At 42.2% G+C, this 57,671-nt stretch carries 55 protein-coding genes and 1 tRNA gene (2 of these 56 running past the window's edge); 25 read left to right on the forward strand and 31 right to left on the reverse strand.

Annotation, left to right across the window (positions count from 1 at the left end; genetic code table 11):
- The 5 genes from ACE38W_RS15840 to ACE38W_RS15860 form a co-directional block, all read right to left on the reverse strand.
- On the reverse strand, window positions 1–72 hold the 5' portion of the coding sequence (locus ACE38W_RS15840) for an alpha/beta hydrolase-fold protein (RefSeq protein WP_375832222.1). The gene continues 1,482 nt to the left of window position 1, outside the view; 72 of the gene's 1,554 nt are visible here — the first part of the coding sequence; its start codon is at window positions 70–72; its stop codon lies beyond the left edge, outside the window.
- A gap of 233 nt (window positions 73–305) precedes the next feature.
- The gene (locus tag ACE38W_RS15845; protein WP_375832223.1) at window positions 306–1,643 is read right to left on the reverse strand and encodes a serine hydrolase domain-containing protein; all 1,338 of its coding nucleotides are present in this window, start codon (window positions 1,641–1,643) and stop codon (window positions 306–308) included.
- 283 nt (window positions 1,644–1,926) lie between these two features.
- Window positions 1,927–2,649, reverse strand: coding sequence for an SDR family NAD(P)-dependent oxidoreductase (locus ACE38W_RS15850; RefSeq protein WP_375832224.1), 723 nt, complete (start codon window positions 2,647–2,649; stop codon window positions 1,927–1,929).
- Between the two features lie 59 nt (window positions 2,650–2,708).
- The gene (locus ACE38W_RS15855; protein ID WP_375832225.1) at window positions 2,709–4,139 is read right to left on the reverse strand and encodes an MFS transporter; all 1,431 of its coding nucleotides are present in this window, start codon (window positions 4,137–4,139) and stop codon (window positions 2,709–2,711) included.
- A gap of 32 nt (window positions 4,140–4,171) precedes the next feature.
- A complete protein-coding gene (locus ACE38W_RS15860; RefSeq protein ID WP_375832226.1) occupies window positions 4,172–5,212 on the reverse strand; it encodes a bifunctional transcriptional activator/DNA repair enzyme AdaA in 1,041 nt (346 codons plus the stop codon).
- Window positions 5,213–5,365: 153 nt separating this feature from the next.
- Between ACE38W_RS15860 and ACE38W_RS15865 the strand changes: the two genes are divergently transcribed.
- Window positions 5,366–5,959: a hypothetical protein gene (locus ACE38W_RS15865; RefSeq protein WP_375832227.1), complete on the forward strand. Its 594-nt coding sequence runs from the start codon at window positions 5,366–5,368 to the stop codon at window positions 5,957–5,959.
- A 214-nt stretch (window positions 5,960–6,173) separates the two neighbouring features.
- Window positions 6,174–6,542 (forward strand): VOC family protein, encoded by a 369-nt coding sequence (locus tag ACE38W_RS15870; protein ID WP_375832228.1) that lies wholly within the window; start codon window positions 6,174–6,176, stop codon window positions 6,540–6,542.
- A 65-nt stretch (window positions 6,543–6,607) separates the two neighbouring features.
- Here the strand turns inward: ACE38W_RS15870 and ACE38W_RS15875 are convergent, their stop codons facing one another.
- Together ACE38W_RS15875 and ACE38W_RS15880 are read right to left on the reverse strand one after the other, a co-directional pair.
- A complete protein-coding gene (locus tag ACE38W_RS15875) occupies window positions 6,608–8,221 on the reverse strand; it encodes a RagB/SusD family nutrient uptake outer membrane protein (RefSeq protein ID WP_375832229.1) in 1,614 nt (537 codons plus the stop codon).
- A gap of 19 nt (window positions 8,222–8,240) precedes the next feature.
- The gene (locus ACE38W_RS15880) at window positions 8,241–11,249 is read right to left on the reverse strand and encodes a SusC/RagA family TonB-linked outer membrane protein (protein ID WP_375832230.1); all 3,009 of its coding nucleotides are present in this window, start codon (window positions 11,247–11,249) and stop codon (window positions 8,241–8,243) included.
- A 294-nt stretch (window positions 11,250–11,543) separates the two neighbouring features.
- Here ACE38W_RS15880 and ACE38W_RS15885 point away from each other — a divergent pair, with 294 nt between their 5' ends.
- The 3 genes from ACE38W_RS15885 to ACE38W_RS15895 all read left to right on the forward strand — a co-directional run bounded on the left by ACE38W_RS15885 (window position 11,544) and on the right by ACE38W_RS15895 (window position 14,120).
- Window positions 11,544–12,383: an SDR family NAD(P)-dependent oxidoreductase gene (locus ACE38W_RS15885; RefSeq protein WP_375832231.1), complete on the forward strand. Its 840-nt coding sequence runs from the start codon at window positions 11,544–11,546 to the stop codon at window positions 12,381–12,383.
- 17 nt (window positions 12,384–12,400) lie between these two features.
- Window positions 12,401–13,303 carry a helix-turn-helix domain-containing protein gene (locus ACE38W_RS15890; RefSeq protein WP_375832232.1) on the forward strand — a complete coding sequence of 301 codons (903 nt, stop codon included), beginning with the start codon at window positions 12,401–12,403 and terminating at the stop codon, window positions 13,301–13,303.
- Window positions 13,304–13,433: 130 nt separating this feature from the next.
- Window positions 13,434–14,120 (forward strand): type 1 glutamine amidotransferase domain-containing protein, encoded by a 687-nt coding sequence (locus tag ACE38W_RS15895; protein ID WP_375832233.1) that lies wholly within the window; start codon window positions 13,434–13,436, stop codon window positions 14,118–14,120.
- A 29-nt stretch (window positions 14,121–14,149) separates the two neighbouring features.
- Here the strand turns inward: ACE38W_RS15895 and ACE38W_RS15900 are convergent, their stop codons facing one another.
- The 4 genes from ACE38W_RS15900 to ACE38W_RS15915 form a co-directional block, all read right to left on the reverse strand.
- On the reverse strand, window positions 14,150–15,220 hold the full coding sequence (locus ACE38W_RS15900) for an FAD-dependent monooxygenase (protein ID WP_375832234.1): 1,071 nt from the start codon (window positions 15,218–15,220) through the stop codon (window positions 14,150–14,152).
- 10 nt (window positions 15,221–15,230) lie between these two features.
- Window positions 15,231–17,135, reverse strand: a complete 1,905-nt coding sequence (locus ACE38W_RS15905) for a LodA/GoxA family CTQ-dependent oxidase (protein WP_375832235.1) — start codon at window positions 17,133–17,135, stop codon at window positions 15,231–15,233.
- A gap of 24 nt (window positions 17,136–17,159) precedes the next feature.
- Window positions 17,160–18,185 (reverse strand): hypothetical protein, encoded by a 1,026-nt coding sequence (locus ACE38W_RS15910; protein ID WP_375832236.1) that lies wholly within the window; start codon window positions 18,183–18,185, stop codon window positions 17,160–17,162.
- Window positions 18,186–18,479: 294 nt separating this feature from the next.
- Window positions 18,480–19,388, reverse strand: a complete 909-nt coding sequence (locus tag ACE38W_RS15915) for a LysR family transcriptional regulator (protein ID WP_375832237.1) — start codon at window positions 19,386–19,388, stop codon at window positions 18,480–18,482.
- Window positions 19,389–19,503: 115 nt separating this feature from the next.
- Between ACE38W_RS15915 and ACE38W_RS15920 the strand changes: the two genes are divergently transcribed.
- The 5 genes from ACE38W_RS15920 to ACE38W_RS15940 all read left to right on the forward strand — a co-directional run bounded on the left by ACE38W_RS15920 (window position 19,504) and on the right by ACE38W_RS15940 (window position 23,336).
- Window positions 19,504–20,370, forward strand: a complete 867-nt coding sequence (locus tag ACE38W_RS15920) for a creatininase family protein (protein WP_375832238.1) — start codon at window positions 19,504–19,506, stop codon at window positions 20,368–20,370.
- Between the two features lie 133 nt (window positions 20,371–20,503).
- Window positions 20,504–20,848, forward strand: coding sequence for a YrdB family protein (locus ACE38W_RS15925; protein WP_375832239.1), 345 nt, complete (start codon window positions 20,504–20,506; stop codon window positions 20,846–20,848).
- Window positions 20,849–20,965: 117 nt separating this feature from the next.
- Window positions 20,966–21,664 carry an SHOCT domain-containing protein gene (locus ACE38W_RS15930; protein WP_375832240.1) on the forward strand — a complete coding sequence of 233 codons (699 nt, stop codon included), beginning with the start codon at window positions 20,966–20,968 and terminating at the stop codon, window positions 21,662–21,664.
- Between the two features lie 270 nt (window positions 21,665–21,934).
- Window positions 21,935–22,498 (forward strand): dihydrofolate reductase family protein, encoded by a 564-nt coding sequence (locus tag ACE38W_RS15935; RefSeq protein ID WP_375832241.1) that lies wholly within the window; start codon window positions 21,935–21,937, stop codon window positions 22,496–22,498.
- 142 nt (window positions 22,499–22,640) lie between these two features.
- Window positions 22,641–23,336 carry a DUF4386 domain-containing protein gene (locus ACE38W_RS15940; protein ID WP_375832242.1) on the forward strand — a complete coding sequence of 232 codons (696 nt, stop codon included), beginning with the start codon at window positions 22,641–22,643 and terminating at the stop codon, window positions 23,334–23,336.
- A 139-nt stretch (window positions 23,337–23,475) separates the two neighbouring features.
- Here the strand turns inward: ACE38W_RS15940 and ACE38W_RS15945 are convergent, their stop codons facing one another.
- Window positions 23,476–24,384 carry a hypothetical protein gene (locus ACE38W_RS15945; RefSeq protein ID WP_375832243.1) on the reverse strand — a complete coding sequence of 303 codons (909 nt, stop codon included), beginning with the start codon at window positions 24,382–24,384 and terminating at the stop codon, window positions 23,476–23,478.
- Between the two features lie 130 nt (window positions 24,385–24,514).
- On the opposite strand from ACE38W_RS15945, the gene ACE38W_RS15950 reads away from it, so the two are divergent.
- Window positions 24,515–24,649, forward strand: a complete 135-nt coding sequence (locus tag ACE38W_RS15950) for a hypothetical protein (RefSeq protein ID WP_375832244.1) — start codon at window positions 24,515–24,517, stop codon at window positions 24,647–24,649.
- Between the two features lie 20 nt (window positions 24,650–24,669).
- Window positions 24,670–25,050 carry a nuclear transport factor 2 family protein gene (locus ACE38W_RS15955; protein ID WP_375832245.1) on the forward strand — a complete coding sequence of 127 codons (381 nt, stop codon included), beginning with the start codon at window positions 24,670–24,672 and terminating at the stop codon, window positions 25,048–25,050.
- Window positions 25,051–25,128: 78 nt separating this feature from the next.
- On the opposite strand, the gene ACE38W_RS15960 is transcribed toward ACE38W_RS15955, so the two are convergent.
- On the reverse strand, window positions 25,129–25,863 hold the full coding sequence (locus tag ACE38W_RS15960; RefSeq protein ID WP_375832246.1) for a hypothetical protein: 735 nt from the start codon (window positions 25,861–25,863) through the stop codon (window positions 25,129–25,131).
- Window positions 25,864–26,070: 207 nt separating this feature from the next.
- Between ACE38W_RS15960 and ACE38W_RS15965 the strand changes: the two genes are divergently transcribed.
- The 5 genes from ACE38W_RS15965 (at window position 26,071) to ACE38W_RS15985 (ending at window position 32,262) form a co-directional block, all read left to right on the forward strand.
- Window positions 26,071–27,126: a helix-turn-helix domain-containing protein gene (locus tag ACE38W_RS15965; RefSeq protein ID WP_375832247.1), complete on the forward strand. Its 1,056-nt coding sequence runs from the start codon at window positions 26,071–26,073 to the stop codon at window positions 27,124–27,126.
- A 95-nt stretch (window positions 27,127–27,221) separates the two neighbouring features.
- A complete protein-coding gene (locus ACE38W_RS15970) occupies window positions 27,222–29,612 on the forward strand; it encodes an outer membrane beta-barrel protein (protein WP_375832248.1) in 2,391 nt (796 codons plus the stop codon).
- A 216-nt stretch (window positions 29,613–29,828) separates the two neighbouring features.
- The gene (locus ACE38W_RS15975) at window positions 29,829–30,701 is read left to right on the forward strand and encodes a helix-turn-helix domain-containing protein (protein WP_375832249.1); all 873 of its coding nucleotides are present in this window, start codon (window positions 29,829–29,831) and stop codon (window positions 30,699–30,701) included.
- Window positions 30,702–30,766: 65 nt separating this feature from the next.
- Window positions 30,767–31,504, forward strand: a complete 738-nt coding sequence (locus tag ACE38W_RS15980) for an SDR family oxidoreductase (RefSeq protein WP_375832250.1) — start codon at window positions 30,767–30,769, stop codon at window positions 31,502–31,504.
- An 86-nt stretch (window positions 31,505–31,590) separates the two neighbouring features.
- Window positions 31,591–32,262: a hypothetical protein gene (locus tag ACE38W_RS15985; protein ID WP_375832251.1), complete on the forward strand. Its 672-nt coding sequence runs from the start codon at window positions 31,591–31,593 to the stop codon at window positions 32,260–32,262.
- Between the two features lie 25 nt (window positions 32,263–32,287).
- Here the strand turns inward: ACE38W_RS15985 and ACE38W_RS15990 are convergent, their stop codons facing one another.
- Complete coding sequence (locus tag ACE38W_RS15990; RefSeq protein ID WP_375832252.1) at window positions 32,288–33,220, reverse strand: helix-turn-helix transcriptional regulator; 933 nt, start codon at window positions 33,218–33,220, stop codon at window positions 32,288–32,290.
- Between the two features lie 96 nt (window positions 33,221–33,316).
- On the opposite strand from ACE38W_RS15990, the gene ACE38W_RS15995 reads away from it, so the two are divergent.
- Window positions 33,317–34,420: an FAD-dependent monooxygenase gene (locus tag ACE38W_RS15995; protein WP_375832253.1), complete on the forward strand. Its 1,104-nt coding sequence runs from the start codon at window positions 33,317–33,319 to the stop codon at window positions 34,418–34,420.
- 66 nt (window positions 34,421–34,486) lie between these two features.
- On the opposite strand, the gene ACE38W_RS16000 is transcribed toward ACE38W_RS15995, so the two are convergent.
- Both ACE38W_RS16000 and ACE38W_RS16005 read right to left on the reverse strand, forming a co-directional pair.
- A complete protein-coding gene (locus tag ACE38W_RS16000) occupies window positions 34,487–35,356 on the reverse strand; it encodes a RimK family alpha-L-glutamate ligase (protein WP_375832254.1) in 870 nt (289 codons plus the stop codon).
- A gap of 11 nt (window positions 35,357–35,367) precedes the next feature.
- Complete coding sequence (locus ACE38W_RS16005; protein ID WP_375832255.1) at window positions 35,368–36,258, reverse strand: DMT family transporter; 891 nt, start codon at window positions 36,256–36,258, stop codon at window positions 35,368–35,370.
- Between the two features lie 244 nt (window positions 36,259–36,502).
- Here ACE38W_RS16005 and ACE38W_RS16010 point away from each other — a divergent pair, with 244 nt between their 5' ends.
- From ACE38W_RS16010 to ACE38W_RS16025, 4 genes are all read left to right on the forward strand, one after another.
- Window positions 36,503–37,915: a PLP-dependent aminotransferase family protein gene (locus tag ACE38W_RS16010; protein ID WP_375832256.1), complete on the forward strand. Its 1,413-nt coding sequence runs from the start codon at window positions 36,503–36,505 to the stop codon at window positions 37,913–37,915.
- Window positions 37,916–38,302: 387 nt separating this feature from the next.
- A complete protein-coding gene (locus tag ACE38W_RS16015) occupies window positions 38,303–38,632 on the forward strand; it encodes a hypothetical protein (protein ID WP_375832257.1) in 330 nt (109 codons plus the stop codon).
- Between the two features lie 505 nt (window positions 38,633–39,137).
- Window positions 39,138–40,400 carry a serine hydrolase domain-containing protein gene (locus ACE38W_RS16020; protein WP_375832258.1) on the forward strand — a complete coding sequence of 421 codons (1,263 nt, stop codon included), beginning with the start codon at window positions 39,138–39,140 and terminating at the stop codon, window positions 40,398–40,400.
- Window positions 40,401–40,734: 334 nt separating this feature from the next.
- Complete coding sequence (locus tag ACE38W_RS16025; RefSeq protein WP_375832259.1) at window positions 40,735–40,878, forward strand: hypothetical protein; 144 nt, start codon at window positions 40,735–40,737, stop codon at window positions 40,876–40,878.
- Window positions 40,879–40,898: 20 nt separating this feature from the next.
- Here ACE38W_RS16025 and ACE38W_RS16030 read toward each other — a convergent pair whose 3' ends face one another.
- Window positions 40,899–42,836, reverse strand: coding sequence for a carboxypeptidase-like regulatory domain-containing protein (locus tag ACE38W_RS16030; RefSeq protein ID WP_375832260.1), 1,938 nt, complete (start codon window positions 42,834–42,836; stop codon window positions 40,899–40,901).
- Between the two features lie 1,248 nt (window positions 42,837–44,084).
- A complete protein-coding gene (locus ACE38W_RS16035; RefSeq protein WP_375832261.1) occupies window positions 44,085–45,206 on the reverse strand; it encodes a hypothetical protein in 1,122 nt (373 codons plus the stop codon).
- A gap of 799 nt (window positions 45,207–46,005) precedes the next feature.
- Here ACE38W_RS16035 and ACE38W_RS16040 point away from each other — a divergent pair.
- On the forward strand, window positions 46,006–46,944 hold the full coding sequence (locus tag ACE38W_RS16040; protein ID WP_375832262.1) for a hypothetical protein: 939 nt from the start codon (window positions 46,006–46,008) through the stop codon (window positions 46,942–46,944).
- A gap of 182 nt (window positions 46,945–47,126) precedes the next feature.
- Here the strand turns inward: ACE38W_RS16040 and ACE38W_RS16045 are convergent, their stop codons facing one another.
- The 6 genes from ACE38W_RS16045 to ACE38W_RS16070 form a co-directional block, all read right to left on the reverse strand.
- The gene (locus ACE38W_RS16045) at window positions 47,127–48,362 is read right to left on the reverse strand and encodes a tyrosine-type recombinase/integrase (protein WP_375832263.1); all 1,236 of its coding nucleotides are present in this window, start codon (window positions 48,360–48,362) and stop codon (window positions 47,127–47,129) included.
- Window positions 48,363–48,625: 263 nt separating this feature from the next.
- Window positions 48,626–48,698: transfer RNA gene (locus ACE38W_RS16050), tRNA-Lys, on the reverse strand.
- Window positions 48,699–48,812: 114 nt separating this feature from the next.
- Complete coding sequence (locus ACE38W_RS16055) at window positions 48,813–49,364, reverse strand: hypothetical protein (RefSeq protein ID WP_375832264.1); 552 nt, start codon at window positions 49,362–49,364, stop codon at window positions 48,813–48,815.
- Between the two features lie 131 nt (window positions 49,365–49,495).
- A complete protein-coding gene (locus ACE38W_RS16060) occupies window positions 49,496–49,822 on the reverse strand; it encodes a hypothetical protein (RefSeq protein WP_375832265.1) in 327 nt (108 codons plus the stop codon).
- Window positions 49,812–50,219: a DUF4267 domain-containing protein gene (locus tag ACE38W_RS16065; protein WP_375832266.1), complete on the reverse strand. Its 408-nt coding sequence runs from the start codon at window positions 50,217–50,219 to the stop codon at window positions 49,812–49,814. The genes ACE38W_RS16060 and ACE38W_RS16065 overlap by 11 nt, the downstream gene beginning before the upstream one ends.
- A 91-nt stretch (window positions 50,220–50,310) precedes the next feature.
- A complete protein-coding gene (locus ACE38W_RS16070; protein WP_375832267.1) occupies window positions 50,311–50,886 on the reverse strand; it encodes a Crp/Fnr family transcriptional regulator in 576 nt (191 codons plus the stop codon).
- Between the two features lie 82 nt (window positions 50,887–50,968).
- Between ACE38W_RS16070 and ACE38W_RS16075 the strand changes: the two genes are divergently transcribed.
- Window positions 50,969–51,523, forward strand: a complete 555-nt coding sequence (locus ACE38W_RS16075; RefSeq protein ID WP_375832268.1) for a hypothetical protein — start codon at window positions 50,969–50,971, stop codon at window positions 51,521–51,523.
- Here ACE38W_RS16075 and ACE38W_RS16080 read toward each other — a convergent pair.
- Window positions 51,520–52,551 (reverse strand): RNA ligase family protein, encoded by a 1,032-nt coding sequence (locus ACE38W_RS16080; protein ID WP_375832269.1) that lies wholly within the window; start codon window positions 52,549–52,551, stop codon window positions 51,520–51,522. The two genes, ACE38W_RS16075 and ACE38W_RS16080, sit on opposite strands and share 4 nt — an antisense overlap.
- A gap of 183 nt (window positions 52,552–52,734) precedes the next feature.
- Here ACE38W_RS16080 and ACE38W_RS16085 point away from each other — a divergent pair, with 183 nt between their 5' ends.
- The gene (locus tag ACE38W_RS16085; protein WP_375832270.1) at window positions 52,735–53,259 is read left to right on the forward strand and encodes a GNAT family N-acetyltransferase; all 525 of its coding nucleotides are present in this window, start codon (window positions 52,735–52,737) and stop codon (window positions 53,257–53,259) included.
- An 83-nt stretch (window positions 53,260–53,342) separates the two neighbouring features.
- Here ACE38W_RS16085 and ACE38W_RS16090 read toward each other — a convergent pair whose 3' ends face one another.
- From ACE38W_RS16090 to ACE38W_RS16115, 6 genes are all read right to left on the reverse strand, one after another.
- Window positions 53,343–53,681 (reverse strand): hypothetical protein, encoded by a 339-nt coding sequence (locus tag ACE38W_RS16090; RefSeq protein WP_375832271.1) that lies wholly within the window; start codon window positions 53,679–53,681, stop codon window positions 53,343–53,345.
- Window positions 53,682–53,819: 138 nt separating this feature from the next.
- Window positions 53,820–53,969, reverse strand: coding sequence for a hypothetical protein (locus tag ACE38W_RS16095; RefSeq protein WP_375832272.1), 150 nt, complete (start codon window positions 53,967–53,969; stop codon window positions 53,820–53,822).
- 129 nt (window positions 53,970–54,098) lie between these two features.
- On the reverse strand, window positions 54,099–54,956 hold the full coding sequence (locus ACE38W_RS16100; RefSeq protein ID WP_375832273.1) for a helix-turn-helix domain-containing protein: 858 nt from the start codon (window positions 54,954–54,956) through the stop codon (window positions 54,099–54,101).
- A gap of 8 nt (window positions 54,957–54,964) precedes the next feature.
- Window positions 54,965–55,888, reverse strand: a complete 924-nt coding sequence (locus ACE38W_RS16105; protein ID WP_375832274.1) for a transporter — start codon at window positions 55,886–55,888, stop codon at window positions 54,965–54,967.
- A gap of 20 nt (window positions 55,889–55,908) precedes the next feature.
- Entirely contained in the window at window positions 55,909–56,943 is a 1,035-nt protein-coding gene (locus tag ACE38W_RS16110) for a cytochrome-c peroxidase (protein WP_375832275.1), read from the reverse strand.
- Window positions 56,944–56,954: 11 nt separating this feature from the next.
- Window positions 56,955–57,671, reverse strand: the 3' portion of a protein-coding gene (locus tag ACE38W_RS16115; RefSeq protein WP_375832276.1) for an MbnP family protein. Its footprint extends 102 nt past the window's final position; only the last 717 of its 819 coding nucleotides appear in the window; its start codon lies off the right edge, out of view — the gene reads right to left on this strand; its stop codon occupies window positions 56,955–56,957.

Below are 57,671 nucleotides of genomic sequence, written 5' to 3' on the forward strand. Positions count from 1 at the left end.
CGTATTGGCGCCAACGCACAAAAAAAACAATGAGAATAGGAAGAATAGAACAGGCACGTTGCTTTTTATCATAACTGATATGCCATTTATTTAGGTTGATAATTATTTTGCTGGTACTACCTGTATGAAATTAACAATTTTCAGTTAGACATTCTTTGCAAGATAGGCTCAATTTGACGTACGTAAAGTTCTGGTGGAATAGTGGTTCAAAAATGATTTGATTGGAGATGGGGGTAGCTATTAAATAAATCACCTGAAACCGTAAGCTCCTCAGAAGGACGGTTATAGCTCCAGGTGACTTATCGTTACCTGGTTTTTACATATGGATAATCCTGTTCTTTATTATGGGCAATAAAGCCATTTATCTTTCCTTGTTCGTCGCGTGTATATTCTATCTGGCTATTGTATGATTTAAAGAAGAACTGGTCCCGTTTCTCCGCATAAATTTTCTCTGGCTGGAAATTACTCCAGGCAAGGAACAAGCTACCATCTCTAACAGTAACGGATGCTTTAAATGCAGGCTTGTCTTTCAACTGAAACTCGCCAATATAGGATTGGAGACTGTCTGCCGGTATGGTGACGGATTTCCTTGGAATATAATAGTTAGGATCATGATAAGCTATTCGATGTAAACTAATGGCATAATCTTCAAATCCCAGCATTTCGTTGCGCAGCAAAATAATACATACATGATCTTGCGGAATGCGTTTAAAATGCGCCTGGAACCCCCAGATACCACCGTTATGCGCCATGAACTTCATGCCTGGCGGATTTTCAATATACCATCCATAACCATAATTACCTCTGTATGGCGTGAAAGCCTCGTCCATAGAAGCCTGGCTGAGAATTTTATGGTTATACAGCGCTAAGTTAAAGCGGAATAAATCGCCTGCAGTAGTATAAATCGCACCTGCCGCATAAGTGGCGCTGGAGTCGCTCCGCCTTGCTCGCTGCGGGTTTTCCAGATCCAGCGTGTCATATCCTACTGATTTATACGGACTCGATAAATGCGCATAATCGAAACCGGAATGTGTCATCCCGGCTTTATCAAAGATAACTTCGCGCATCATCTGCTCATATGATTTCCCCGAAACCTGCTCTATAATATAACCCAATATCATGTAATTGGAATTACTATAGCTAAACATGGCATCCGGTGAAAATAACAAAGGTTTATCACCAACTATTTTCCAGAAATCCTTTTGATGGAAAGGCTTGTCCGCGAGGTTACTTAAATAAAATTGATCTGTGAAGTTGTAGATGCCTGAGGTATGTGTAATCAGATTTTTAATGGTGATCTTATCTGCATACCGGTATTTCGGGAAATACTTACTAAGCTTGTCTTCCAGACTTAATTTATGCTGTTCCTGCAGCCATAGTATAAGCGTTGCGGTAAATGGTTTGGTAACCGAACCGATCTGGAATACAGAATTAGTGTCGTGCGGTATTTTTTCTTCGTAGTTCCGCCATCCGTAACCTTTGAATAGTAGGATGCTGTCGTGCCGCGCTACCAGCGCTACACCATTGAACAGATGCGCATTCGTTGCGGCCTGCAATACTTCGTCCAGCTTCTCCGTATCTGATTGCGCCTGCAAGGATTGCGCGATCAAAGCAATAGCAAAAATGAGTATAGCTTTTTTCATAGCGGGTGTGCTTAGGATAATGAAAGAGCATAAATTAGCGGGATGAAATTAGGCAACTATCGGATCGGGGAGCGTTAAATAAAACCTAAAGTCGGGGCTAACCGACTGTTAGAAAAACCCGACATGGCGCTTTGGCTTGACTTTCAATAGGATAATGCCGCTAGCTCAAAAAAAGTATACGGCGGGAATTCTATTTTATCGCACCTATAACGTACATGCCTGAATGAAAACTCCCATCAGCCCGCATTTAAGCGCTAATAACGCAGATGATTACACGTAATGATTATGGTAACCTTGCTGCCAGCTTTTCGGGCATATATTTCAATACCTGATGAATAAATTTCCATTTGATGCCTGGTACGATAGTGAAGCCATTACCGGCATTGACGATGGCCCGTGCAATAAAAGCTGGCTCCATCAACAACGATTCCGGAAGGTTTAGTCCTGCGGTCATCTTACTACGTATATATCCAGCCACGATCACATTTACGGTAATCTTGCGGGGAAATAAGTATTGTCGGAGTCCGGCGAGGTACTGCGTGAAAGCCGCCTTGGTACTGCCATAGATAAAGTTGCTCTTGCGGCCTCTCACGCCTGATAGCGACGACAATCCAATGATCCTTTCCAGCTGATCATTTTCACGATCATTCACTATCAGGTTAATAATAGATACCGCGCCGGCATAATGTACCTGCATCATGCGGTAGCTGCCTTGCCAGTCTACCAGCGCCTGGTCATTGGTGACCTGAAACCCAGCTGCATATACGACGATATTTGGTTTTGCGGGTAATCCTGCGTAGAATTTTTCGTGTGTTTCAAAAGCGGTGGCATCGAAATAACTGATGGTAAGCTGATTTGCAGTCACCATCCTGGCTTCCATAAAGGCGGCTATCTCTGTGGTGCTGCGGGAGGCGGCAATTACATGATATCCTTTTTCTAAATACAACAGGATGGCTTCTTTTGCTACATCGGAATTGGCGCCGAGTACCAGGACGGTTTGGGACATATACTACGTTATAGACAGTAAAAATACGGAATAGCAAAGAAGTTTTGGCAGATTTTCCATTAAGCATGCATTACCTGTGGTTGCTCTTCCCTGGCCGACTTCCCCGGCAACCAATACAACATCAGCGCTACAATAAATAGACAACAAGTACCGGCCATGAGTCCGTAACGCAATGCAGTGCTGTATAACTGCGGTTGCTGTCTGGCCTCCAGCACTGCAAAGAATATCCCGCCGATAATGCTGATACCCAGCCCGGAAGCCATCTGCTGGAAGGTGGAAAATATCCCCGATGCTGCGCCAGCATCTTCTACAGGCACATTATCCAGCACAATATTTAACAGGAAAGGCAATACCAGTCCATTTCCCAGCCCATATACCGCAATAAATATCACCGTCCATACTGGCTGATTTGTGTTGCCCATAAAAATCTGCAAGAGGAAAGCCAGCAAAATGATGCTTAGTCCTGCCTGCAAAACCCGCTTACCATAAGTTACCAGCAACCTGGAGGCCACCACGGAAGATAACATAAACAGCAAAGCATGTGGGATGAAACATGCGCCGCAGGCAAGGGCACTGAGTCCTAATCCATTTTGGAGGTATACGGCCATCATCAGCAGATAGGCTGTATGCAGCATAAAGTGGAAGAGTACGGCCAATAGCCCGATATTAAACGCTGGTTGCTTAAACAATTGAAGATTGATCAGCGGCCCTTTCTTGTTAATCATTTTTTGTTTTTGTAGATATAGGAAGATGATCAGCAAAACAAAGGATATGACCAGCAGCAGGAAACTCCATATGGGCCAGTGTTGTTCGCGCCCTTCGGTGATGGAATAGATCATGCAGCCCAATGCGATGGTGAGCAGGATAGCACCGGTATAATCGAATTGTATGGCTTTGGTGATTTCCGTTTCCCGAAGATAGTGACGGATGGCCCACATGGCTATGATGCCCACAGGGAGGTTGATGAAGAATATTAGTCTCCATCCTGCAATAATAAAATTTGTTTCTGCGAGATAACCACCTAGCATTTGCCCGATGATGGCGGCTATGCTTAGCGTGATGCCATACCAGCCAATGGCTTTGGCCCTTTCTTTGGCTACCGGGAACAATACTTGTATCAGGGATATGGATTGGGTGACCATGAATGCAGAGCTGACACCCTGCAGGAAGCGGGCAATATTCAGCTGCGTTGGCGTCTGGCAAAGGCCGCATAAGCAGGAGGTTAGCGTAAACCAGCCCATGCCCCAATAAAAGACTTTCTTTTTGCCGAGATAATCCCCGGCTCTGCCGCCAGTGATCAGGAAACAGGCGCTTCCCAGAAGATAAGCGGCTATGACTAGTTGTACTTCGCCATCCGTAGCATGTAAGCTGCTTTTGATGGTAGGAATGGCAATGTTGATGATGAAGATATCTATTACGTATAATAGTGGCGCCGTTAGGATAATAAGCAGCGCGTACCACTTGTTGATAGTGGTGGCAGTGTATTCCATAAAATAAATGTAAAAGGTGAAAACGTGTAGTCTTAGGCGTTAGCCTTTTCAAAGTCCAGCAGCCATTGTTTGCGCCAGACACCGCCACCGTAGCCGGTTAGCGTGCCATCACTACCAATGATGCGATGGCAAGGAATGAGGATAGCGATTTTGTTCATGCCGTTAGCATTGGCTACGGCTCTTATCGCATCTGGCTTACCGAGGATAACGGCCTGGCCCTTGTATGTTTGTGTTGCGCCATAAGGTACTTGTTGCAGGGCATTCCAGACTGCCTGCTGAAAGCTGGACCCTGGCGTAAACAAAGGCACCGTAAACGTTTTAAGGCTTCCTTCGAAATAGCGCTGAAGCTCGGCTTCCAGTGTTTTGAAGTGTGGGTTGTCGCCCTGCACAATAGTGGCATTGAGATGGCGGGCGAGATACAGAAATTCTGTTTCCAGCATTTTTCTGTCGGTGAATTCGAGCAGGCAGATGCCTTCTTCAACAGCGCAGGCATACATGGTACCCAGTGGTGTTTCCAGGCGTTTGAGATCTACGACCCGCTGTGCTTTACTTTTTTTCGGAGAAACGCCGAAGATGTTTTTAAAAGAGTCACCAAAGCCGCTGAGAGATTCGAAGCCTGCCTCGTAAGCGGCTTCCGTAACTGAGTCGCCTTGTTGTATCTTTTTGAAAGCAGCATTGATACGGAACATACGCTGGTAGGCATGAAAAGTGATACCATGATTTTTAAGGAACCAACGCCTTATATGGTGTGGCTCTATGCCTCTTTTCAGAAGGTCTGCATCTTTGAATTTCAGGCCAGGGTTGGCAGAAAGCTCCTCCAATATCAGGTGTATTTCTTCTGGTGTCTGGTTTAGCTTTTCCAGCGGCTGACATACCTTACAGGGCCGGTAACCTTTTAATATGCATTCTTTGGAGGTAGCAAAAAATTCAATGTTCTCCGGTTTGGGCTTACGGGCATGGCAGGAAGGACGGCAGAAAATACCGGTCGTTTTTACCGCCGTAAAAAATACGCCCTCAAAGGTAGCGTCCTTCTCGATGGAAGCCTGGTACATTCGGTCAAAACTCAGTTCCATATGCAATCATTTAATGTTCTTCCACAAAAGTAGGGCTACCCTGTGCGCCAGACAACCGGAAAATTGACAAGCATTTTTTATCTCCCCAAAATTACTTAAAAGCAGGGTGGAATATCGTATTTGGGGTATGTAACTTTATACAATATCTTTACCTTGTTCAATAACCCAAAAGACTGGATGATGCAATTGTTTAACGGCCGCTTATATCCTGAGGATATTATACCATATCTCGAACAATTCGATAAAGTAAGTTATGCAAATGAGCTGAAACAAGTAATTGATCTTGCTTTTCACGAAATTGAAAAACAAACTACTGAGTTATATACCTGTTGCATTGCTACCAATATTTATAACCGGGAAACCAGTATTTCCTTTGATGATGTAGTAACTAACGAAAAATACAGACAGCAGTTATTGGGAGTCCTGGAAAAGCGTTACCACCAGAAAGCAGCGCAAGGGAAGTTAACCAAGCGAGACAAGCTTCCTGATAGCAATAACATTTCACGTAATTATGATGAACCGGATAAATACGCGTTTCCCAAAGTGGCAAGCATTCAGCATCCTTCCATACCAAAGAATTTTGAATTTTACACCCAACGGAAATGCTGGTACGAAATTTTTCCTGTGCAGCAAGAAGCTTTGCTGTACGCGGTTTCGCAACTGCCGAATTTATCAAGGTTACATAAAGAGTTTGAAATATTTTTTATTGGAATGGAATCAAAAGAAGGGTTTGTTTATAAAAGGTAACGCGAATTCTTGTTTTACAAAAATTATGAATTTAAAAGCCAGACTCAAAATTCATGGTCAGGCAGATCGTGGCAATGCAGGCAAAATAATCAGACTCATCCTCGGCTTCAAAAAAATACCAAAGGATAGCGTTCGAACTTTTTTAACTTGAAATTAAGGGTCTTATCGACTTTTACATCTCCTGCTTTCTATATCTTCACAAAAATAATATCTTATGTCATCCACACCGCCCAATGGTAAATACAAACACCATCAGGTGCAGTATATCGAGTTTCTTTCTGAAAACCTCGATCGCGCCAAGAAATTTTATTCCAGTGCTTTTGGCTGGAAGTTCGTTGACTACGGTCCCGACTATACGGCATTTGGAGGAGATTATGTGGACGGCGGCTTTATGCCCGGTAAGCCAGTGAAAGGCACTATATTGGTAGTGCTGTATTCCGACGACCTTGACGCTACCAGAGACAAGGTAGCAGCGGCTGGCGGCACCATTGTAAAAGATGTATTCAAGTTCCCAGGTGGTAGGCGTTTCCACTTCGCAGACCCCGATGGTTATGAACTGGCGGTTTGGACAGTGGAGCAATAACAAAAAAGCGGCTGTATCTATGATACAGCCGCTTTTCATTTCTGATAGCATTAAAATAATATCTATCAATAGCCTGGATTTTGCAGGAACTCGTTCACTGATCTATCGATCTGGTCCTGTGGAATAGGACGTAGTACATGTGTCGGTTTAATATTGGCGCGGGCTTCGTCGTTGTGGGCACGTACTCTGTCAATGAGTTTGTGCGTGCGTACGAGATCAAACCAGCGCATTTCTTCTCCTACCAATTCACGGCCTCTTTCATCAAGGAGGAAATCTATATTCATATCGCCGGGACCTACCAACATGGCGGTACGATTAGCCTGTGTGTCAGCGTCTGTAGGGCCTACACGTGCGGCTCTCAAGCGCACCACATTTACCAGATCAGCGGCAGCCTGCGCATTGCCCTGCATCAGCATTGCTTCTGCCTCTATCAGGTAAGCCTCTGCCAGACGGAAAGAGATAAATGGCCGTACACCTGAAGCCTGGTTATCAGGACGCAGCGCATCAGCAAACTTATTCAGCGATGGATATAATTTCTCTGTATATAATCTTGGTGGTACCATCAGGTATTTTTTGCTGGCAATAACTGCTGCAGATACATCATAACCAGGCATGTAAACAGCGGTGTCGCCCAGGTTTAGTGTAGTAGTAGGTGCATTGGTATACCACACCGTAGTGAAGAATTTCTCATAACGCGTATCGTGTATACGATCTTTATACAACGTGTCCAATAGGAAGCGCGTTGGTCTGAAACGCTTCCAGGGCGTGCCATTGGGTAGATCGCGCTTCATACCGGCTAATACATCATATTGCATCAGGAAAAAGCGACAGGCGTTATTGTCTGGATAGCCATAGAGTGGATCAGTAGTATACTGTGCGGCCCAGATAGTTTCGCTGTTGTTTTCTTTGCCTTGCGCCCATACCTGCCCGGGATCATCCAGTAATCTGAATCCGTAGTTTTTGATGACCATGTCCGCATACTTAGCGGCGTTTGCATAGTCTGTAGGCTGTGCTGCCCCTGAAGAAGCCCTGGTGAGGTATACCCTTGCCAGCAAATGTTCTACAGCTGGTTTGGTGGCGCGGCCCCAATCGGTTTGTGTTTCAGGAAGATCTTTTTCTGCATCCAGCAGGTCGCTGATAACAGCGTTATAGACAGCTGGAATAGAGTCGCGGTGCGCCTCCCGGAGTATTTGTGTATTTTCTTTTAAACTTAAAGGAATCGCGCCAAACATCTCCATTAAAATAAAATGATAGTGTGCACGACAAAACTTAGCCTCTGCAATCCCTTTCTTTTTGGAAGCACTATCAAGATCACCGATTTTATCTGCACGGGAGATGACCACATTACAGGTATTAAGTGTTTGATAGAAGCTGTTCCAGACTTCCCTCACATGGTCGTAGCGGGAGTCGAGCTGGGAAGTATATTGACTGGTAAATTTGTAGTTGCCATCAGAACCATTGGTGATGATATCGGTACCTGTTTCTGTCAGCGTCATTCCTCTTTCTGTACTATAAAAATTGCGCATAGATACGTAGGAGCCATTTACCGCTGTAAGGAAACCCGCTTTGGTATTATAGAAATCATCCGTGGCGTTGGAGACTACCTTTTCATCCAGCATCTTATTACAGGAGGCTGTAACCAGCGACAGCAGCAAAATTGCAGGAATTATATATTTCATAATAATTTTCTTTTAGAGATTAAAACTTCGCATTAATACCGAATTGCAGCATCCAGGTGGCAGGTGCGTCGATGCCGATCACGTTCACATCTTCCGGATCGATGCCTTTCCATTTCTGACGGTAAGGCGCCAGTATCAATGGTTGCTTAACGCCTACGGTAAAACGCAGATCGTGCATACCCCAATTGCGGATGATATTAGTCGGCATCGCATAGGCCAGGGTAATATTGCGGATCTTGAAGAAAGAGCCGTCGAAATAGCTGAGCGATTGGTAGTTGCTAGGCCTTTCCTGGTTGGCATTTGGCCTCGGGAAATCGTTTGTAGGATTGGCTGGGGTGTTATAATCTACGTTCAGGTTATTATAACGACCAAACAGGGTATTGTAGTTAGCATAGAAATCACTTTTGATCATACTACCCCAACGGGCAAACGCTACTATTGAAAGCTCAAAGCCTTTGTAGGAGAATCGTTGGGTCGTTCCAGCCTGCCATTTTGGTTGCGGAGAGCCCAGGATCTGGCGGTCATTTTTTGCATCGATGATGGTGTCTTTATTGACATCTTCCAGTCTTATTTCTCCAGGTTTTACGCCATATCTGGCTGCCAATGCGGCGTCTTTATCCTGCCAGATGCCGATCTTTTTGAAGTCATAGTAGACATAAGTAGGCTGGCCTACAAACCAGGCATTACCGATATCCGCTGATCTGCCATCGCCGAGGGATAATATTTCGGAGCGGTTGCGGGAATAGTTAACGTCCATTTTCCAGGAGAAACCGTTTGGATTATCTATAACGGTAGCGGATATACCGATTTCCAGTCCCCGGTTGCGGCTGGTGCCCAGGTTCATCAATACCTGGTTGAAACCATTGCTGTATGGTAACGTTTGCGGCATCAGGAGGTCAGTGGTGCGCTGGTTATACCATTCGATCACACCGCTGATACGGCCGTTGAAGAAGCCGAAATCGAGTCCTATATCAGTAGAGGTAGTAGTTTCCCAGGTAAGATTAGGATTACGGAGATCAGAAGGTACGAAGCCCAGTACGCCTTTATTACCAAAAGAGTATGGAATCCTTTGCAGAGAGCCCTGTGTAGCATAAGGATCTATACCGGTATTGCCTATACGACCGTAGCTGGCGCGCAGCTTCAGGTTATCCATGGTATGTTGTCCTTTGAAAGGCGCTTCGTTCATAATGTTCCAACCTACAGCTACAGAAGGGAAGTATCCCCATTTTTTGCCGGGTGCAAAGCGGGAAGATCCATCAGCACGTAAAGTCAGCGTTAATAAATAACGGTCATCATAACCATAGTTAACGCGACCCATATACGAAAGGATGGTCCACTGACTCAAGCTGCTGCTCAGTCCTGTTACGTTCAGTGCCTGGCCGAGGTTGTAGTATTGCTGTGATTCTACCGGAATGCCTCTTACGTTGGCGCCGGTCATATCGGTGGTCTGGCGTTGTACGCTATAGAGGCCTGTTACACCGATATTATGTTTTTTCACCAGTTTATTATAGGTGAGTAGATTTTCGATCGTATATGCGATAACGGAAGCATTGTTTTTGCTAGCAGTGGCATCGCCGCCACCTATCAGCAGATTGGTATTATTTTTTCCCTGGAAGAGGCCATAGTTATAGGATTGAATGTCGGGCCCCACATTGAGGCGGTATTTCAATCCGTTCACGATTTCCACTTCTCCATATAAGCTGGTGAATACACGCAAACGTTTCATCAGCTCAACACGGTTGCCATCTACATAGTCCAGCAGGGGATTGGGTTGCTGGCTATCGCCGGTAGGGTAGGTAATCAGCTTTCCTTTATCATCGTATGGCGCTGCTATGGGAAGCATTTTCAGTGCATTGTCGATACCGTTGTAGGTTTCGCCGTTGCGCAGGCTGTAAGCGCCCAGCAAAGAGGCGCCCACTCTAACGCGCTTGCCTATACGCTGATCGATGGCTATGTTGAAATTATAACGTTCGTATTTTTGGAGTTTAAGTACGCCCTGATCTTTAAAGTAGCCCAGCCCTACGCTGTATTTGGTGTTTTCTGTTCCGCCGGTAACATTGACTGCCTGGTTGTTTTGGTAACCTGAGGAGATCATGAGTTTCTGCCAGTCTACATCCACGCCTTTTTTTATATTGGCATATTCTGTTGAATTGAAGATTTTCTGATCAGAGGCATCTGGGTTGCTGTCATCATATTTGCCGATGGTACGATTAGCTTCCCTGCGCATGTCTACGAAGCGTTTTGCATTCATCATGTCTGTTTCGCCCAGTTGGTGTACGCTGCCATAGGAGCCACTGTAGGAAACCACGGGTTTACCCTCTTTGCCGCGTTGCGTGGTAATCAGTATGACACCGTTTGCACCCCTGGAGCCGTAGATGGCAGTGGCAGAAGCATCTTTTAATATATCCATGGATTGAATGACGCCGGTACCGATATCGTTGAGACTACCGGAGTAGGGGATGCCATCTACGACATAGAGTGGATCATTGCCGGCGTTGAGGGAGCGGGTGCCGCGGATACGTACCTGTGGCTCGTCGCCGGGTTTTGCACTATTGTTGATGACTTCTACGCCGGGCGCGCGCCCTTGCAAGGCCTGTTGCGGGTTGGTAACCGGAACGTCTTGTATAGACTTCGCGTTGACGCTGGAAATGGCGCCGGTCACGTCTTTCTTGCGTTGCTGACCATAACCAACTACAACGATTTCGTCGAGTTTTTTGCGGTCTTCCGACAATATAACGGACACGGCTGTACGACCTTTCACCGCTTCTTCATGTGTGGTGTAACCGATGAAGGTAAATACTAATACAGCATTGGCGGGATCTGCGATCTGCAAGCGGTAGTGGCCTTTCACGTCAGACTGGGTGCCGCTGTTCCTGCCCTTGATGGCAATGGTAACGCCTACCAATGGCGCTTTCTGGGCATCCAATACATTACCTTCTATGGTTACAGGTTTGCCCTGACCCCAGGAAAATTGATACAATAGCAGACAAGCTATCAAACATAAAAGACATGAAAAAGGCTTTTTCATAACGCTAATTTTGGAATTTGTGGATTAAAAGGGCTGGGTTTAAATCAGATTTTGGCAGTACACTTTTCGGTTTCTCAGGTAACAAAATAATAAAACTTTACAATTTTGCAATCGTTTGCAATAATATTTTATTTATCGTGTGCATGGTGGACTTTGCTGCTAATCGTCTGTTTAATGGTTGATTTACCTGCAATTAGGGGTAAAAAATATCATTCAAAAGAATTGTTTGATTTTCACAATTATTGGTTTGAAACGGCCAAGCAGCAAACGAGCAAGAGTACCTAATTTTGTAGTATGAAAAACAAGACATGGTATATCACAGGCGCCTCTAAAGGACTGGGTTTAGCCTTGGTAAAAAAATTGCTGTCGGCAGGTTACAATGTAGCTGCTACTTCCCGTCATGCTGCATCGTTGCAGGCGGCTGTTGGTAATGTGAATGAAGCGCAGTTTCTGCCCCTGGAAGTAGACCTGACAAATGCGCGGTCTATTGAGGCTTCTATTGCCAAAGCATATCAGCATTTTAATGGACTCGATGTCATCGTCAATAATGCAGGATTTGGCATCGGCGGTTCTGCTGAAGAACTGACGCTGGAAGAGATACGCGCCAATTTTGAAATAAACGTTTTTGCCACCATCAGTGTGGTGCATAGCGCATTACCTTACCTGCGTAAACAACGTAGTGGCCATATTATCAACATCTCGTCGATAGCTGGCTTTATGCCAAGTGCGGGATGGAGTTTATACAACGCCGCAAAATTTGCGGTAACAGGCTTCACGGACTCGCTGGCGTTGGACATAGCTGAACTAGGCATCAAGGCTACGGTAGTTATGCCAGGCGCATTCCGTACCGAGTTCCTTTCTGAAGGCTCTCTGCTCATCGCTGAAAATCGTATAGAAGATTATCAGACGGTCCACGCAATACATGACCGTTACAAAACAATGAATGGCAAACAAGCCGGCGACCCGGAAAAAGCCGCAGATGCGTTGATCGCACTGGCAAATGATCCTGATGCACCTGTAAGAGTATTTCTTGGCAGCGATGCTTATAAAAGAGCATCTGATAAACTTACAGAAATGCAACAGGCCCTCGAAAAAAACAAACCAATGGCATTCAGCACAGATTTTCCTGCCTGATGCCTTAATTTTATGATATGTCCGGCATAGAATCCATAGAAGAATTTTATCATCATAAATTTAACCGCGCACCCAACGGTGTAGCGCAGGAAAGCGACCATTTCAATGTTTTTGATCTGGCGGAAGTGCTGAAACCCGGCATTCCCAGGCCTTACCAGCGCCGCGACTTCTATAAAATAATGCTGATACGTGGAGATAACATCTTTCACTATGCAGATAAAAGCATTGCGGCAAATGGTGCAGCATTGACTTTTTTCACACCCGATGTTCCCTATAAATGCGAGCAACGCGGCATCACCACCGGTTCGTTCTGTATTTTCAAAGAAGGCTTTTTCAGCGATCATATACGCAGTAGCCTGAAAGACTTACCTGTATTTGCTCCTGGCGCAAACGCCATATTTCTTTTGAATGAACAACAGGAGCGTCTCGTGGTAGACATCTTCCAGAAGATGCAACAGGAGATAGTAACAGATTATCCTTTTAAGTATAACCTGATCAGAAGTTATGTAACGGAACTGATTCATCAGGCAATGAAAATGCAGCCGATGGAACAACTCTACCAACATACGGATGCGAACACACGAATTACAGCGGTCTTCCGTGATTTATTGGAACGACAGTTTCCGATCGCTTCCAATGAGCAGCAATTGAAACTGCGCTCTGCTATGGATTATGCAGAAAGACTGAATATTCATGTGAATCACCTGAATCGTGCGGTGCGTACCACTACCGGTAAAACCACTACTAAACTGATTAGCGAACGCTTACTCAGCGAAGCCCGGGCATTACTTGCACATACCAATTGGAATGTAGCTGAAATTGGCTACTGCCTTGGTTTTGAAGAGGCAGGTAATTTTAATCATTTCTTTAAAAAGAATACTGGCATCACACCAGGAAATTATCGGCAGCAAATTTCTTAACATCAGCAAAATACTACGTCTGTATTGCAGCGAAATTGATAGGATGGTAATTAATCTCATTTAATATAGTTGTGGTGAAGACAAACTAAATATCTTCCTGCCTGTTATTCTTCATATCTAATACCTGAATATGAAAAATATTTTGCTGATAGTCACCAATGTGGACATATATGCCAGTGGCAGATTTAAAACCGGTTTATGGTTGAGTGAGTTAACGCATATCTATCATAGTGCAAAAGAGAAGGGCTGGAATATTACCATCGCAAGTCCTAAAGGAGGACGGGTACCAATTGATCCGGAAAGTCTGAAACCGATGGTGTTGGACAAAATCACCAAAGGCTACAATAACGACCCGGATTTTATGAAGGAGCTGAATCATTCTAAAAATCTGGCAGCAGTGGAGCAAGCGAGTTTTGATTTGGTGTACCTGGCAGGTGGCCATGGCACCATGTATGATTTTCCGGATGATATCCATTTACAAAATATTATCCGCAGGCAATGGGAGCGAAGTAAAATGGTTGCTGCTATATGCCATGGCGTAGGCGGATTGCTGAATGTACATCTAGCAAATGGCTCGTACCTCATCAAAGGCAGGTCTATGACGGGATTTGACTGGTTTGAAGAAACGATTGCCAGAAGAAAAAAAGAGGTGCCTTTTAATCTGGAAGCGGCTATCAAAGCAAGAGGTGCTGACCTGAAAAAAGCATTCATTCCTATGACCTCTCATGTAGTAGTGGATGGAAACCTGATCACTGGCCAAAATCCTTTCAGCTCTAAGGAGCTGGCAAATGTATTGATGAAGATCCTGGAACATTAAGGGTGTCTGTATGTAAAAATTTTCCGTCATTAATTTCTTCTACTCCAGAATGGTGAATTACTCCATCTTTTTTCAAGATTATATTGTCCGATGAGCATTTTCATGTAGGTGGAAAAAGCGGTACTGATAGCCCAGTCATAGGCTGTCAGGGCGTCTGCATCGCCTTTGAGGTATTCAGCGATGGCGTGTCCTGCATAGTAGCCGCCGTCCAATGCGGAGGTGATGCCATAGGAAGATATGGGATCATAGGAAAAAGCAGCATCGCCTACTGCCAGCCATTGTTGTCCTGTGCGTTGGGAAAGGTATCCTGTTGCTGCACTGGCAACAGTTACATTCGTTGTAGTGGGGGTACTATCATGAATAACCGAGGCAATGAGCGTGGTAGTGGTAGCGGCGTCCAGAAGTGCTTTAGCGCTGCGTAGTTGTTCAGGAATTAAATCTGTATCTGTCATAAAACTGAGTACCAGTTGTTGTGCTGATAATGGTGCGGCATACCACCAGCCATCTGCAACGGCTTCCAGATAGGTGAATTGCTGAATATGCTGCGGTAGGGTAACGCACGCAGTAACGCCGGCCAGTTTGTCCATTACTTTCCGTTGTATACCCATTTGCCTTGCCACGCGGGATTTCCTGCCGGTGGCATCTACAATGAAGGAAGCGGTAATTGTCTGTATTTCTTTTTGTGCATCAGCGTAGGAGACCGACCAATTATCATTCATATACTTTATTGTCGTCATGCTGCATCCGTGAAGATATTGTCCGCCGCATTGTATAACGTGGTTGGCTAATTGAGTTTCGAAGATTTCTCTGCTCAGGTGCCAGCCTTGTGCAACGGTGTTGGCAAAAAATGATTTATCGGTGGGGGTTTGACTTCCCCATACAAATCGGTTACCGTGGCAGGTAAGGTGTGCGGGATGCTGTAGCAGTGTTTCCAGGCCAGATTTTTTGAACAGCGAATAGGCTTGGGGAGGAATTGTTTCTCCCGGTTTTCGTATAGGCGCTGCCGATGCTTCAAGGATGATGCATTCATAACCCTGGCGTAGCAGTTGTAAAGCGGTGGCGGCGCCTGCAGGGCCGCCACCGATAATAATAACAGGCATTTTCATCCGCTTACATTTCGTCTCTTCTGAATGGTTTACGCTGCAGTATTTTGAGGTTGCTGGTGTCGACACCAGTAGCATCCAGGAATACTGCTCTTGCTGCCTGTAACATAGGCACAGGCGCATGTTCGGCCACCAGTACCTGTTCGAAGGTGGGATCTTCTGAGGTAAATCCTGGACGTCCGGCTTCAACCCATAAGGTAGTAGGCAAGGCAGGATTTTGCATTTCCGGTGGTAACTTTACTTCTGTGATGATACCCAGGAAATGCCATCTTTCCACCATCTTCTTCAGCTTTGGCAGGTATTGTGTGCCGAGGTCGCGGAGCCAGTCCTGACGATAATCGAAATGCTTCAGTCGCTGATGTATATTGAGTTCTTTATCTGCTAATCTTTTAAAGGAAGATTCTGACAGCACCTGATTAGGTACTCTTGCTGCCCAGAAGGAAGGCAATGCCAGGTAGGTGGTGGTATCATATCCTGATAAGCAGCTGGCTTCATCTGTTTGCCAAGGAACGCCCAGCCAGCGTGTCAGCGAGCCGGGGCCGCTACCGTCTATAGGGCCTTTAGGACCTGTTGCTACTTCAGGTGTGAGGTATTCGCCGTAATCATCTTTGGGTTGTTCATTTTCAGGAAGGATCTTAATCCTGAAGGGTTCGCCCCAGAAAATGCGCTGACGGAAAGGCCAGGTGATTTCTATACCTGGATGGAAAGGGCCACCCAGACATTCTTCCAGCGGGGCTTCTATCAGTGCCTGTATTTGTTGTTCCAGGGTGAATTTGTCGAAGTCGGTGCCAGGCTTGGTACCCACCACAAAAGAGCCTTGTGCCCATTGCGCCATTCTTTCATATTGTGTTTTGGTTAATGGAAGATCTACATTGTATACATCTTCATATTCACCAAATGCATCGCCATAGAAAGGAGGTATTTTAACAGGTTCGTAGTTTTTGTTACTAGGATCTCTATACCATTGGAATACTTTTGTGCGCAGTTCCCGATACAAAGGATCAGGGCTCATCAGCTTCATCAGGTTTTCGTTGGAGAGGTAATCACTGGGTGAGTTTTGTCCGAACAACATGAAGAATCCGTGATTCACCCATTGCGTTTGTACTGTTCTGGAGATAATAGGATAGATATGTTTCCAGAATTCCAGTTGCTTCGGAATAGGAATTTCACCACTTTGGATGAATAAATCTTCTACCACATCATACATGGTAACCACTGCAAACAGGCCAGGGCCAAAGTTTGGAGGCGTTACGGCTACCATGGCCGGGTCAACAGGATAATCTGTACCATCGATGTTTACGGTGGCGTAGATGGTGCCATCGGCGGTGTCATCGTGCCAGCCTACATTATTGGCGAAGGTGGTAGGGTCCTGGTTGAACGCAGATGCGGAAGTTCCATCAGCTGGAATTACGAGCAGGCGGCCTTTTGCATCTGTTTGAATTTCTCCCAGTGGAACTTTTATGTTGTAGAACATGCCTTCATCGAAGAAGACACCTTTCTGATCAATTCCTTTGATCTTTTTTGGGGTAGGTAAGATGTTTAGCTTGCTTCTGTCTTTCTCATCAATATTGCGATGGTTGGGCGTTTTTGACTGATTGTCTGGCAAGTCCAGCGCATTTTCAAAGTTGTACCAGCTGGCTTTTCTGTTGGCGAGGTTTACGCGCCATTCGATAGTGGTATTACTATCGGCGGTAATTTCTCGTAAAGGTTTCCCACTAGCATCAAAAGCGTATACGCGGAACAGTGGTACCTGTTTTTTAATGCGTCCTTCGCGGTCTTTGTAACCATCGGATTGGGGTGGTTCGATGCCTGGCACATCGGAGGCAAAGAAGTATTCATCTGAATTACCCAGCCGGGCAATGCCAAGCGGAGGATAAATCGCTAGTTTAGCGAAATCAGCTTTTCCAGCCATAAGAATAATTTTTGGGTGAGGAGTTTATTTTCGTGTGGTATGTGGCTCTGTTAAAGGGATGCCGTTTCTGTCGCGGCGCAGGCGTGCGCCTTCTTCATACACTACTTTCCTGACATCGCTGATACTGCCTATAGGCTTATGTTCTGCGAGGGTATGCCAGGGGTTGTAGGAGAGGTTTTCGCCATAGGCTACTTGTCCTGGGGTATCGATATCTTGCTGATGTAATATCAATGTAGCAAAGAGCTGTGGTGCAGAGAGGTTTTCGGGCCAGCGCACCATTGCTTCATCCAGGGGCATTTTGGCATCATCTGTTCTAAATTGTAAGTAAAAGCCCAAATGTACTTCTCCTTGTATAAGACGTTGTTTGAGTTCATCGCGGAGATAACCGGGATTGTTAGCAGGGATAGGCGGGCCTGGCGGTACGTTGATTGGAACCAGTTTATATTTGACATAGTCATCATTACCAAAAGCATAAGGTAAGCAGCTGCCGTAAATGGCGGTGGTTACGCTTGGCTCCAGCTTTTGCATTTCATTCAGGATCTTTGCGGTGTCTTCATGATCTTTCAGGTAAGAGTCGTAGTCGCGTAATACTACACCAGCGTACGTGAACTCGCACATATCCTTGGCTGTATTTACAAAAAAAACATCATGGTTCTGTAGAATGAAATCTGCGGTTAAAGCATTGGACTCACTTTCCAGCAGTTTTTTTCCTTCCACACCAAATAGTTTAATACCAATACCAATAGTGGTTTTGAGATCACCTAATCCAGATTTGGTATCGCTGGAAAATCTCACCCATGCATCCAGCTGATCGTATTTAAATACGCCTATCCTACGATTAGTAGGTAGTTCCTTATTTACTACGAAGGTGGCTTTCACCATGCCATGTTGTTTGGAGAAGACGGGACGTCTTACAGGGCATTGACCATCCAGCGCACGAGGGAATTGTATCATGTCGATAAACATTTCCTTCAGACTGCTGGTTGGGTCTGTGTCACAATTCACTGCTTTAGCATTGCGTGAATTATGCATAGGGTTTAACTGGTGCATAATTGAAAGTAGGGTTTTGATTGTATGAAGATGATTTTTTGCTGATAAACAAACGACAACGGGGACGATTTGCTATATATGAGGTTGCAAATGTGTTAATGATTATTTCGATTAATCAATATTACACAAAATTAAATTTCCTTCAAAAAAAAGTTATTAATCCTAACGATATTTGTTTGGAAGTTTGTTATATATACTCCGTATATACAATCCTGTTAGTTGGGGTGTTGCAGTAAGCTGCAACGATATGTTTGTTGTTGGCATAGTTCAGGGTCAGGGGTAAATGTTGTTGTATTATTTTTTGTTTTGCAATGTCTGTAATGCAAAGGATATAAAGTCTTGCTGCAGGCTGTTTTGCTGCTTCCTGGTTACCAGGCACCATTCTCTTTTAGCGCATTCATGCTGCAAAGGAAGCATTTTTAACTCCTGTGTTATCAATGGAGCAATCAGCCATTTTGCCAATACTGCCATTCCCAGATTCAATTTAACCATTTCCAGGATAACTTCCGTCAATGGCATTTTAATTACTTTCGCTGGTTCGGCATCATGTGGCTTTAAAACGTTTTCTATCAGGTCATTGTATTTATCTTCTACATCATAGGTAATTAACGACTGTTCCCGAAAATATTTTGGGTATATTGTCCGTTGTTTCGATAATGGATTTTCTTTGCTGACCACCACCACCAGTTCATCCTGGAATACAGGCGTATAAATGAACGCAGGGTGATCTTCCAACGGTTGTTTGGCGGGTCTGCTCACCAGGGCTACGTCCAGTGCGCCACTTTGCAGGTAATGCAAAGGACTGCGGGTAGCGCCATCCATGATTTTTACGTTTACAAGGGGATAGGCTTTGTTAAAGTTCTGGATTAGTCGGGGTAGCCAGTTATAGGTGGTATAACATTCTGTGCTGATGTTGATGGTGCCGGTTTCACCATTTTTTAAAGATTGGATTTCATGCCCCAGTTTTTGTAGCTCTGATAAGACAACAGCGGCGCTGTCTATCATCTTGCGGCCTATAGGGGTGAGATATAGTTTTTTATTCCTTCTTTCAAAAACCTTGGCGCCTATTTTCTTTTCCAGTTCCTGTACATGGTGACTGAGGGCCGATTGAGAAATATATAGTTTTTCGGCGGCACGGGTCATGGAACCTTCTTTTTCAATGGCACTGACCACGGTGAGGTGATGCAGGTTGATATTTAACATGAGTAAATTAGATTGATAGTTCAAAATTAATTCATTGTTTTCATAGATCAAGGAGTTATAATTTCACAGCCCGGAAGGATCATCCTACATGCCATTATTAATCAATAATAAGTATATGAAACGCTATCTGATAGCCCTTGGAGCATTATTATTTGCCAACTACGCCATTGCCCAGGATGTACCTGCCCGCTGGGATGAATTAGTAGCGAGTGATTTCCCGGCAGCCTTGCAGAAATCTTCCAGGACCTGCATCCTGCCTATCGGCATTCTTGAAAAGCATGGCGCGCATTCGCCTATAGGCACTGATTTGATTCATGTGCGTGAGTGGGCAGCGGCGGCCGTGAAGTCGGAATATGCTGTCGTCTTTCCTGATTATTTTTTTGGTCAGATAAACGAAGCACGGCACCAGCCAGGAACAATTTCTCTTCCTAATAAACTGATACTTGAACTGCTGGAAGCTACCTGTGATGAAATTGCCCGCAATGGTTTCGACAAGATCATCATCCTGAATGGCCATGGCGGTAATCCGGAATTCCTGGAATTTTTCATGCAAGGTCTGCTGAATAAGCGTCATAACTACGCCGTATATCTGTTCCGCCCGGGTAACGATGCCGAATACACGAAAAACTACGAAAAGAAACATACCACTGATTTACGTACCGACCTGCATGGGGGAGAAAGCGAAACGTCTATTATTATGCATTACCGCCCGGATTTGGTTAAGCTGCAACGCGCCACCAGCGAGAATGGAGATAACCAGCAGCGATCCAGCTTGCCAGATTTGTATACGCCTATCTGGTGGTATTCTTCCTATCCTAACCATTATGCAGGTGATGCATCTAAGTCCAGTGCGGCGTTTGGGAAGTTCATTAGTGACCATGAAGTAGCGGAGTTTATCAAAGCACTCAAGGAAGTAAAGGCCGATAACAAAACCATTCCACTACAGAATGAATATTTTGACAGGGTGGATAAATTGAAATGATTTTTAGTAGGTAGATAAATTTATTGTGGGCCGGCCATTTTTTGACTGGCCCAAATGCTTTATTATTACAGGCATCTAAACCTGTACTATTTTTACTGGTCTAAGGAATTTATCCATCAAACCTATTTATCAAATGTTTATTATTAAGTGGTCCAATCGTTTACTGGCATTTTCGCTGGAGATCATTATGCTGATCGTTGTGGTGTATGTTCCAATAAAGATCATTGTTACGCCCTGGCTGAAATATGTAGTGGCTGCGGCTTTGCTACTGCTCATTATAGGGCTGTGGGCTACCTGGGCAGCGCCAACGGCTACACGAAGATTAAAATTGCCCTACATCATCATCTTTAAACTACTTATCTATCTTATTCCCACATTCCTGTTATATAAAGCAGGTATGCAAAATTACGCGGGCATCCTGTATGCGCTGGTCGTAATCTGTGAATTAGGGGCGCTGTTGTTTCATGAGTATAATTGATGTTATCAACCATTCATCATTAGGTATTAATCTTATCAAGACGGTGCGGAAAAGTATATAATCAAAATAGGATATATATTTGTATGTTATTCCAATTGAGATCTAATCCTTATCCTGATGAATGCTAAACAACTGAAGCCAACATTTTTCATTTCTGTACTCCTGTTAATTTCTTTCTTTCTACCCTGGGTATCGCTGGGAATAGGTGATTCTAATGGTTGGGTATTGCCTACCAGGGCTGCAGATGCGGCTAATTACCTGGACTTGATCGCTCGTCATGATAACATTGGCTGGCTGTTTAAGCTGGCATACCTGATTTATTTGGTACCAGCTTTTGCCGGGTATAATATTTACAGAAGATTGAACAGACGTCGTCCTGCTGTTAACGAATATTTTATCGGATTGTTGGCGGCCATCCTGCTGTTTTTCCTGATGCGTATGGTGGACAGGAGCATTAACAATGCGCTGGTACAATATGCCAATACGGAGTTTGATCTTGGCATGTATAAAATGTTGTCTATCGGCTACTATTTATTTTTAGGCTGCTGCCTGGTAGGGTTATATTTCACTGTGATCCGTGAGTGTGATGACTATATGAGTTTCGAAGAGGAAATGCATTTGGAGGCGGAAGAATATGCTGGTTTGCCGGTTTATGAAACGCCGGAAATGCCGCAGGCTGCACCTAAAGCGACCGCTAACTCTGTGGCGGACCGTGCACAGGTCTACGAGCGTCTGGAACAACTGCATAGCCTATACGAAAAAGGGATTATCAACGAAGAAGAGTTTAATAAAGAAAAGAAACAGCTGTTGCAATAACAGTACTTTAAAAGTATCGGCCGTCTTTACATAGTAGAGACGGCCGTTTTTGTTACATGTCCTGTAAGACGCACCAACAATTATCAAAATTTCTTTTTCCAGGTCTGATTTTCTGATCCAGAAATACAAGCGTCCGAGATCAGCCCACATCATCAAATAGCGACATTTTTGGGGTATTCAGATTTATCCGCAATTGCCCCTGTCTTTGTCGTGGTTGCCCCTTCGTGCCTACATAACGATAGTTTAAATTTGGATAACAAAAATTAATTTATGCGCAAGCTTATTATGAAGATGTCGATGTCTGTCGATGGTTTTGTTGGCGGCCCTAACGGCGAGAAGGACTGGGTATTCAGGAGTTCAGATGAGGCTTCGAGAGATTGGAGTGCCGCTCAGGTGGCGGAGGCGGGCCTGATCATTATGGGAAGGAAGTCCTTCGAGACATTGTCGCTTTACTGGCCAACGGCCGCCGGGCCATTCGCCGGGCCGATGAATGACACGCCAAAGGCTGTATTCACACAGAAAGGCTTTAAGACATCACCGAGCGTAGTGGACTCCTGGACAACGGCACGTGTATTCGATGGAGATATGGTAGCAGCGGTGAAGAAACTGAAAGAAGAGCCAGGGAAACCTATTTTAGCGATAGGCGGGGCAGGATTCATGCGTAGCTTGATTAACACCGGCCTGATAGATGAATATCAGATGATCATTCATCCAGTAATGTTAGGCACGGGAGAGCCGATATTCAGTGATATCGCGAAACCTGTAGATCTGAAACTTGTATCCGTGAAGGAATTCTCTGGTGGTATCGTTGTACATATTTATCATCCGGCTTAAATCCCTTGCGTCATTACAGAGGGGAGCATCATTTTCGACGTTATTGTAATGGATATTGAATAGTAGTACGCATGTAAGGGAAGGTGTTTTCTCCTGCATTACTTTGTATCACAAAATCCCTATAAAGAGCAAGTCGACCAAAATGATGACCAACAAAAAATTAGCAAGGATAGCAGGATTGCTGTACCTAATTGTTATCGGTACCGGCCTTTTCGCCGAAGTATTCGTTCGTCAGGCTTTAAGAGTAGCTGGAGATCCTATTGCAACCGCACATAAGATTCAGGCATCTGAAATGTTGTATCGAATAGGCTTTGTGGCTGATCTCAGCAATTTCGTTATCGGACTTCCATGCATTCTTATTTTCTATTTGCTGTTTAGGCAGGTTAATAAATATCTTGCCTTGCTGGCGCTCTTCTTTGTTATTATTCAAACAGCAATTATAGCAGTAAACTTGCAGCACCAGGCATCCCCACTGCTTTTATCAGGCGGCGAATACCTGAAATCTTTTCATACCGACCAGCTGGCACTATTGTCCGAGTATGCGCTGAATATCCAGGCGCAAGGATATGCAATAGGATTGGTGTTTTTTGGGTTTTATTGTTTAATTATTGGATATCTGATTATTAAATCTGCATTAGTACCACGTGTATTGGGTATACTCTATACCCTCGCTGGTCTATGCTATATAATAAATAGCTATGCTTTGTTTCTTTCTCCGGATATGGAAAGTAGACTTTTCCCGTACTTGATGATACCTTGTTTTATTGGCGAATTTTCGGTGAGTGTCTGGTTGCTAGTGATGGGGGTGAAAGAGGGGGAGAGAAAGGCGGTGGAATAGAAAATATTTTATGGGTCATAACGATGTGGGATATACGTTTTTTTTCTATCAATATCTCTAAAAATTCTTTATCAATTTTAATAAGTGCTACTCCGGGTAGCACTTATTAAAATTGATAAAGGGCCAATAGGATCATTATCTAGTAAATGTACCAACCTGATCCATCTCCTATGAGGCGTACCACCTCGCCACTTGCTGTGAGTACTTTTGTTGGTTGGCCATCTATTGTGCCAGTTCCAGAACAAGTAACAGTGACAGAATTGGCAGCCATCACTTTCTTGATAACTAAAATTCGGCCGCCCTTAGAATCAGGGAGCGTAATGGTTACGTTGTTAAACTGTGAATAGACAGCAACGAAATAGTCTTTTGCGGTTAACTTATAGGACGAACCGACTGAAATGAAATTCATATATACTCCGGCATCCAGAATGATGCCTGGCCTGAGATCATTGTCACCAGTTACTGAGAATGAACTGTTGTCAGTTATTACGAGGAAACGGGACGGTTCAACCTGTACATTTGTGCGTACAGTACCATTTGAAAAAGCACGCCAATTACTTTGTCCAGATTGGAGCACAATAGATGTTGGAGAATTATTACTAATAATCGGATTATTTCCAGATAATGCCAGAATGTTCGCCTGTGCACTAAAATTTGTGAGCGAGTCAAAACCTAATCCATAGGATCTTTGATTACCGGTTAATTTTCTGTTTCCGGTTAAAATTCCATCTGATGTGTATATATTTCGTCCACCGCCAGCGCCAGCTCCAATACCTGGTAATGTGCTCAGATCTAGTGTGTCTTGACCTGCAATTGCGATCTCTGAAGTGCCAACCGTACTCAATTTTAGCTTTTTAAATTCGGTACGACCAGCGCCTTTATTGAAAAGGAAACCACTTACTTGTTGCGTTCTGTTTTCAATTATTAATTCAGCGGTATCGCATACATTATAGATGCGTACACTGTCGGCACGGATCTGATAAATTTTTTGACCATAGGTATGGATTGCTAATAAAAAGGTAATTGTAAAATATAATAGTGTTTTCATGGGTAGAGGATATAGGTTATTTTTTATCATTTTTTAGAATAGAAAGGTATTTACTATTCCGCTACCTCAAAATAATTTCATTCTACTTGAAAAGAATAAGTAAGGATATATTCCTCAAATACCAATCGCTATGGGCATTCCGCTAAACATGATCCTCGGATATATCTCACAAAAACTGACAAAAAAAGTATTAAATCTGCCATTGTTTGAAATAGACAATCGATTATTTGAAATAGATAATTTCACCATCGACAAAAACGGATAATTTCGTTTAAAAAAAGAATAATGGAAACATTGACAAACAAAATCGATACTGAAAAGGAAAAACAATTAATCCTTCACACACTTAATAATTACCTACAAGGACGTCCGGTGCTGGATATGGAAAGACTCCGCGCCGCCTTTCACCCCGACGCATATATCAGAACTTTTATAGATGGAAATCTGGTGCAATGGGCCCTGCCAAAGTATTTGGAACTGGTGGCCCAAACCATCGTTCAGGAATGCCAGCCCGAACTGCTTTCCTACAGCTGGGATGGCGACACCGGCTCAGCACACGTGCAACTGACCTTTGCCACCTTTCGATTCATTGATCGCTTTAACTTGATAAAGTTTGAAGGAGCGTGGCGAATCATTGACAAAGTTTCTTATAGACAAGAATTATAGTTGTGGTACTCACCCCACAACCATTTATTTAATCTGTTTCAGGTAAAACATAAATCTCCCTGCAATGTGGTTTATGTTTTACTTTTCCTTCCCTTCTACACGATACCATGGAATATTTAGGCCTCCCTGCCTGAAATAAATGCTCAAATAATCGTTTTCGTGTATCTCATCGTAAAAGTAAGGAGTTACCGTTATCTCGCTTTTATACTTTTGGGGCCCCCATGGGGCCAGCGTGATGCTACAATAGTTATTTCTTCTGCTGTGAACAATCCTTTTACGCAACACTATAGCGCTATAATGAACGGGAGCAGTTTTATCGATTAGGAAATTAAGGTATTCAGTGCTTAAAAAACTATATCCGAACAGTACTACAATGAAAAATGCGATGCTCCTTCGCTTAAATAAAATGGTACCTCCAAACGGCCTTGTCATTAAAAGAAGCAGTGTTGCTAATACAGCTGCTATGATACAAGTAGGCAACCAGATATTGTGATAATCCAGGATGGTCATTGTTTTCATGTCAAATGCAAACAAAGCAATGACGGCAATGATAACCGGTGACAATAAAGATGGGTAAGGAGAGAAAAGGTTAATTTCTACTTGAAGCACTTTCCTGAATGGATAGGACACAACTATGCATATCCAGGGTATTAATAGCAGTGTTGTTACGGGGAAGTTTCCCAATCGCCTTACAAAGGACATGAACATCAATATCAGAGAGATAACGATGGCGGACACCATAAGCGTTATTGCTTTCGATAGTTTATTTGCAGGAGCTGTACCAACGGAAATTTCTGAAGGATGATTTTCCATAGCAAGGGATAAAATTCAATGATCTAAGATGGAGTAACCATTGTAAGGAGAAGAAATGCATAACAATCTAATAATTTTTACTGCGATGGGAGTAACATTCGGTTTCTGGGTAACATAACAGATACAGGTCAGACGCGGTGCTTTAGGAAGCCATGACTATGTACAAAAAATCCCTTATATTTCTGCTGTAATTCTGTATTGTTCCTCATGAATCTCGGCCAGCAAATATTATTTCTTGTTAGTTCCCTGGGGGCTTTCAATGGAATGGTGATCAGCTTTTATCTTTTCTTTAGTAAAAGAAAAAAGGCGCTATCGACCTTATTCCTCTCCGTACTCTTGCTGATGCTTAGTCTGCGGATTATCAAGGCAGTATTTTTATATTTCAATCACTCACTGCCAAAGATATACGCACAAATAGGATTATCCGCCTGCTTTTTAATCGGGCCAGCGCTATATTATTTTATTAAGGCTGCCACACAAAATGTAACGGTGCTACCCATCTCCTGGAAATGGGTCTGGGGCGGATTGCTGTCTGTCTTACTCCTCAGCGGCATCCTGCTGCCTTATCAAACTTATCCTGATTTGTGGCAAGGGCCAATGGTTTTCATTATTTACACGCAGTGGGTAATGTACCTGGTGACTACAGGTTTTGTACTGAAGCATCTACTAAAAGCGCTCTTCGTCAATCATGCCATACTAACTAAAACAGAGAAATTCTGGTTGCTCCTGTACGGTGGTAACTGCGTAGTATGTGCTATATTCCTACTCTCCTGGGCCGGCATTGCCTGTCATCTATATATTAGTGGACCAGTATCGTTGTCTTTTTTATTCTACCTGATTATTTTTTATCATTTCCGGGGGAAAAAATCTGATCCAACACAATTGTTTGTCAAGACAGAAAAGAGGAAGATCGCTGATACTGCCGCTGCTGGCTGGATAGAGAACCTGGAAAAAGTTTTACATGATAAGAAGTTGTACCAGGACCCTAATATTAAATTAACCGATGTGGCCAGAGAGATAAAGATAACGCCACACCAGCTTTCACAGTTATTGAATGATAACCTGGGAAAAAACTTTTCTACCTATATTAATGAATACCGGATCAAAGAAGCTTGCATATTAATTACCACCAATACTCATCTTACATTCGAAGCTATTGGCTATGAGGTAGGCTATAATTCGAAGTCAACGTTCTACGCTGCCTTCCGAAAAGTACAAGATACCACACCTGCTCTCTACAAGAAAGCCTTTGATAATCAATAGTCAGGAGTGCTGTTTTATAAATCCGAACGCCTGATTTCAGAATGTCAGACCGCTCCTGCACATGCCAGTATTAGGTTTGCAGGAAACCGTTTCTGATGACAAAATTTAGCCTGGCGTTCTGTTTACTGTTGTGCTTATCATCGCTTGTATCTGCACAAAAAAGAATCAAAGGAAGAATATCTGATAGCCGGACAGGCCAACCACTCGGCTTTGTGACAGTTAGTTTATTGTCGCCCGACTCCACCTTCATCAAAGGAAGCATGACAGATTCCGTTGGCATCTTCCAGTTAACAAATCTGCGAAATGGCAGATATTTGCTCCTGTTAACTTTTTTTGGATATGGTAAAGTATATCAGCAGCTGATCCTGGATGATGCTGATGGGAGTAACCCCGACCTTGGCAATATTGGGCTCAGCACTACTTCCAGCCAACTAAACGAGATTGTTGTTACCGGAGAAAAGCCAGTGCTGCAGCGAAGGGAAGATAAACTCATTTTGCAGGTTGCCGGTAATCCTTTGTTTGCCGCTGCGGCCAATACTTTCGATATCCTGAAGCATATTCCTGGTCTGCAGAGGAATGCGGACGGCGGCCTCCGAATGATGGGAGGAAGCGCACCCAGTATATTCATTGACGGTAGACAGGTGCCAATGAGCCCGGAAGAATTACAAAACTATCTGGCTGGCCTTTCGCCAGAAATGATAGCATCCATTGAAGTGATCAATAATCCTTCCTCCAAATATGATGGTGAACATAAACATATTATTGATATACGCCTCAAACGAGATCTTAGCTTAGGCTGGAAAGGAAACATCAGCAGTAATCTCCAACAAAATGCGTACACACTAGCTGATAATAACTTGCTGTTGACCTATAAAACAAAGAAACTTTCCTATACTGGCAGGTTGGGATATACAGCAGGAACAAGTATTTACAGGTATTCAGCGCTGCAACATCTGGCGAACACGAATATCATGGCTACGACAAATAGTGTTCCTACCCACAATAATAATTTCAATTTTCAGCTGGGCGCCGATTATGATATTTCAAAGACGCAGCGTATAGGCATCATGGGGCGCGTGTATCAATCGAGTCGTGGCCTCAATGCCTTTAATACACTTCATACTACCGATGTTACCACACAGCAGCTGTTATCGGACATCTATACAGCTAACAACGCCACCCCACGCCAACGCAGCTACGCAGTTCATCTAAACTACAGTGGAAGGCTGCGTAAAAGCCAGCTGGACGTACTTTCCTCACTGTTAAAAATCAGTAATCGGCAAAAGGAAGATATACAGACAAAAAATACGGATGGGCATCATCTGCTTGATTATTGGAAAACGGATCTGAAAAACGATATCCTGATTCGTTCTTTGCAGGCGGACCTTTCCGGCAATCTGGGGAAAGGTAAGTGGAGTACCGGCGTCAGGCTTGCCTTTTCTACTACCAACAATCAATTACGGTATGATACCCTTAACCTATCGCAGGTGTTTGTTGCGGACAGCAGTCGCTCCAACAGTTTTCAATACGATGAATATGTAACTGCAGCTTACGTTGCATACGAAAATACCGTGAATTCATGGCGATACAGTGTTAGTCTGCGCGCGGAGCATACCCATAGTACCGGCAATGCTATGACCCAGCATCAGTTGACCAGCAGGGATTATCTGACCTGGCTGCCTTCCTTTAGTTTTACTTTGCCGTTGGAGCATGCGCAGCAACTGCATATTTCGTATAGCCGTAGAATTACCCGGCCGAATTTTTCCCAGCTTAATCCTTTCCGGTTTTATAATAGTCCGTTGAATTATTTTGTGGGCAATCCAAATTTGCAGCCGTCAAAAACGGATATGTTAAGCATTGCTTATAGCAGGCATACACTAAATATCACCTTATCTGCAGGAAGGGAAGCAGACCCTATGGGGCGTTATCCGGAATATGACTCCATTACCAATGTACTCGAATATCTTGGTCGTAACCTCCCTTATAATGATTTCGGTGGGGTAGAGGTTAGCTTTCCGCTGACAATTAACCGCTGGTGGAAGATGAATAATAACATCAGTGGCAACTATAAAAAGGAAGTAACGCCCTATCATGATAAAGTGTATGCTATCCCCGTATTTGATTATACGTTTTCTGGCAGTCAGGTATTCAGTTTACCGAAAGGGATTAATTTCGATATTTCCTATCTGTATCGGTCTGCAACAGGGAATAGCCTATATACTTTCAAGGCTATGGGTAGCCTGGACCTGGGCATCCAAAAAACCTGGCTGAATGGAAAATTGAATTCCAGGTTTAATTATTATGATGTATTGGATACTTATCGTTATCGGCTGACCTTCCGGGAGAAAGCCATTATCAACAATCAGCTGCAGCATTGGTACGGTAATCATAAGCTGGCACTGACACTGAATTATAGTTTCGGGAAGTCGACGCATAGTAGTAAAAGTGACAGTAAAAATGAAGAAGAGAAGCGGGCGGGAATGTAATTTTAGTATTAAAATCTTGTAAAGATTTGATTTTAAATGCCCTATAACTGTTGTTCATTTTTCAATAGAAGAGAAAGGGGTTCTACTTACCATTTATTTTCTTCATTATATAGAAAAATGAGCGTAAACCAAAAAAGAGTGCGAATTTTGTAAGAACTACTATCGGCACCAGATTACATTGTATTGCGATACGGTATAAATTTATGAGCAGATATTATGCAAGCACATAAAGATAAATATGAAGGTTTACCGCAGGATGAGCTGGGAATAACGATTCGCTCTAATGATAATCCATTTCCTACAGCCAATGTCGAGGAAAAAAGACTGCAACCACGGAGACTATCTTCCTATTTCATTGTATTGATTGAAAGTGGATCTATTACCTACAATTTAGACTTACATGATATTACGCTTACAGATGGGCAGTTGCTGTTTGCTATGCCCAATCAAATATTTATTCCGCCCGCTAAAACAGAGGACCTTAAATATTTTAAGGTCCTGTTTGATGAGAATACATTGGCATTATTGCCGCAGCAGTTTTCCTTTTTGGTTAACCCCTTAAACGTGCCTGTCATTGCGCTGGACAGCGCCGCCAAAGAAAGAGTTGTAAAAGTTTTTGGGATATTAAACCAGTTAATTTATGTAGATAAAGGCGAGACTGACACAGAAATAATATTAGCTTATCTGAACTCACTGCTATCAGAATTAAATAGCGCTTATTTCAAAAATAAAGAAGCTGTCAATATTTTAAATACAAACCTTTCCAAGTTTGTCGAGTTTAAATTAGTGGTAGAAACGCATTTGACGGAGCAACCATCTATTAATACCATTGCGGAGAAATTGTCTTTATCTACCAATAGTTTATATCGTATAGTAAAGGAATATGCCGGAACATCGCCCAAAGATTATTTTATTAATCGTTTGATGGAAGAAGCGCAGCGCAGATTGCGTTACTCCAGTATATCTGTGAAAGAACTGGCCTATGAATTAGGCTTTAGCGACCCTGATTATTTTTCCAGGCTCTTCAAAAAGAGCACAGGGAAGAGCGCCAGTGAATGTCAACCCAAGCAGGATTTGTCGGGTAAATAAACAGAATTGTCCATTTCCGCTAGTTTTACGCCCTCTACTTTTGCTGTATAAAATTCATACAAGCAATGAAATATGCATTAGTAACAGGGGCCAACAAAAGCATTGGCTTTGAAGTTGCACAGCAGCTGGCACAAAAAGGAATTTATGTATTCCTCGGCAGTCGTAATGTAGAAAATGGTATGGCAGCCGTTAGTAAGTTAAAAGACGAAGGGTTAAGCAATGTGGAAGCCATTCAGCTCGATATTACCGATGATACATCCGTACAGCATGCCCGAAATGAAATAGGCAAGAAAACAAAAACGTTGGACATACTTATTAATAATGCAGGCATCTATGGTGGTTACCCACAAGCGGCGCTAGACGCCACTATTGATCAGTTTAAAACAGCCTACGATGCAAATATTTACGGCATAGTTCGGGTTACACAAACGTTTATCGATTTGTTGAGAAAGTCGGAAGGGCCTCGTATTGTAAATGTAAGTTCAAGTCAGGGTTCGATTACGCTTCACAGTGATCCAACGTATAAATACTATGACTACAAGGGTGTTGTATATCTGTCTTCAAAAGCAGCCCTGAATATGTATACCGTTGTTTTGGCATACGAGTTAAAAAATACTAACTTCAAAGTAAATGCCGTTTGCCCCGGATATACTAAAACAGATTTCAATGGACATCGTGGCCCCGGAGCAGTTGAAGATGCCGGAAAGCGGATCGTAAAATATGCCCTGATAGATAATGATGGCCCCACCGGAAAATTCTTTAGTGAGGAGAATAACCCAGAAACAGGAGAAATACCTTGGTGATAGCTCAGATAAACCGAGGTAAGTTTACTGTATACTCTAAATAATAAAGAATGAAAAATCTTCTATAATTCACCCAAACTTCCCCTATGTATTTTAGGTTGCTGACTTTATCAATGCTGTTCTACTTAACTACCGAAAAAGTATATTCCCAAGCTTCGATTTCGCCAGCAAAAGAAAAGGTTTTGCTGCAGATGGACTTTGAGGATCCTGCTAATCCGATGGTGCCTACTATTACGTATGGGGATACCGCCAGTGCGATGGTGCAGCATGATCATTATGTGCTGGATGCTAAAAAGGCTGGCCGTTTCTGGGCGCTGAGATTGGCTACGCCGATAGAATATCTGCCAGCCTGTAATATCCTTGAAATGAAAATGAAGGTAGTGGCAGATAGTGTCCGTACACCATATGGGATACTGTGGCATTCTGTTCAACAGGCCCCTAAGAGCTTCAATGAATTTGCCTTTTGGATTTATTCAACAGGTGAGTATGTCATATTTGCTAAAGCGAATGATTCCGTTTTTAAGATTGCTGAATTAACGGAATGTGCTTGTGTAAATAAAGGAATATCTGCCTATAATACTTTACGCATAGAAGAAATACATAGTGGGGAGTTTCGGTTTTTCATTAACGGCCAGATGGTGCACCAAGCATCACTGATGGTACCTCATTTTACCACCTTCGGATTTTATACAGATGCACATACGACGCTGTATGTGGACTATGTGAAATTTGCGGCACGGGTGGAGGAGAGTAATTAGATAATTTAAGAAGAAGCTGTAGTGGTCATCTCACTTCACTGCTGTATTTTTTAGGCTTTTTACCGATATGTTTTTCGAATACCCGCGAAAAATGGCTCAGGTTTTCGAAGCCCACCTGGTAGCCTGCAGCAGATACCGATAACTTTTCATCGCGTATAAGCCGGGCGGCCTCTTTCATGCGCAGATGCTGGTAATAATCATATATCCCCATACCAAAAACCTGGGTAAACAGGCCGCGAAGTTTATGTTCATTCATTCCGGCAATCTTTGTCAATGCTGTAATACTGCTTGGCTTATCTATGGAGGAGCTGATTTTGTCGCGCACCTGATAAATGGCTTTGATATCGTGGTCGCTGATCTTTTGGTGGGCGGGCTTCTCACGCTTTCTTAAACTATCAAATAAGTGTAGCAGCAATTCCAGCGCCTTTACTCTGTAATAGTAGCCTTTTAAGACAGCAGGTTCTTCTTTTTTTACAATGTCATTAACGGTGCGAAGTATATCGTCCGTCATGATTTCTTCTATTAAAAAATTATTGGCGCTATCGAAGAAATATTGAAAGTGTGCTGCATCTTCTTGCAATAAGGTTTTTAGATAGTCGGTACTTATACTGATGGCGATATGAGTGACCTGTTTATTCTTACTGAAATGTATTTGCTGGGGTATCGCAAACGGAAATATTCGTACGTATGGCGTGTCAACAGTACGCCGGGTTTTACGAGAGGTAATGGTATCTTCAACAATATTGTAAAACAAAAAGCCAATACTGTTTATAATGGCAGAGGTGGAGGTAGTACGGGTGAAATTATTTTTGACAGTGAATGAGCTGAAATGCATGGCCATGTCAGGGAGAAAATCATAGGCTTCGAAGAATTTAATATCAAAGTGTTGAAAATCCTTTTCTACCGATAAGCCTACTTTGGCAGCATATTTCAGTATCCGTTGATTTATATTTTTCATCGTTTTACGACTATTTTTTGAAGTTATACGGATATTTTATTTGTAAAGCTACAACTACTTTTGTTGTGTTAAGTAACATAACAAAATATAGCAGGTATGAAGCAACAAGTATTGATCTCAGGAGCAAGCTTTGCAGGCCTGACGCTGGCCTATTGGTTAAATAAATTCGGCTACCAGGTGAAGGTAGTAGAGCGGGGAGGAAGTCTCCGTACTGGTGGCTCACCCATCGATGTCCGTGGGCAGGCTTTAGATATCGTAAGAGAGATGGGAATATGGGAGGCAATCAAAGCCAAAGAATTTGTACATTCTATCGAAATCGTTAATGCCCAGGACGAAACCCTGGCAACCGTTTCCATCAATGAAAAAACGGAATACCTTGGAGACATTGAAATCCACCGCGGTGATTTGTTAGAGATTCTATATGGTATAATTCCCAAAAATGAGGTAGACATTGAATTTGGTAATAGTATTACCACGCTGATACAACACGAAGACCGCGTAGAGGTAACATTTGAAAACGGCAGCAAAAATAATTTTGATTTTGTATTTGGTGCTGATGGCGCACATTCCATTGTAAGAGCACTTGTTTTTGGAAAAGAAAATAACTTTAAACAATTTTTTGGGGCATACTTCGCCTTTGCGGAAGCTGGTCATATTGCGACAGGCAGACCGCGAGACACCGGCATCGTATACCGGGAGGTGGGTAAACAAGTTGTGATCTATCAGTTTAAAGATGCAGCTAATGCAGCGCTCATCTTCAGAGCGCCAGCGTTGGACTGGGATCACAGAAATCAGCAGCAACAGAAACAACTATTGCAACAATATTTTGGGGAAAACAAACATTGGAAGGTTCCTGAAATCCTGGATACCGTGCTTCGTACTGATAAGCTGTATTTCGATGAGGTATGCCAGATTCATATGTCCACCTGGACGAAAGGCCGTGTTGCCCTGGTAGGCGATGCTGCACATGCTCCGAGTTTCTTTACAGGTATGGGTACAAGTCTGGCTATGCAGGGAGCAACGCTGTTAGCGAAAGCCTTGCATGCGAATGAGGACTATCATACTGCTTTTTATAACTATAATGCTAGTTTCAGACCTTACGTAGAAAGTGTGCAGGCAAGGATCACGCATGGACTGAAAGTACAACTGCCGGAATCGGAGGAGGAATTAGAGGCCTCCATCAGCGCATGGAGTATGTAGGAAATATTGGTCGATAAGATCAGAACAGCCATGTCTGCAAAGTAGCATGGCTGTTCTAAAAATCTTCTATGAAATCAGTGCCACCAGTGCCTGATAATAGTTTTCCAATAAATCATCGTCACCATTAAAGAACAAGTAAGGTTCTATTAGTTCCAATTCCATTAATCTGAAAGTGTTATCTATTACAACACCGTCTACTCTTGCATACAGCGTAGGTTGCGGTAGGCTCTTTATATATTCGCCTGCCTGTTCTATGTGCAATGGATTAGGCGCGGGATAGCTGATACTGCCACCGTGATAGTGTTGCACCCTGAAGTCGCCCTGTTTGGGAGTCTTTAAGGAGCAATGGCTATACTTTCCATTAAAGAACAAAAACGACCATTCTCCATTTTTAATTTCTTCCACGAAAGGTTGTACGAGGTAATCTGCTGTCTTTAAGTGTTCATCGATTTCGGCTGTACGTTCTTTCAGGTTGCTTTTGTTTACGATCACAGTATTTTGCGCTCCTGCGCTAACGCAGGGTTTCACCACTAAATTTTCTGTACCGAATAAATCAAAGAAATGATCATCAAAGGAGGCACCTTTATCAAGGTACTCGGAAGGAATGATGGGCAGCCCTTTTAGTGCGAAATCTTTCAGGTATTTTTTGTTACTGTTCCATTTAATGATTTCCACAGGGTTTAATACCTTGACATTTAATTTTTCTAATTTATCCAACCAGTTAGAAAAATCCGTCAGGTGGTTGTGATAGTCCCATGGGGATTTGAGGACGGCTACATCAAAATTGCCCCAATCTACAGCTTCATCATTCCATATTGCAGGAACAACATCTAATCCTTTGCGCGTCAAAAATGCGACCAGGTCTGCATCTTCATCATTAATAACACCTTGCGCAAGCCTTTCCTGTTTTTTGTATCCTACTATCGCGATTTTCATATCCTTTCTTTTTATTTAGCAAATTTCTTCGTTCCTGCCACGCAGAGTATTACCCCGACTGTTACGGCTAACATACCCAGACTTACTTTTTCGTGCAACAAGAAAGCAGCTAATGCCAAACCAAAAAAAGGTTGGAGTAGTTGTAGCTGTCCTACGGTTGCTGTACCGCCTTGTGCGAGACCTTTATACCAAAAAATGAAAGCAATGAACATACTAAACAGTGAAACATATGCCAGGCTTCCCCAGGCAGCTGTACTGATGCCTTCAAAGGATGTTGGCATGTAGACAAAAAGAAGCGGCAACATCACGGGGAGTGAAAGTACCAAGGCCCAGGAAATCACTTGCCAGCCGCCTAATGTTTTGGTGAGCTTTGCGCCCTCCGCATATCCCAAACCACAAAGAATGATAGCTGCAATCATTAGCAAATCTCCTGTAGGGGAGGCCGTAAGACCTTGTGCCACAGCATAACCGATGACGAGGAGGCTACCTATAACGGAGAAAACCCAAAATATAGGTTTGGGGCGCTCGCCACCACGAATGATCCCAAATATGGCGGTTACCATTGGTAGGATGCCCAAGAAGACGATGGAATGAGCAGAAGTAATATGCTGTAATGCCAATGCACTTAACAGTGGAAAACCTACGACTACACCAAGCGCCACGAGCACCAAAGGGAGGATCTGATTTCGGGTAGGACGTTTTTCCTTAAATACTAACAATGCTATAAGGGCAAGTATGCCGGCATTGGAAGCCCGTGCAACTGTAAAGAACACTGGGTTAAGTTCCAGGACTGCCACTCTTGTTGCGGGCAATGAACCACTAAATAATACTACACCGATAAAACCGTTTAGCCAGCCTTGAGCTGTATTTTCTTTTACTTTATTTATACTTAATGCTGTCATTGTTTATTTGTTGGTGCAAATTTCGCTCATAATGATGATTAAATACAGTCACAGTTTTAGTTATTGTAATGGACACAGTTGTATTTGATTTCGAACCTAGTTTGATATAAACAAATTGATGTAAAATTGTGTCTGCACTGTTTTAATGTAGTAAATTCAATATTGAGTGTATTTAGATAGGATCGGTAAAAATATATACAGCTATATATTTTATTATTTTTATGGTTACAGTTAAGTTTAGAATATGAAGAAGGATTTTTTATACAATGAAATAGCAGGGAACATTGCAGAGAAAATCAAGGCAGGGGTGTTGAAAGCGGGGGATAGGTTACCTTCTGTAAGGATGTTGAGCCAGGAACAAGGAATAAGTATCAATACTGCCAAGCGGATTTTTCTCGAATTGGAATCACAGTCATTGGTGCATGCCAAACCGCAATCGGGCTATTTTGTAAGTCCATTGAATTATTTGAAACTTCCGTTACCAGAAGTAAGTCAGCCCATTCCTGTTGCCAATAACAGGGAGCCAGATGAACTGATGAATGTTGTATATTCCACAATGGGACGAAGGGATTTAACATTGTTTTCCATTGGTGTACCCTCCGGTAATCTGCTGCCGTTGGCAAAGCTGAAAAAAGAAATTGTGCTGGCTACGAGAGAACTGGAAGAGGGTGGAACGGAATACGAACCTATACAGGGGAATATGAAATTGCGAAGGATGGTGGCTGCCCGTTCCTTGGCCTGGAAAGGTAACTTAAAGGAAAGTGATATCATCACCACTAACGGCTGCATGAATGCTTTGGTGTTATGTCTGATGGCATTGACAAAACCGGGTGATACCATTGCATTGGAAAGTCCTTGTTATCCGGGTATTCTACAGCTGGCTGTGAGCCTGGGATTAAAAGTGCTGGAAATAGCCACACATCCGGTAACAGGTATTGATATGGATGCACTGAAAAAATTGCTGCCTAAGATTAATGTATGCTTGTTAGTACCTAATTTTAATACCCCTTTGGGATATTGTATGCCTGATGCCAGCAAGAAGGAAGTGGTAACACTCTTAGCCGAATACAACATTCCACTTATTGAAGATGATACATACGGTGATATTCATTTCGGCCCTGAACGTCCTAAGTGTTGTAAATCTTATGATAAGGGCGGAAATGTGCTGTGGTGTGGTTCTGTGTCCAAGACGCTTGCCCCTGGTTACCGTGTGGGCTGGGTGGCTCCAGGAAAGTATAAAGACAAAATCCTGAAATTGAAACTTATACATTCACTGTCTTCCACCTCCGTTATTAATGAGGCGGTAGGAAATTTTCTGCTGACCGGAAAATATGAGCATCATCTTCGCAAGTTGCGAAGAACACTACAGGAAAACTATCAGAAAACTGCGGACGCCATCGCTGCCTACTTTCCGCAGGGAACTAAAATCAGCCGGCCACAAGGAGGACTAGCCCTATGGATGGAGTTCCCAAAAAATATAGACACTGGTGAACTATACAATCAAGCGCTAAAAAAACGGATAAGCATTTCTCCTGGTAGGGTTTTTACCTTGCAGGATCAGTATCATAATTGTATGCGCGTTTGCATCGGCTTACCATGGACCGATGATCTGAAACAGAGGTTGAAAGAGGTTGGAAACATGGCGAAGATGATGTAGTAATGGGTTAGTGGCGATGTTATTTCTGAACAGTATTGGTAAAATAATTGGTAAGAAGTATATCTGATAGGAAGTCGTGCAACGTGGGAAAAAAAGCAACAACATTTTTGTTAAAGGAGCATAAATAATAAAAGGCGACATTAAGTCGCCTTTTGTTATCCCGCTGGGAATACACAGAATATCTCCAAATGAGACAAAATGGCCTACTAGTTATTCGTAACACAATTGTCCCCGAAAAGGCACTTGGATTTATTTTGTTTGATTATACGATTTTAAGCGTTTAGTAATAATAAAAATTAACCAAGTTCTAGCAATTTTTTCCTTAGCGGACATGTGTTTATCCCATGTCAAATATCTGCCGTACTTTTAAATTCAGATATTTAGAAAATGGATGCAAAAAATATTTTTATCGCATGTAATCGCTATGCCGGCCGTATTAAATGGGTGATGAACAGAGGTAATGAATGGACTTATATTGGGATTGGGGGTGATTATAATGAAGACAAAGCAAATACGCTTATCGAGCAACATTTTAGTGATTCAGAAATATACTTAGTAATAGATCGGCATAATTCATTTTTAACTCTGACAAAAACCGCGGCTCAGTCCATCCGAGAGCTACTAAATAAGAACGACCTTACACTTAGTAATAAGGATTTTACTAAAATGATAGTATTTAATAGAATAGGAGTTGTGAAATATGGAGAGAGGACCTAAGGTATGCTTCATTTACCCTATTCTTCTGTAAGATGGTATTGCTAACTGTGTTTGGGTAATACCAAACATCAATTTAAAGCACGAAGATAACACGCGATTAGAAAAAAGCAGGTGAAGTGTCTTTGTATGGCGGGAAAAGGCTGGTTCTTCACATAATCGTACAACAACGATCAAGAACATTAGTAAATCCAAATAAAGATATTTGTATCTAAGCAAAAGCTGATTAACCTGTGAAAAAGTAAGGGCAAAAATAGAATGTTATACAATAGGAACTCGACTTATAAAATCCTCTCTAGGAGCGGATTTTATAACGTTTCCAGTGAACCTTATGGTGCAAAACTCGAACCTCTTTGTCTTTGATTTACGAAAATTGGCCGAAATAGCCTAACTGTACATTCGTATTTTTGTAAAATATACAGTAATGGCAAGCATTCGGCCAATACCATTTTCTTAAAGGGTTCTCATTAAAATGACCGTTCTTTATATTAAGAAATACATTCTTGATATGAAAGGCATACACCAGGATTCTGTTGAAAAAATCGTCGGAAAACTCGTTCTCCTTCTTTTGTTTATCTGTAATGCTAATGATGTCAGGGGGCAGTTGGCAGCTGATTCGCTAACCGCCGCGCTCACTGAACAATACCAGCAAAACGGTTTTCCGGGGTTCAGCGTATCCATTGTAAACAGTGACAGTATTTTATACGAACATGCGTTCGGATTCGCTGACCTGGAAAAAAACATTCCGTACACCACTGCTACGGTACAACCAGTTGCTTCTATCAGCAAACTATTTATTGGAATGGCAGTGATGAAAGCTATCGAACAAGGTTTGTTTACATTGGACACTGACATCAACAGTATTTTACCTTTTAAAGTACAACATCCGTACACGCCTGCAATACCCATTACGTTAAAACAACTCGTTACGCACACCTCCGGGATAACAGATAACCCGGAGGTATACAAAAAAACATACTTATATAATACTCCCTTGCAGGAAGATAATCCGATCTATAATTTACTAAAATCAAAAGGGTATGGTGCAAAAGGCCAGGACACCACTTTAGGCGCATTTCTCCAGGATTATTTAAGCGCGTCTGGCACTTATTATTCAAATAATAATTTTAATAAAGGCGCACCGGGTAAAAGATATGAGTACTCCAATATCGGTTCTGATCTGGCGGCCTGGCTGATAGAACTTAAATCAGGTATTACCTTCGCTCAGTACACGCAACAATATATTCTGCAGCCATTACAGATGACACATACCACCTGGTCTACTGCCACCGCGGATCAGGCAAAGCTGGCAACCTTATATACCGGCATCAAAGCCCCATATCCAAAATACAGTTCCGTTACTTATCCAGATGGTGGGCTTACTACTTCTTGTCATGAGCTGAGTCTTTTTCTGAAAGAAAATATTGCAGGACAGCAAGGCAAAGGAAAAGTTCTTACTCCCGCCTCCTACACCACCATGTTACAACCTTCATTTTCAACTGCTTATAATCCAAAGAACATAGATCCAGGAGAACCTAATATTGGGGTGTTCTATGCCATGAAAAAAAATGGTATTATCGGGCATAGCGGCAGCGATGGGGGAGTTACTGCTTTTCTTTTCTTTAGCCCCACCAAAGGTTATGGCATGTTGTTAATCACCAATACAGAACTGGAAGGACTAAATGGCGTGAACAAAAACCTGCTGACAGGATTCGAAAAAATATGGGGCACTATGATCAACTATGCGGGAAAATTACAACCGGTTAAATGATAAATACATACGTTGTAATGAGATTATACAACCGAGCCATGCTAAAAACGAAACCCCGCGCGCAGCAAGGGGTTTGTTAGTTATCTGTTATCCCGCTGGTACAAAACTCGAACCTTTTTATCTTTGATCTGCGAAAATTAGCAGAAATAACTAATCGCTTCTCTTATTGATCGAAATGGCAACAGTAGTTCCCTATTATGTAAAAGAACTCGTAATTCTTATTATTCCTTTACAACGTTATGTTAATAATAAAAATTAATGATCCTCGATTTTGTAAAGATGTACTTATCTATTCTAAATGTAACTCAAAAAAAAATTGGCTGGATTATTTGAAATGAAGACTAGCAATTCGAATACTGGCGAAGAGTGGAAATTTGAAGGCGATCATTTCTATATCTTCCGGCATACCAACAACATCATACAAATCATTACCAATCTGATAACAGCATTACAAGACAACAGTCTCTGGACAGCGTAACAATTTCCTGATAAACCAATTTAATTACCCTCTTGAACTACGAGATTGAACCCGGCGCCCAACCCTTTTGTCCTGGTCCATTCCGCTTCGCTCGTTTTACGGTGATAGGTACTGGAGTTTAAAAATCCTGCCGAAAAGAATATAGCCCCATGGTAAGCCTTTGCAGTACCTGCCAGCCATTCCAGTGAAACGAACACATCTCCCTTCATTTGCAGGTGATAAGGGGTAAGATCAATTTTATACGTTCCCACTTTGTCGTCCATGGTGACGAAGATATTTTGCTGCAATAAATTTTCCGCGGGCATCCCATCTTTCATTCCATAGATGTTCACCCGGAAAATGCTGCTATCAAGGCGATTCTCAGAAATATTAAAATTAAAGGCCCGTAGCAATACCTCTTTTCTTCCCAAAGAAATCTTTACTCCCAGCTCACTACCCAGATCCCGTAAAGGAAATCCTACACTGATAAATTTTGATTTACTGGTGTTACCAACAGTTTTTAGCCGGATATTATCCGCTTTCACTACCACCTCCCGTAACTGCTCATTTTTCTTGCTTAAAGTAATATTATGCTGAACAGACAAAACAGGCAACAGGTCCTTCACAAGATAACTTCTAGATTGATAACCTATGGATGATATACGAATACTATCGTTAAGCAATGCTTTGCTCACCCGCAATAAAAAGGTACCGTCTTCACCGGATACCGTACCACTATTACACGCTGGTATTCCCAGGTTTACATAAGGTATTGGTTCATTGTCTGCTGCCACTATCTTTCCTTTCAGGAGTACCATACCGGAAGTGTCATTTAATTTCTCTCCTAGCCTGACAAACGATGCCGACCCCAATTTTGCTTTTAACAGCGTCGTCAGTTGATCGTCAAAAATAGATTTCCTGCCTTTCAGAAACTGATCAAAATAATCGAGCGACAATCTCTTCACTAATTCATATGGCGTTTTAACACCTGACAAGGAAGGTAAACAACTAAAGTCTTCATGATCCGTATTTAAAAGCCGGAGATAATACTTTTTACTATTGAGGAGAGATGACAAACGATATACGCTATCCACATTCCTGTCGTCCAGCTTATGATCACTCTCAAGGTAGGCATAAGGCTGTCGAAGCACCTCAGGATTAAAAAATGCAGCCTGTCTGAGCGTGTCAAAATCCAGGTCTTCTTCCTGTTCCCCGCCATAGTAATGCATCTCAGAACCATCCAATGACAACAAAGCTCCTATTGACTTATTTTCCATAGCCAGCACCGTAGCTGCCAATCCACCATAACTGTAACCCATCAGGCCTAACCTTGTACTATCCACATTACGATCCTTCACAAAATGCCTGATAACAACGGCCCCGTCATTTACCTGCTCCAGCAGATCTGTGTACTTTGTTGTCATATTTCCCGGATAACGGCCAACAGAACTAATAGCTACCACTATATAGCCGTGGCTGGCGAGATACTCAAACAAGGATATATTTTCATAGCTCATACCATTAAATGCAGACATATAGACAAGGAGCGGAAACGGACCTTTCAATTCCTCCGCATTCAAATGACTCTGTGTAGGTAAATGGAATCCTACTTCTGTATTTCCCTTTGTGCTATTGGCACCAAAATAATGTAGCATCTCATCCGCTAATCCATCCAGCTTAAGGTCATTCTGAAAACTGTTGGCTCTTTTCTCAAACAGCGATAGAAAATAACGATAAGGTATCAATGAATCACGGGAAGTGACTTCTGCCGGAAACCACACATCCAATTCCAGCGGACGATAAAATAACGGACCGCCTTTACCGGCCTTCCGTTTATATTGTCTTGATGAATCTATAAATTTGTACTCCTTATATCCTACATTATAAATATTAAGTGAAGAGCTTCCGGTAACACCTCCCTGGCTAAATGCATCACAGACCAACAGACTTAATAAGAGGAAAATAAATACAGGTTTCATAAACACGTTTTAATAACGGCTTCTAGATAGGACTAAAGTTGAAAAATAGTTCATTAGTTAAAATCAATGTTATTACCTATAAAATTATAACTATACTTTAACGAGTATCCATTCCATACAGCTGGCGATGACCAGCTTCCCGAAAAACTGTAGCTGGGTAAATTAGAAATTTTGGGGTGGAACTTGTAACAACCAATTATCCTTTTCCCAAGGAGATATTCAGGTACAAGATGTATCAGATGGCAGAAAAAGAAAGAAAGCCCCCAAAATAGTGTCGATAGATATGTTGCCATTAAGAGGATTTCTATGTTGTCCAAAATGTAGTCGTACAATTACTGGGAATGCAATGTATAGTAAGATTCGTAAACCAAGAGAACTTTGGTTATCCGATCAAATTGATAGTTTGGATTACAAGCCAATAAAGTCTGAATCAGAATTAAGAATTACCTTCCTGGAAAATCAGCGAACTAAATTTAAAAAGGCATCAGACAATATTAAATCTATTCTAAAATCAGCCACATATAACCCTTTGCAACCTTTCAAAGTTATACAGTGAGGGAGATATTGAAATAAAACGGAAAATTATTGGTTAGATATTTAGCGAAAAACTGATATTTACCGGAGAGGTATATCTGTATAGTGCGAATACATTTATCCCACCGTATCAATCGGTACATCTTTTTCCAGATTCACCGTGGCGGCAAAGGTATATCGCGCTGTATGGGTCGTTAGATGCTTTTTAATATCGCATAGCGTAGATATTCCCTGTAGATAGGCATTATGCCGCTGGTTACTATTAACGGACAATAAGCAGCGGTATAACAGGCAATACGGAGATTCCTTGTACCAGTTAACTATCTCCAATGGAATTACCACTCAAAACAAAAAAACTTGTAGAAGCTGACTCTACAAGTTTTTAATTACGTCAGCATACCTATTTTTATGCTTCTCCGTGATCCCTATGGTACAGAAATCGAACTATTTAAAAATGGACTTGACGTTAATAAGTAAAGTATTGATTCCTTAAATAAAATCCATAAGCGAATTAATGAATACCATAGACTTCTTATTGACAACCTCATTTCAGTATAAAGAACTAAAGGTATTTCCTTATAAATTGGTGGCCATCATTTACTTTCTTGATTGTATAAAATTTCCCAAAATTGACTTTTAGCTTCATATTAACTTTTACAATATAGCCACTTAATTGTTGAAAAGCAATTCAGTTAATGATAAAGACTTACCCAGTCAACTTTCTGTTCTCTCACTTCCACTTCCATTTATTTCAAGCGTCACACTATCAAAATAATTTGTCTCTTTCTTGAAAATTTGATATTCTTCAGTTTCACGCATTTCTTTAAATATTGGAAACTCTTCAAGTCTTTCAATACTTAATTGCTTAGAATCTAGCGCAACTGGTAAAATCTCAAAAAATGAAGCTTTATCATCTTTTAAAGCAAATAATCCAAGTTGGAATATCTCTTTCTTATCAGAAAAATCCACCTTATCAATTTCCTTTTTCACCAAATCTAATTCCCCTGTTCGCTTTTTACAGAGCCAATAATTAAGTTGTGCAACTATTTTATCTGTAACGCTCAATCCTGCATCTTTGATCATAAAGAATGATAGCCCTTCGCAAATCTCCCAACGAGATTTTAGTAAATTTTCATAAACGATATTAGTTAAAACTTCTCCTCTTGTTGTATCTGTTTTGTCCAAATTCTTCCATAATTCAGCGGCGATTAAAATAAACGCCTTCTGTAATTTACATATAGCATTGTCCAAGTAACCTTTCTTTACAATTAGTTGATCATATATTTTAACATTTTCCCTATATGCTTCTTTTACTTTGGATATATATATAGAATTTACAACACCTCCATTATGAACAAACAAATTTCTTCGCTGATAGATTTCTATTATCTCGTCTTGCATTGGATCAACATAACTAACTCCTAACGACAATTCTGTTTTTAAAAGTGTAATCCAAGATTCAAAGTTACCTCTCAATATTTCTTCAATCTTTAAATCAATTAGATATTTTTCAGCATCCCCAATGGACTTCATAGCTTTCAAATCTGACAATGTCATTGTCTTTTTCTGAATACCTGCAGACTCAGGATGTCTATCATAGTAATAATGTAATATTTGAGAAAAAAACCATTCAACCGAACTAAGTAATGAAATCAATGCATTTTTATATAAAAGCTCAATATGTGCTCTAACTTTCTTTACGTTCTCAAAGTGAAGATCCAAATCAGCATTCTCTTCATTGTTAATCTTAATTAAAAAACCCTTAATACTTCCATCTTCCGGATTATTACTTTGCACAACTTCTACATCCAATTCTCTATTGTAAACTTCGACCATTTTTTTTTAACCTTCTCCTGCATTTTCTCAACCTTCTCCTTCTCATCATCTTTCAAGTCTTTTTTACTTGATAGAATTTCCTTTAATATTCCATATGTTATCAAAGGAGCGACGTGTTTATTGTGTTGTTTAAATTGATCATTTAGATAAGGATCGATAAGATCTATAAAATCTCTAAGACCTATTATGCTTTCATTAAAATCTGTAATATGCTTATTGAACATTGCTAATTAAATTAAATCAATATATACTTGGATCATGTGCAGTAACCTAATATATATAAAATTTAAATATAAAAAAAATTATTATCACTAATTAGTTATTAAGCGGCAGCAAAGAGCCGCTGACTAGCAGCGGCTTGAAGATGGAGTATATGGTGTGTACCTTATTACTATTGTGACCAAACTATGGGGGACAACTAGGTGAAGAATCAGGGCTAGGGTACGAAGAAAGAAGAGGTCTATCAATAGACAGATACGATAAAGCAGACCCTGCGTGGGATAGTGGTAATGGAGCGGTGAGCCAATATAGTCATTAATAAGTTTGATCTCTAAAAATTTGTCGTAGACAATCCCGCTTCCCGACTTTGGAGAAGAAGCGCTAAAAACGCAGGTTGTGATACAACCTGTTATCTTGCAGATTTCTACGAGCCAGGAAATTCTAAGATGATTAAAACATTATATTCCATTTTCTAACTAGCTAAACATATTCTAAATATATTTACATATTACCTACGTTGACGAGGTACCAATACACTTTGAACTATTAAAGGTTGTAGTAATTTAGACTCAAAAATATCATGATAACAAATACTCCTACAAAATCTGATTTTGAAAAGATATCAAAGCAAAATCTAACTCAAGCCTTCAACTTACTGTTTGCCGTTTATCAAGATTTCCTTAATCACGACGACGAAATAATTAAAGAGGAAGTACCTATTGAAGATATATGGAAATATCACCATGGTACTATCCGGACTTCATTAATTTTACTACATCAAGCAATTGAGGGTCTAATGAAATCAGTTATCTGCGATACTTCTCCGCTTTTGCTAATTGATAAGCCAAGAAAAGATTGGCCATCCTTTCCCGCATCTGATAACAAGGACTTTGATAGCTTATATACTATTGGAGGAGAGGCTTTAATGGCAACATTTTATGCAGTACCAACATCTATCAATAGAGATGAAAAATTAATAGAATATATTGAGGAAATAAGAGAAAAAAGAAATAAAGCTATTCACGGAACTGATATCAAAGATATATCAGCAAAATACATTATCGAAAACATTCTAAAAACGTTCACTATTTGGTTTGGAAAAGACGCATGGCATAAGGAACTCAAAAAAAACCTCTTGGAAAATCCACTATTTGGATACTTTGATGCTGACTATGAAATTGCAATTTCATACGAGTTTCTAGACTTTGCGCTTCTTATTATTGGTAAAAAATCACTATCAAAATATATGTCCTTAGATGTAAACAAACGGGCATACTTTTGTCCTGAATGCAAGAATGCCGTTGATAGGGACTATGGAACGCTGGAAAGTAAATGGGCTTTTCTCAATCCAAACGAGCCAAGTTCAACGCAAATTTCATGCTTAAACTGCCATCAAACATTTAACGTAAAAAGAGAAGATTGTAATACAAATGGGTGCATGGGTAATGTTCTTTGTATTGATACGGAAGAAATGACCTGCCTAACTTGCTTTTCAAAACACGAGAACGAAGAAGAATGAGAGGCAGATATTATTATTACAACTTCTTGAACAAGACATTACTCATTTATGTCACCACGAAATAGGGGGTTCACAAAACACACGTGCCTTATAGCCAGATGTTTTCCTCAATGCAGTGCGGCCATGTTCCACCGTTGCAAAAACATCTGGTCATAATGCACCAGCCTGCGGCAGCGAGCCAACTAAACGATCTGCAGTACCATCTCTCTATCAACAGCCAGGCGTTCACGTAACGCCCGCATATTATTGCTAACCTTCTGCTGCGTGATCTTGGCATAAATCTGCGTTGTACAGATACATTTATGCCCTAACATTTGGCTTACCGTTTCAATTGGCACATCATTTTCCAGCGTCACCGTAGTAGCAAAAGTATGCCGCGCGGTATGTGTCGTTAAATGCTTTTTAATATCGCATAGCGTGGCTATTTCCTCAAGATAGGCATTATACCGCTGATTACTGTTAACAGGCAATAAGCGGCGGTATAACAGGCAATACGGGGATTCTTTGTACCGGTTAACTATCTCCAACGGAATAGGCAGCAGCGGTACCCGTTCCGCCGTTTGGGTTTTCTCTCTATCCTTCACGATCCATTTTTCACCATCAATCCCAATTACAAGATTATCTGGTGTAAGATGCAGTACATCTGTATAAGCATAGCCGGTAAAGCAGCAGAACAAATAAATATCTCTTATCTCTGCCAATCGTGGAATCAGCTGCTTGTTATACAAGTTCATAATTTCGTCCATGGTAAGTCGCTCTCGCTGCGGATCTTCATAGGTACATTTAAACCCTGCCAACGGACTAACAACTAACCAACCTTGATCTACGGCCAATTTGAGCATCTGTTTTAAAATCTTCACATACTTCATTGCAGTGTTTGCACCTATTCTCTGCACCGTGGTAAGGAAATGTTCAAAATCCGGGGCAAAAGAAAAACGAATTTCAGAAAGCGGTCTATCTGAAACATGATATTGGGCTTTCAGGAAGGCGATCACCTTTTCTTTGGTGATCTCAAAGCGCTTCAGCGTTCGCCCGGACTTCTTCCCGGCTTTTACTTTCTCCGCAAACCGGCGGTTATGAAAGTCTATCACTTCGCATAAAGTCCGGGAGTGTTCCGTAATTCCCGCGAAAGAATTCTTAACAGCAGCAGCGGTTACCGGCTTACCGGATGCAACTAAAAGGCTGTAATGTTTGTATAGATTGGCTTTCAGGGTGAGTAACTGCCGGTTAATCGCCTGTGCTTCTTCGGGATTCCCTTTAACACATTGGGCGGAGGCATTCCATAATGCCAGGGTTACATACTGATACATGGAAAGTTCTGCACGTTTGCCGCCTATGCTGACGCGAAGATAGATAGCGGGCTTATTGTTTTTAGTACGTCTCTTGTTGAGCCCGAAAAGAACAGAAAAGCTGGTCATACACCACTTGTTTTTAGTTTACCAAAATTGTTTCAATTGCACTTATCCTGACATCACTTAACATTGGTCAAACGCAATACAGTATAGCATTTAAGGCCAGTGACGGTTAGCGCAATTTAATGATTCTGTTGCTAACCTCAACCCTCACTTTTCTATCGTTACTTATCTTTTCACACAATTACCACCAAAAACAAAAAAACCTTGTAGAATCAGCTTCTACAAGGTTTTAATTACGTAAGAGTATTTCTTTTTACTCTCTTTCGTGATCCCGCTGGGACTCGAACCCAGGGCCCATACATTAAAAGTGTATTGCTCTACCAACTGAGCTACGGAATCAGCAGTGAATTTTTCATCATTGCGGGCCGCGAAGATAAGGAGTAGTTTCTAATTATCAAGCGTTTATGAAAATATTTTTAAAAATATTTTTAGCATGCAAGAAAAATCTATACATTAAATACTCTGTGGAAATGCGTAGTATAACCATGCTAGAATCGCTGTGGTAGGGAGTATCCAGGAAATAGAGCGACGTAATTTTAGCAGCTTACGTGTAGGAAAAAATAAGCTGATTACACAGGCCAGCCAAACCAGTGGGAAAAACAAAGGCACTGGCACTAAAAACAAAAACAGCATCATCCCAAATTTATCAGTGCCATAGCAGTCATCGAATTCCCGCTTCCATAGCGGGTTTAAATGCTGTGCTGCAATTGCCTGCTGCCATTTGTTGACATCCGCAAACTGCTGCACCGTCATTGTTTTTTCGTTGATGATAAATTGCGAAGAGTCGGCGGAGGCCACGATATAACCTTTATAAAAATAAAAATGCTGGAACGAAAGGGTAGTGGTGTCCATGGAAAGCATTACCCAGCCTGTACTTTCGCCATCATGCGAGAGGGTATGATGATAAGGTGTTTCTTCTTCCCAGGCCGAGAGACCTCCTGCCATGCAAGAAAGAGGAGCGAGGAAAGTAAGTAGGATAAGGCATTTCACCAGGATATTACGCATACAGACATCATTACTTAAACAACGAAGATATTATTTCGCCTGCTTCCTAATATTGTCTAGCAGAATTTTGTTGTTATAGCGCTACGATAATAATAAAAAATGTCCGGAGCAATAACTCCAGACATTCCCCTTTAATGAAAGATAGCAATACAAGCTGCTCCTAAGGTGAGCCCTATCAGCCCATAGTACGCCGCCTTCGAATAATTTTTGTCTGCAAATCGTATATTGATCGCCGTTACTATCAGGAAAGCCGCCGTTTTAGGCACTACTTTATAATAATTGACATTCGGATATTTTAGCATCACCATTAAAACTCCTGTGACCAGCAATGTGATTCCCAGGAATAGTCCTGCTTTCGAACGGGCCCCAGCTCCACGTGTGGGCCACAACAATGCTAAATCTCCTACATAGATGGCAAACGCAAGGAAGTGAATTATCAAGATAGTACTAAACAGCATAGATAAGCGATTTTTTAGTAGTGTAGAGATAGTAAGGACCAACGGTCAGGCAAATGAGCACTGCTGTGAGGTGAGGATAGATTGTCCAGCTTGGGTGCAGTGGGTTACTCATTACGACGGTGAAATCAGTGGCAGGGATAACCGCCGAACAAATCATTAACCATCCCAAACTCCTGTATTCTTTGTTTAAAAGCAATACCATTGTTAACAAACCACAAGAAAAGTCACGGGCACCTTTGATGAAATGGAACTCGAAATGACCACTCATGCCTGTATGAATGCCGAAGGCTGCTTCTGCCTGCGCTGGTATAATAAAAAACCTGATTCCGACGAACATCAGTAATAAACCTGTGGTAAGGGATAAGAACCAGGCAGTTTTCTGAGAAATTGTTTTCATAGCTTGTATATTTTATGTTTTTTGTTTTCGTTGATGACAATACAAAGCTATGAAGTGGCAATTCCCTGTTCGTTAACCCAGGTTAATAAATTTATTTCGACAGTCTTTTTCTGATCCGGCTTAGCGATGGTGGCTGTACACCCACAAAAGAAGAGATGTAATATTGAGGCAGCCTGGGTACCAGGTCCGCATAAGTATCCAGGAAATGCAGATATCGCTGTTCTGGCTGTTTGCTATACAATGAATGGACTTTCTTAATTGCTTTAACATATAGCACCTCGCAGATCATACGCCCAAATTTCTGCCCCTCCGCAATGTGCGTATAAAAATCCTGTAAATCATCATACGAAATAACCAATAAGGTAGTGGGCTCTATACATTGAATGCTGGTGCCGGAAGGTGATTTGTCCAGCAGGCTGGCATAGTTTCCTGTGTAAAACATTTCCTTATCAAAATCTACGGTCATTTCTTCACCGTTTTCTTTAATGACAACATATCGCACCAAGCCGCTATAAATAAAGCCTATTTCACGGCAAACCTGACCTTCCCTCAGGAAATAATCCCCTTTTTTATACTCACGGGGAACAAATTTCTCTGTTATCCATTCTTTTTCTTCTGCTGATAATTGTATAAAATAGGAGATTTGCTTAATGAGATGCTCATGCATGGGGAGTTATCTTGATTTTTATTTCTCCCTAAAAATATAAATTTTAACAGATAATTTTGCCAGCATATTTTAGAGAATACGCATGAAAATTACAGCTGGAAGATACACGGTAGTGCTTACCAATGATGATGCTTTTATTCCTGGTTCTGCAGATAACATCGTGCAATACAGCAAAGTTTACCTTCCGAACCCACCGGATTATCAATGTGCACAGCTAGGCATATTCGTTATGGAGGCTGATAACATGATAAGTAGTGCCTTGGTGGCTGCTGAAGGCGTTTCTATTTCAGCAAGTACTGTTCCTGCTATCGTGGAGGAGGCAAGACTGATATTATGTCTCGCCGATACATTGTTTTGCCTGGCCATACCAGGACTGGATCTGGTATGGCGCGTCAAAGCTGATACTGCACTATGTTTCCAGGTATTTAGGTATAGAGAGGATTATATTGTCCACGGAGAGCTGGAAATATCCCGCATAGATCATCATGGAAACATCGTGTGGCAGCGATCCGGCGCGGATATCTTCACTACCGTTGATGGGAAAGAGGCATTTTGGTTAGCTCACAATTATATTTTCGCTACTGACTTTCAAAATAATCAGTATAAATTCGATTATGATGGTATTGATATCAGTTAAACGTACCCGTTTATAAATGCCGTAATACGCATCATTATACGGTCTCTGATCCATTGGGTTTCCGACTCGCTCAACTCATCCAGGATATGGCCGTTGTCCAGATTGAAATCTACATAAACATCTTCCTGAAATTCATTGCTGATCTCCTGCATACGGCCAGCATTGCTGGTATCCAGCCTCCCAGTTTTAGATAATACGCTATTCAGCCGGTTTTCCGTTAGGTAATTACTCATTTCTTCCACCAAAAATGATAGCTTTTCCGCCCTGGACGTAATTTCCGGTATCAGCGACCATTTCTCCGCCTCATGGAATTTTTTCTCCTCATCAAACTCAGGGTTCTTAATTTTGATGATAGGTCGTATATCCAGCTCCGTTAGGCCCACATGCTGCAAAGGCTTCACCACAATGCCTTCAATAAGGTTGTTGTCCAGCGCCGGCAACTGCAACTGTGCCGGCACGCCGGAGTTTATCCTTGTATTGAAATTCAATACTTCATTCAGCTTACCGCTAAACAGGATTTTCGCATGAAAGATGTCATACTGCTCAAAATAACTTACTGACCGGGCATAATCCAAATACTGCTTCGTGTCGTCACCATCATGTTCCATCGCAATGTCAAAAGCACAGAAATCCACCGCCGGACTGTAATATACGCCTGTCTGGATTGCCTGGAACTGCGGCTCAGCGGCCACTTCAGGATGAGGGTATTCTCCGCCAAACAATTCGCCGTAAATAATATAACGGTCCGCTGGCATATCTTGTGATAACTGTTCAAACAGCCTGATGATCCGCTCTTCCAGCCTGGCAACTACCAGCTGGAATCCAAAGAAATCGTCTGTCCACTGGAGGTAGTCCTTTCGCTTGGCGTATAGCAAGCGATGGTTTTCATATACAAAGCTGAAATTGGCACCGTGAATTTTCTCGGTCACCACCCATTTTAATTTATTCAGGTCATGCTGACTCCGCTCAGATAAATTAAGTCCCTTCAGACTCTTGGGCATTTTTTCGTATTCAGAATTTTTGTTCATGACTTCCTGCTGATGGCTTTATTTACTTCCTGGCATCCGTGGATTACGGCTTTTACTATGCGAAGGTACTACTTTACGAATGGCTGTATATAGCTGGAATCAGGGATAAAATGGCGTTAAACTGCCTATAATTGACTTTCGTTGTTTGTACAAAATAGCTATTTTAGCGTTAATCGACCACTTATGGAACTCAGAAAAGCCAGACCTCAGGACCTTCATGCTTTACAGCAAATATGCCATCAAGCCTACACCGCCAATTTTCATGCTCACTGGACAGCGAATGGCCTGGAACTATACCTGGAAAAGGAATTCAGCGAAACCAGGTTAATCGGCGACCTGCAAAATAAATGGATCGATTACTTTTTTATTGTTCATGATAGCAATATTGCAGGCTTTATGAAGGTAAACCGCTGGTCCAATCTTCCAGGACAGCCACCAGAAGCAGGTTGCGAGCTAGAGAAAATATATGTACTCCCTCAGTTTAAAGGCTATGGCCTTGGAAGTTTTGCACTTGCCCATCTCATTGCCGACACCAGAGAGTCGGGGAAGCAGATTTTATTCCTTTGCGTGATAGACACTAATGAATCGGCGATTGCCGTATACGAAAAATCAGGGTTTAAATTTCATAGCAAAACCAAACTGGAAGCACCTTTTTTTCGTGAAGAACTACGTGGAATGAACCGTATGTTTTTGAACTTATATCGGTAATGGCTATATGTAGTTATACTTGATTACTGATGAAATGAACAGGCAGTCCAGGCTAAATAGTGGCTGCCTGCTCATAGCATTTATTAGCAAGTGGTAGTTACCTCAAACTGAGAAATAACAGCGCCTGTCAATAAATTCAGTATCCTTATTTCAATGACTGCAGTACTTCCAAGTCCGCTGGACGCTACTACCTGCCCGCTATAGAAGGGTTGCCAGCTACCGATAGTGGAACCGCCGGAAGAGTAATAAGTGGTAATTCTGATCTGAATGGGGCCTTTGGATGCCCAGCTTGGATCTTTGTTTACTGCAATGTTCCAGGAGTCAACAGATGTCTGTATGTATTTCTTACAGAAAAACTGTGCCTGTGCTTTTACCGTCACAGAAGCAACTACCAATAAGAGAAGGAAGATTATTTTTTTCATTCTAAAAGGAGTTTGGGTTAAGATTATACAGACAAAATAATACATGCCCACTGATAAAAACAGCCGGTTAGATGAAATGAATCCTTTTATTCTTACTGTAGTATTACTGCGTTCCCTGTTGCTATTTTCGGACGCTTACTATATCGCCCGCAATAGCTCCAACAGGTGATGGTATTGTAACCCCACCATGAGCAGCAGTACCAGTAACAGCGACAGTTTTATCATTCTCCTGCTACGATTGAATTTGCGCTCATTTCTTCTTAATACATCATTGGTATCTTTTATCATACAAGGTATTTTTAATTAAGATTCATTTTAATCACCTTTGGCGTGGATGTAATTGTGATGCCGGTTTGGGCTCTTAACTTCACCCGGATGGCAACTTTTTCTTCTGCTGAATATTTAGACATAACCAGACTAATGATTTTTACGATAATGCTCCGGCGTCACGCCAGTATTCTTTTTAAAAAATGTAATGAAATAAGATACATGCTCAAACGCAAGCTCCCGTGCAATATCCGCTATAGGTAACGCCGTATAGTGAAGTAGCCGCTGGGCCTCGATTGTGATCCTTTTCCGTATCATGGCGCCACTGGATAAACCTTCCTGTTGCTGGCATAGTTTGTTCAGGTAGTTGGTGGTGATATTTAATCCTGCTGCATAAAATGAAGGCGTTTTATGCATCGTGAAATGTATATCCAGCATCGCTTTGAACTGCCTGATCTTTTCATCTCTGATATTCCGCTTTATAACAGGCGTTTCTTGTGATAGCTCACGATCCAGCTGACAGAGCAAAATATTCAGATAGGAGCGAAGTATGCTGTCCGCATTTTTCTGATGCAGTTGAAACTCCCGCTTCATGAGGTCCAGCAATACTTTCCATGAGCTGTACTGCGCTGTTGTTAACAGCAGATGACAACCATTTTCTCTCTCCAGAAAACTAAATCCGGACAGGACATTATTGTTATATCTGACAGAAAAAAAATCTTCCGCAAAACATAATAATTGCCCTTTTGCATGCGGCGGTAGTTGCAGCTGGAAAATATTGCCAGGCCTTGCACATACAACTGCCGGCTTTGTAACTGATATCTCATGACCATCCACAACTACTTTAGCTTTTCCTTTTTGCACCAATAGCAATAAATAGAAGCTAAGCTTTGCCGGTTTGCCCGACAGTAGCTGGTTTTCAGGTAGACGATTGAAATCGCTTACCCAGAAATGCTCGGTGGCCGCTGGCAGCATACAGGTAGTAATTTCTTTTGTTTTTGTAAGCATGTTCACGATCAAAAGAGATAACTAATATGCACCATGGCTCTGTTACCGGCTTTTATCCTTTTGTCTGCCAGCTGTTGGAAGATGACCGGCTGGAAGTTAGCACCCATGGAAATATTGCCCATGGTGGCTTCCAGGCCAGTGGTGCCCATCAGCGTATAGCCGCCGGAGTTATCTACGCTATATTTTTTGTTTTCCTTGTCCTTTGCGGCTGTTTCATATAATATACCGGCATTGGGCGCAATGGTGACAAGCTTCGTTAGTTTGATTTTGTAGTATGCCAGGAGGTTTGCCGTGAATTTATTGCCATATTGATAATCATATTTATTGTTAGTATTGATTTTATAACTCACGTTAGCATTAACGCCGAAGTCCATCAGTCGCACATCGTACATTGCATTGAGTGTAAAATCCGTGCTGGCGGTACCCAACTGGAAGTTATTGGGCATATCTTCATTTTCTTTATGTTCCGCCGGTTCGTATTTTCCGGTGGGCAGTTTAAAACCTGCGCCCAACCATAGCGACTGTACCAGTAGTTTATTTCCGAGGGTCTGTTGTTTGTCGAACAGCTGGTAGTAGCCAACGGCTGCAATATCGCCAAGGCCTGATCGGTGAAGGGTTTCACCTTGGTTTTCGCGGCTGTTGAAATTAACTGGAACAAACCCTATGATGCGGAATTTTTTGCCAATATTCCAACCACCCCAAAGCTCTGCTGTTTGATAGGTTTCTGCTGTGGTAAGGTAAGAGGTGGTGCCGCCAGGCCCCAGATGAGAAGTAAGGGTTTTATACTGATACCTTAACCCTATAAAACGTTTTTTGAAATCGGGTAACAGGCCTATGTAATAGCTTCCTACGCCGCAGCCGCAGATATCACAGGCGCGCAACTCGTAGGAGATGCTGAGTATAATAGTCAATAGTACAATTATTTTTTTCATGCAACTATTATTTGAACAGATTAGGGCGTTTCCTGGGAGAAACGTTTATCTGTAATGAATTTTTTATCGTTTAAAGTATTCAGGAATGCCAGCAGCTGCTGTTGTTCTGTGGCCGATAGCGCTATACCTGGCTTGCCGCTGGTTTTTAATAGCGGGTCTAGTGTAGGCATGTCCGTTACTTCTGAAGTGTAATGCGTGAGTACACCCTGCAAAGAGTAGAACCTGCCATCATGCATATACGGAGCCGTGTAGGCAAGGTTGCGCAGGCTCGGTACTTTAAACGCGTACATATCCGCGGGTTGCAGCGTAATGGCAAAGCGGCCGGAGTCGTTGTTAGGACCGGGGCCGATGCCGTTGTTGCGAAACGACTGATCCGTAAACAGTGGCTCGCGATGACATGCATTGCAGTGTTGCTGAAATACAACATAGCCGCTGTTTTCATCGGGAGTGAAGCTGGCCTGGCCTCGTTTCACGCTATCGTATTTAGACTGGTCACTGATAACCATGATCATGAACTGTGACATGGCTTTCATCATGGTTGCCGTGGTGATATCCTTGCTGCCAAAGGCTTTCCTGAAGAGCTCCGGGTAAGGAGCGGTGTTTCTCAGCTTTTCAAGCACATTGCTCACTGTTTCGTCCATCTCCACAAAATTGCTGATAGGTGCCACTGGCTGAAGGTCCAGGTCAAAGATGCCACCATCCCACATAAAGGTGGTATTCCATGCCAGGTTCATGATGGGCGGCGCATTGCGGCTACCCAGCCGATCTTCAATGCCATGGCTGATATCATGTCCATGATGTGTGAAGGCAGATGTTTGCAGGTGACAGGAGCCACAGGAAATAGTATTGTTGCGGGAGAGTCTCGGCTCATAAAATAATTTGCGACCTAACTCAAACCCCGCCAGGGTCACCGGATTAGCCGCCAGAGGATAAACTGGTGCAGGAAACCCTGACGGCTGTACGAAACCCTGAAAGGAGGGCGTGGCAGCTTTATCGCGACTACATGACCATATCAGTAAAACCAATAAGCTCATGTACCAATAAGTTCTGTTCATCAGCAAAAGGTTTAGTTTTCTGTATGATCGTGGTGGAACATATTGGAATAGTTGTTTGCTACAAGCGTGCTGAAGTTGGAGAACATCACCGTAGGGTTGGTAGCTATACTAACATTGGTAGCGCCATTGAATACTTTCAGGATGTCTACCATAAGATGTACGTTGGCTTCCCGGCCCTGGCGCACTTTTGCGGCACCTGCTTGCGTGAGGTCTACACGGATTGTTTTGATGTTATTAATGGTAGGTGCGCTGTAACCACCGAAGCCACCGATATGATAACGGAATTTGCGTTGTCCGCTGGGATCTGCCGGAGCGGCCGCTGAAGTGCCCTCCATCTTAAAGAAAATATATCCCATATTCCATTCCCAATACATACCCTGATCCATGCCACCAGAAGGGTCCAGTACGCCGGTCCTTTTGGAAACATCCATTACACTGCTAAGGCTATCCACGCCTAACACGAAGCTAAGGCTGGTATACTCACCCTCGGGCACGCGTACTTTTACAAATTGAGAAGCGCCATCTGCCTCTGACACCAGGAAGTAGCTGCTGTCTTTAGGCACCACGAATTCAACACCGCTCTTATTGGTAACCTTAATATTGGTGATATAGTATTTTAGAAAATCGATTTTAAACTGTTCTCCTGCAGCGTTGGTATAAATGCCGGTGTTTAACTGTAGATTTTTATCTCCCACAATATTATCAAACTGGATGGAAAGCGTAGCTTT

It is taken from the genome of Chitinophaga sp. Hz27, assembly GCF_042263525.1.
Lineage (GTDB): Bacteria > Bacteroidota > Bacteroidia > Chitinophagales > Chitinophagaceae > Chitinophaga.

Excerpts from the sequence above, each read along its gene's own strand:
- ACE38W_RS15920 (WP_375832238.1), top strand. The coding sequence starts at position 19,504 with ATGAAACGCTATCTGATAGCCCTTGGAGCATTATTATTTGCCAACTAC.
- ACE38W_RS16045 (WP_375832263.1), bottom strand. The coding sequence starts at position 48,362 with ATGACCAGCTTTTCTGTTCTTTTCGGGCTCAACAAGAGACGTACTAAA.
- ACE38W_RS15845 (WP_375832223.1), bottom strand. The coding sequence starts at position 1,643 with ATGAAAAAAGCTATACTCATTTTTGCTATTGCTTTGATCGCGCAATCC.
- ACE38W_RS16090 (WP_375832271.1), bottom strand. The coding sequence starts at position 53,681 with ATGAAAAAAATAATCTTCCTTCTCTTATTGGTAGTTGCTTCTGTGACG.
- ACE38W_RS16010 (WP_375832256.1), top strand. The coding sequence starts at position 36,503 with ATGAAGAAGGATTTTTTATACAATGAAATAGCAGGGAACATTGCAGAG.
- ACE38W_RS15860 (WP_375832226.1), bottom strand. The coding sequence starts at position 5,212 with ATGGAACTGAGTTTTGACCGAATGTACCAGGCTTCCATCGAGAAGGAC.
- ACE38W_RS15985 (WP_375832251.1), top strand. The coding sequence starts at position 31,591 with ATGTATTTTAGGTTGCTGACTTTATCAATGCTGTTCTACTTAACTACC.
- ACE38W_RS15855 (WP_375832225.1), bottom strand. The coding sequence starts at position 4,139 with ATGGAATACACTGCCACCACTATCAACAAGTGGTACGCGCTGCTTATT.
- ACE38W_RS15925 (WP_375832239.1), top strand. The coding sequence starts at position 20,504 with ATGTTTATTATTAAGTGGTCCAATCGTTTACTGGCATTTTCGCTGGAG.
- ACE38W_RS15850 (WP_375832224.1), bottom strand. The coding sequence starts at position 2,649 with ATGTCCCAAACCGTCCTGGTACTCGGCGCCAATTCCGATGTAGCAAAA.
- ACE38W_RS16075 (WP_375832268.1), top strand. The coding sequence starts at position 50,969 with ATGAAAATTACAGCTGGAAGATACACGGTAGTGCTTACCAATGATGAT.
- ACE38W_RS16040 (WP_375832262.1), top strand. The coding sequence starts at position 46,006 with ATGATAACAAATACTCCTACAAAATCTGATTTTGAAAAGATATCAAAG.
- ACE38W_RS16055 (WP_375832264.1), bottom strand. The coding sequence starts at position 49,364 with ATGCGTAATATCCTGGTGAAATGCCTTATCCTACTTACTTTCCTCGCT.
- ACE38W_RS15895 (WP_375832233.1), top strand. The coding sequence starts at position 13,434 with ATGAAAAATATTTTGCTGATAGTCACCAATGTGGACATATATGCCAGT.
- ACE38W_RS15935 (WP_375832241.1), top strand. The coding sequence starts at position 21,935 with ATGCGCAAGCTTATTATGAAGATGTCGATGTCTGTCGATGGTTTTGTT.
- ACE38W_RS16065 (WP_375832266.1), bottom strand. The coding sequence starts at position 50,219 with ATGAAAACAATTTCTCAGAAAACTGCCTGGTTCTTATCCCTTACCACA.
- ACE38W_RS16060 (WP_375832265.1), bottom strand. The coding sequence starts at position 49,822 with ATGCTGTTTAGTACTATCTTGATAATTCACTTCCTTGCGTTTGCCATC.
- ACE38W_RS16000 (WP_375832254.1), bottom strand. The coding sequence starts at position 35,356 with ATGAAAATCGCGATAGTAGGATACAAAAAACAGGAAAGGCTTGCGCAA.
- ACE38W_RS15975 (WP_375832249.1), top strand. The coding sequence starts at position 29,829 with ATGCAAGCACATAAAGATAAATATGAAGGTTTACCGCAGGATGAGCTG.
- ACE38W_RS15945 (WP_375832243.1), bottom strand. The coding sequence starts at position 24,384 with ATGAAAACACTATTATATTTTACAATTACCTTTTTATTAGCAATCCAT.
- ACE38W_RS16070 (WP_375832267.1), bottom strand. The coding sequence starts at position 50,886 with ATGCATGAGCATCTCATTAAGCAAATCTCCTATTTTATACAATTATCA.
- ACE38W_RS16105 (WP_375832274.1), bottom strand. The coding sequence starts at position 55,888 with ATGAAAAAAATAATTGTACTATTGACTATTATACTCAGCATCTCCTAC.
- ACE38W_RS15955 (WP_375832245.1), top strand. The coding sequence starts at position 24,670 with ATGGAAACATTGACAAACAAAATCGATACTGAAAAGGAAAAACAATTA.
- ACE38W_RS15890 (WP_375832232.1), top strand. The coding sequence starts at position 12,401 with ATGTCCGGCATAGAATCCATAGAAGAATTTTATCATCATAAATTTAAC.
- ACE38W_RS16025 (WP_375832259.1), top strand. The coding sequence starts at position 40,735 with ATGAAGACTAGCAATTCGAATACTGGCGAAGAGTGGAAATTTGAAGGC.
- ACE38W_RS15885 (WP_375832231.1), top strand. The coding sequence starts at position 11,544 with ATGAAAAACAAGACATGGTATATCACAGGCGCCTCTAAAGGACTGGGT.
- ACE38W_RS16085 (WP_375832270.1), top strand. The coding sequence starts at position 52,735 with ATGGAACTCAGAAAAGCCAGACCTCAGGACCTTCATGCTTTACAGCAA.
- ACE38W_RS16095 (WP_375832272.1), bottom strand. The coding sequence starts at position 53,969 with ATGATAAAAGATACCAATGATGTATTAAGAAGAAATGAGCGCAAATTC.
- ACE38W_RS15930 (WP_375832240.1), top strand. The coding sequence starts at position 20,966 with ATGAATGCTAAACAACTGAAGCCAACATTTTTCATTTCTGTACTCCTG.
- ACE38W_RS16020 (WP_375832258.1), top strand. The coding sequence starts at position 39,138 with ATGAAAGGCATACACCAGGATTCTGTTGAAAAAATCGTCGGAAAACTC.
- ACE38W_RS15900 (WP_375832234.1), bottom strand. The coding sequence starts at position 15,220 with ATGCCTGTTATTATTATCGGTGGCGGCCCTGCAGGCGCCGCCACCGCT.
- ACE38W_RS15965 (WP_375832247.1), top strand. The coding sequence starts at position 26,071 with ATGAATCTCGGCCAGCAAATATTATTTCTTGTTAGTTCCCTGGGGGCT.
- ACE38W_RS15870 (WP_375832228.1), top strand. The coding sequence starts at position 6,174 with ATGTCATCCACACCGCCCAATGGTAAATACAAACACCATCAGGTGCAG.
- ACE38W_RS16100 (WP_375832273.1), bottom strand. The coding sequence starts at position 54,956 with ATGCTTACAAAAACAAAAGAAATTACTACCTGTATGCTGCCAGCGGCC.
- ACE38W_RS15990 (WP_375832252.1), bottom strand. The coding sequence starts at position 33,220 with ATGAAAAATATAAATCAACGGATACTGAAATATGCTGCCAAAGTAGGC.
- ACE38W_RS15905 (WP_375832235.1), bottom strand. The coding sequence starts at position 17,135 with ATGGCTGGAAAAGCTGATTTCGCTAAACTAGCGATTTATCCTCCGCTT.
- ACE38W_RS15875 (WP_375832229.1), bottom strand. The coding sequence starts at position 8,221 with ATGAAATATATAATTCCTGCAATTTTGCTGCTGTCGCTGGTTACAGCC.
- ACE38W_RS16030 (WP_375832260.1), bottom strand. The coding sequence starts at position 42,836 with ATGAAACCTGTATTTATTTTCCTCTTATTAAGTCTGTTGGTCTGTGAT.
- ACE38W_RS16015 (WP_375832257.1), top strand. The coding sequence starts at position 38,303 with ATGGATGCAAAAAATATTTTTATCGCATGTAATCGCTATGCCGGCCGT.
- ACE38W_RS16005 (WP_375832255.1), bottom strand. The coding sequence starts at position 36,258 with ATGACAGCATTAAGTATAAATAAAGTAAAAGAAAATACAGCTCAAGGC.
- ACE38W_RS16110 (WP_375832275.1), bottom strand. The coding sequence starts at position 56,943 with ATGAACAGAACTTATTGGTACATGAGCTTATTGGTTTTACTGATATGG.
- ACE38W_RS16035 (WP_375832261.1), bottom strand. The coding sequence starts at position 45,206 with ATGGTCGAAGTTTACAATAGAGAATTGGATGTAGAAGTTGTGCAAAGT.
- ACE38W_RS15910 (WP_375832236.1), bottom strand. The coding sequence starts at position 18,185 with ATGCACCAGTTAAACCCTATGCATAATTCACGCAATGCTAAAGCAGTG.
- ACE38W_RS16080 (WP_375832269.1), bottom strand. The coding sequence starts at position 52,551 with ATGAACAAAAATTCTGAATACGAAAAAATGCCCAAGAGTCTGAAGGGA.
- ACE38W_RS15880 (WP_375832230.1), bottom strand. The coding sequence starts at position 11,249 with ATGAAAAAGCCTTTTTCATGTCTTTTATGTTTGATAGCTTGTCTGCTA.
- ACE38W_RS15940 (WP_375832242.1), top strand. The coding sequence starts at position 22,641 with ATGATGACCAACAAAAAATTAGCAAGGATAGCAGGATTGCTGTACCTA.
- ACE38W_RS15950 (WP_375832244.1), top strand. The coding sequence starts at position 24,515 with ATGGGCATTCCGCTAAACATGATCCTCGGATATATCTCACAAAAACTG.
- ACE38W_RS15960 (WP_375832246.1), bottom strand. The coding sequence starts at position 25,863 with ATGGAAAATCATCCTTCAGAAATTTCCGTTGGTACAGCTCCTGCAAAT.
- ACE38W_RS15970 (WP_375832248.1), top strand. The coding sequence starts at position 27,222 with ATGACAAAATTTAGCCTGGCGTTCTGTTTACTGTTGTGCTTATCATCG.
- ACE38W_RS15995 (WP_375832253.1), top strand. The coding sequence starts at position 33,317 with ATGAAGCAACAAGTATTGATCTCAGGAGCAAGCTTTGCAGGCCTGACG.
- ACE38W_RS15915 (WP_375832237.1), bottom strand. The coding sequence starts at position 19,388 with ATGTTAAATATCAACCTGCATCACCTCACCGTGGTCAGTGCCATTGAA.
- ACE38W_RS15980 (WP_375832250.1), top strand. The coding sequence starts at position 30,767 with ATGAAATATGCATTAGTAACAGGGGCCAACAAAAGCATTGGCTTTGAA.